The organism is Streptomyces sp. NPDC003077 (assembly GCF_040611095.1).
GTDB lineage: Bacteria > Actinomycetota > Actinomycetes > Streptomycetales > Streptomycetaceae > Streptomyces.
Map to the genome: position 1 here is coordinate 1 of NZ_JBEXNM010000009.1, position 57671 is coordinate 57671.

The 57671-nt window shown below is 71.9% G+C and carries 45 protein-coding genes, 1 pseudogene and 1 riboswitch; of the genes and pseudogenes, 22 read left to right on the forward strand and 24 right to left on the reverse strand.

Translation table 11 applies throughout. The features are described from left to right. Positions 1–143: 143 nt before the first annotated feature. Positions 144–527: a cold-shock protein gene (locus ABZX96_RS08650; RefSeq protein WP_355540067.1), complete on the reverse strand. Its 384-nt coding sequence runs from the start codon at positions 525–527 to the stop codon at positions 144–146. 199 nt (positions 528–726) lie between these two features. Here ABZX96_RS08650 and ABZX96_RS08655 point away from each other — a divergent pair, with 199 nt between their 5' ends. Continuing rightward, positions 727–972: a hypothetical protein gene (locus ABZX96_RS08655; RefSeq protein WP_355540070.1), complete on the forward strand. Its 246-nt coding sequence runs from the start codon at positions 727–729 to the stop codon at positions 970–972. Between the two features lie 141 nt (positions 973–1113). Here ABZX96_RS08655 and ABZX96_RS08660 read toward each other — a convergent pair whose 3' ends face one another. Continuing rightward, positions 1114–1734, reverse strand: a complete 621-nt coding sequence (locus ABZX96_RS08660; protein WP_355540073.1) for an HAD family hydrolase — start codon at positions 1732–1734, stop codon at positions 1114–1116. A 405-nt stretch (positions 1735–2139) separates the two neighbouring features. On the opposite strand from ABZX96_RS08660, the gene ABZX96_RS08665 reads away from it, so the two are divergent. The 4 genes from ABZX96_RS08665 to ABZX96_RS08680 all read left to right on the forward strand — a co-directional run bounded on the left by ABZX96_RS08665 (position 2140) and on the right by ABZX96_RS08680 (position 6697). Next, positions 2140–3144 carry an iron ABC transporter permease gene (locus ABZX96_RS08665; RefSeq protein ID WP_355540076.1) on the forward strand — a complete coding sequence of 335 codons (1005 nt, stop codon included), beginning with the start codon at positions 2140–2142 and terminating at the stop codon, positions 3142–3144. Between the two features lie 297 nt (positions 3145–3441). Then, complete coding sequence (locus ABZX96_RS08670) at positions 3442–4533, forward strand: iron chelate uptake ABC transporter family permease subunit (protein WP_355540079.1); 1092 nt, start codon at positions 3442–3444, stop codon at positions 4531–4533. Positions 4534–4727: 194 nt separating this feature from the next. Continuing rightward, the gene (locus ABZX96_RS08675) at positions 4728–5528 is read left to right on the forward strand and encodes an ABC transporter ATP-binding protein (RefSeq protein ID WP_355540511.1); all 801 of its coding nucleotides are present in this window, start codon (positions 4728–4730) and stop codon (positions 5526–5528) included. 113 nt (positions 5529–5641) lie between these two features. Continuing rightward, positions 5642–6697 carry an iron-siderophore ABC transporter substrate-binding protein gene (locus ABZX96_RS08680; protein WP_355540082.1) on the forward strand — a complete coding sequence of 352 codons (1056 nt, stop codon included), beginning with the start codon at positions 5642–5644 and terminating at the stop codon, positions 6695–6697. A gap of 146 nt (positions 6698–6843) precedes the next feature. Here the strand turns inward: ABZX96_RS08680 and ABZX96_RS08685 are convergent, their stop codons facing one another. Beyond that, positions 6844–8448: a hypothetical protein gene (locus ABZX96_RS08685; RefSeq protein ID WP_355540084.1), complete on the reverse strand. Its 1605-nt coding sequence runs from the start codon at positions 8446–8448 to the stop codon at positions 6844–6846. A gap of 225 nt (positions 8449–8673) precedes the next feature. Between ABZX96_RS08685 and ABZX96_RS08690 the strand changes: the two genes are divergently transcribed. Continuing rightward, complete coding sequence (locus tag ABZX96_RS08690) at positions 8674–11799, forward strand: helicase-associated domain-containing protein (RefSeq protein WP_355540087.1); 3126 nt, start codon at positions 8674–8676, stop codon at positions 11797–11799. A 71-nt stretch (positions 11800–11870) separates the two neighbouring features. Here the strand turns inward: ABZX96_RS08690 and ABZX96_RS08695 are convergent, their stop codons facing one another. Together ABZX96_RS08695 and ABZX96_RS08700 are read right to left on the reverse strand one after the other, a co-directional pair. Beyond that, positions 11871–12506 (reverse strand): RloB family protein, encoded by a 636-nt coding sequence (locus ABZX96_RS08695; protein WP_355540090.1) that lies wholly within the window; start codon positions 12504–12506, stop codon positions 11871–11873. 4 nt (positions 12507–12510) lie between these two features. Then, positions 12511–13827, reverse strand: coding sequence for an ATP-binding protein (locus tag ABZX96_RS08700; RefSeq protein WP_355540093.1), 1317 nt, complete (start codon positions 13825–13827; stop codon positions 12511–12513). Between the two features lie 288 nt (positions 13828–14115). Here ABZX96_RS08700 and ABZX96_RS08705 point away from each other — a divergent pair, with 288 nt between their 5' ends. Further along, the gene (locus ABZX96_RS08705) at positions 14116–15759 is read left to right on the forward strand and encodes a DNA repair helicase XPB (protein ID WP_355540096.1); all 1644 of its coding nucleotides are present in this window, start codon (positions 14116–14118) and stop codon (positions 15757–15759) included. Positions 15760–16076: 317 nt separating this feature from the next. On the opposite strand, the pseudogene ABZX96_RS08710 reads toward ABZX96_RS08705, so the two are convergent. Together ABZX96_RS08710 and ABZX96_RS08715 are read right to left on the reverse strand one after the other, a co-directional pair. Next, positions 16077–17177, reverse strand: a pseudogene (locus tag ABZX96_RS08710) (glycosyltransferase 87 family protein); the annotation flags it as partial. A 532-nt stretch (positions 17178–17709) separates the two neighbouring features. Next, positions 17710–17913, reverse strand: a complete 204-nt coding sequence (locus tag ABZX96_RS08715; RefSeq protein ID WP_355540099.1) for a hypothetical protein — start codon at positions 17911–17913, stop codon at positions 17710–17712. Between the two features lie 412 nt (positions 17914–18325). Here ABZX96_RS08715 and ABZX96_RS08720 point away from each other — a divergent pair, with 412 nt between their 5' ends. The 3 genes from ABZX96_RS08720 to ABZX96_RS08730 all read left to right on the forward strand — a co-directional run bounded on the left by ABZX96_RS08720 (position 18326) and on the right by ABZX96_RS08730 (position 23964). After that, entirely contained in the window at positions 18326–18748 is a 423-nt protein-coding gene (locus ABZX96_RS08720; RefSeq protein ID WP_355540102.1) for a hypothetical protein, read from the forward strand. Between the two features lie 1121 nt (positions 18749–19869). Further along, positions 19870–21456, forward strand: a complete 1587-nt coding sequence (locus ABZX96_RS08725) for an MFS transporter (protein ID WP_355540108.1) — start codon at positions 19870–19872, stop codon at positions 21454–21456. Positions 21457–21849: 393 nt separating this feature from the next. Beyond that, the gene (locus ABZX96_RS08730; RefSeq protein WP_355540111.1) at positions 21850–23964 is read left to right on the forward strand and encodes an AAA family ATPase; all 2115 of its coding nucleotides are present in this window, start codon (positions 21850–21852) and stop codon (positions 23962–23964) included. A gap of 126 nt (positions 23965–24090) precedes the next feature. Here ABZX96_RS08730 and ABZX96_RS08735 read toward each other — a convergent pair whose 3' ends face one another. After that, the gene (locus ABZX96_RS08735; protein WP_355540114.1) at positions 24091–25371 is read right to left on the reverse strand and encodes an alpha/beta fold hydrolase; all 1281 of its coding nucleotides are present in this window, start codon (positions 25369–25371) and stop codon (positions 24091–24093) included. Here ABZX96_RS08735 and ABZX96_RS08740 point away from each other — a divergent pair. Beyond that, positions 25370–25813, forward strand: coding sequence for a hypothetical protein (locus ABZX96_RS08740; protein WP_355540117.1), 444 nt, complete (start codon positions 25370–25372; stop codon positions 25811–25813). The two genes, ABZX96_RS08735 and ABZX96_RS08740, sit on opposite strands and share 2 nt — an antisense overlap. Positions 25814–26017: 204 nt before the next feature. Here ABZX96_RS08740 and ABZX96_RS08745 read toward each other — a convergent pair whose 3' ends face one another. Together ABZX96_RS08745 and ABZX96_RS08750 are read right to left on the reverse strand one after the other, a co-directional pair. Next, positions 26018–26227 (reverse strand): DUF397 domain-containing protein, encoded by a 210-nt coding sequence (locus ABZX96_RS08745; RefSeq protein ID WP_355540120.1) that lies wholly within the window; start codon positions 26225–26227, stop codon positions 26018–26020. Beyond that, entirely contained in the window at positions 26224–27099 is an 876-nt protein-coding gene (locus ABZX96_RS08750; protein WP_355540123.1) for a helix-turn-helix transcriptional regulator, read from the reverse strand. Before ABZX96_RS08750 ends, ABZX96_RS08745 begins: the two co-directional genes overlap by 4 nt. A gap of 157 nt (positions 27100–27256) precedes the next feature. Here ABZX96_RS08750 and ABZX96_RS08755 point away from each other — a divergent pair, with 157 nt between their 5' ends. Further along, a complete protein-coding gene (locus ABZX96_RS08755; RefSeq protein WP_355540126.1) occupies positions 27257–27694 on the forward strand; it encodes an ATP-binding protein in 438 nt (145 codons plus the stop codon). Positions 27695–27835: 141 nt separating this feature from the next. On the opposite strand, the gene ABZX96_RS08760 is transcribed toward ABZX96_RS08755, so the two are convergent. Next, positions 27836–28552: a copper homeostasis protein CutC gene (locus ABZX96_RS08760; protein WP_355540129.1), complete on the reverse strand. Its 717-nt coding sequence runs from the start codon at positions 28550–28552 to the stop codon at positions 27836–27838. Between the two features lie 959 nt (positions 28553–29511). Between ABZX96_RS08760 and ABZX96_RS08765 the strand changes: the two genes are divergently transcribed. Continuing rightward, on the forward strand, positions 29512–30189 hold the full coding sequence (locus ABZX96_RS08765) for a hypothetical protein (protein ID WP_355540132.1): 678 nt from the start codon (positions 29512–29514) through the stop codon (positions 30187–30189). A 132-nt stretch (positions 30190–30321) separates the two neighbouring features. On the opposite strand, the gene ABZX96_RS08770 is transcribed toward ABZX96_RS08765, so the two are convergent. Further along, positions 30322–30831: a hypothetical protein gene (locus ABZX96_RS08770; protein WP_355540135.1), complete on the reverse strand. Its 510-nt coding sequence runs from the start codon at positions 30829–30831 to the stop codon at positions 30322–30324. Positions 30832–31128: 297 nt separating this feature from the next. On the opposite strand from ABZX96_RS08770, the gene ABZX96_RS08775 reads away from it, so the two are divergent. Next, a complete protein-coding gene (locus ABZX96_RS08775; RefSeq protein WP_355540138.1) occupies positions 31129–32391 on the forward strand; it encodes a Cmx/CmrA family chloramphenicol efflux MFS transporter in 1263 nt (420 codons plus the stop codon). A gap of 486 nt (positions 32392–32877) precedes the next feature. Here ABZX96_RS08775 and ABZX96_RS08780 read toward each other — a convergent pair whose 3' ends face one another. Together ABZX96_RS08780 and ABZX96_RS08785 are read right to left on the reverse strand one after the other, a co-directional pair. After that, positions 32878–33141, reverse strand: a complete 264-nt coding sequence (locus ABZX96_RS08780) for a DUF4031 domain-containing protein (protein ID WP_355540141.1) — start codon at positions 33139–33141, stop codon at positions 32878–32880. A 1-nt stretch (position 33142) separates the two neighbouring features. Next, positions 33143–33505, reverse strand: a complete 363-nt coding sequence (locus ABZX96_RS08785; RefSeq protein WP_355540144.1) for a hypothetical protein — start codon at positions 33503–33505, stop codon at positions 33143–33145. A 550-nt stretch (positions 33506–34055) separates the two neighbouring features. Here ABZX96_RS08785 and ABZX96_RS08790 point away from each other — a divergent pair. From ABZX96_RS08790 to ABZX96_RS08800, 3 genes are all read left to right on the forward strand, one after another. Then, positions 34056–34991 carry a MurR/RpiR family transcriptional regulator gene (locus ABZX96_RS08790; protein WP_355540514.1) on the forward strand — a complete coding sequence of 312 codons (936 nt, stop codon included), beginning with the start codon at positions 34056–34058 and terminating at the stop codon, positions 34989–34991. 116 nt (positions 34992–35107) lie between these two features. Beyond that, positions 35108–36058, forward strand: coding sequence for an N-acetylmuramic acid 6-phosphate etherase (gene murQ, locus ABZX96_RS08795; RefSeq protein ID WP_355540147.1), 951 nt, complete (start codon positions 35108–35110; stop codon positions 36056–36058). A 454-nt stretch (positions 36059–36512) separates the two neighbouring features. Beyond that, on the forward strand, positions 36513–38306 hold the full coding sequence (locus ABZX96_RS08800) for a PTS transporter subunit EIIC (RefSeq protein WP_355540156.1): 1794 nt from the start codon (positions 36513–36515) through the stop codon (positions 38304–38306). Here ABZX96_RS08800 and ABZX96_RS08805 read toward each other — a convergent pair. The 5 genes from ABZX96_RS08805 to thrC form a co-directional block, all read right to left on the reverse strand. Next, on the reverse strand, positions 38264–38815 hold the full coding sequence (locus ABZX96_RS08805; protein WP_355540159.1) for a hypothetical protein: 552 nt from the start codon (positions 38813–38815) through the stop codon (positions 38264–38266). The genes ABZX96_RS08800 and ABZX96_RS08805 overlap by 43 nt on opposite strands. A gap of 469 nt (positions 38816–39284) precedes the next feature. Then, on the reverse strand, positions 39285–40907 hold the full coding sequence (gene groL, locus ABZX96_RS08810; protein ID WP_355540162.1) for a chaperonin GroEL: 1623 nt from the start codon (positions 40905–40907) through the stop codon (positions 39285–39287). A gap of 444 nt (positions 40908–41351) precedes the next feature. Then, positions 41352–41555: a cold-shock protein gene (locus ABZX96_RS08815; protein WP_003986833.1), complete on the reverse strand. Its 204-nt coding sequence runs from the start codon at positions 41553–41555 to the stop codon at positions 41352–41354. Positions 41556–42024: 469 nt separating this feature from the next. Next, on the reverse strand, positions 42025–42303 hold the full coding sequence (locus tag ABZX96_RS08820) for a MoaD/ThiS family protein (protein ID WP_355540167.1): 279 nt from the start codon (positions 42301–42303) through the stop codon (positions 42025–42027). 412 nt (positions 42304–42715) lie between these two features. Next, complete coding sequence (gene thrC, locus ABZX96_RS08825) at positions 42716–43999, reverse strand: threonine synthase (protein WP_355540170.1); 1284 nt, start codon at positions 43997–43999, stop codon at positions 42716–42718. Positions 44000–44016: 17 nt separating this feature from the next. Beyond that, positions 44017–44168, reverse strand: a riboswitch (SAM riboswitch). A 177-nt stretch (positions 44169–44345) separates the two neighbouring features. On the opposite strand from thrC, the gene ABZX96_RS08830 reads away from it, so the two are divergent. Next, positions 44346–45293 carry a glucosyl-3-phosphoglycerate synthase gene (locus ABZX96_RS08830; protein ID WP_355540517.1) on the forward strand — a complete coding sequence of 316 codons (948 nt, stop codon included), beginning with the start codon at positions 44346–44348 and terminating at the stop codon, positions 45291–45293. Positions 45294–45440: 147 nt separating this feature from the next. Continuing rightward, positions 45441–46895 (forward strand): trehalose-6-phosphate synthase, encoded by a 1455-nt coding sequence (locus tag ABZX96_RS08835; protein WP_355540173.1) that lies wholly within the window; start codon positions 45441–45443, stop codon positions 46893–46895. A 151-nt stretch (positions 46896–47046) separates the two neighbouring features. Here the strand turns inward: ABZX96_RS08835 and otsB are convergent, their stop codons facing one another. The 3 genes from otsB to ABZX96_RS08850 all read right to left on the reverse strand — a co-directional run bounded on the left by otsB (position 47047) and on the right by ABZX96_RS08850 (position 50066). Continuing rightward, positions 47047–47904 carry a trehalose-phosphatase gene (gene otsB, locus ABZX96_RS08840; RefSeq protein WP_355540176.1) on the reverse strand — a complete coding sequence of 286 codons (858 nt, stop codon included), beginning with the start codon at positions 47902–47904 and terminating at the stop codon, positions 47047–47049. A gap of 340 nt (positions 47905–48244) precedes the next feature. Beyond that, entirely contained in the window at positions 48245–48595 is a 351-nt protein-coding gene (locus ABZX96_RS08845) for a DUF3263 domain-containing protein (RefSeq protein ID WP_355540179.1), read from the reverse strand. A gap of 199 nt (positions 48596–48794) precedes the next feature. Beyond that, positions 48795–50066 (reverse strand): extracellular solute-binding protein, encoded by a 1272-nt coding sequence (locus ABZX96_RS08850; protein WP_355540520.1) that lies wholly within the window; start codon positions 50064–50066, stop codon positions 48795–48797. A 346-nt stretch (positions 50067–50412) separates the two neighbouring features. Here ABZX96_RS08850 and ABZX96_RS08855 point away from each other — a divergent pair, with 346 nt between their 5' ends. The 3 genes from ABZX96_RS08855 (at position 50413) to ABZX96_RS08865 (ending at position 53927) form a co-directional block, all read left to right on the forward strand. Beyond that, positions 50413–51345, forward strand: coding sequence for an ROK family protein (locus ABZX96_RS08855; protein WP_355540181.1), 933 nt, complete (start codon positions 50413–50415; stop codon positions 51343–51345). Beyond that, complete coding sequence (gene nagA, locus ABZX96_RS08860) at positions 51345–52553, forward strand: N-acetylglucosamine-6-phosphate deacetylase (RefSeq protein WP_355540184.1); 1209 nt, start codon at positions 51345–51347, stop codon at positions 52551–52553. The genes ABZX96_RS08855 and nagA overlap by 1 nt, the downstream gene beginning before the upstream one ends. A 441-nt stretch (positions 52554–52994) precedes the next feature. Then, positions 52995–53927: a 1-phosphofructokinase family hexose kinase gene (locus ABZX96_RS08865; RefSeq protein WP_355540187.1), complete on the forward strand. Its 933-nt coding sequence runs from the start codon at positions 52995–52997 to the stop codon at positions 53925–53927. Positions 53928–54159: 232 nt separating this feature from the next. Here ABZX96_RS08865 and ABZX96_RS08870 read toward each other — a convergent pair whose 3' ends face one another. Both ABZX96_RS08870 and cdgB read right to left on the reverse strand, forming a co-directional pair. Next, positions 54160–55140: a carbohydrate-binding protein gene (locus tag ABZX96_RS08870; RefSeq protein WP_355540190.1), complete on the reverse strand. Its 981-nt coding sequence runs from the start codon at positions 55138–55140 to the stop codon at positions 54160–54162. Positions 55141–55685: 545 nt separating this feature from the next. Next, positions 55686–57344, reverse strand: a complete 1659-nt coding sequence (gene cdgB / locus ABZX96_RS08875; RefSeq protein WP_355540193.1) for a diguanylate cyclase CdgB — start codon at positions 57342–57344, stop codon at positions 55686–55688. Positions 57345–57671 lie beyond the last annotated feature (327 nt).

A 57671-nucleotide genomic window follows, 5' to 3' on the forward strand; every position in this document is an offset into this window, starting at 1 on the left:
CACTCTGGGGCCCGCGGGGATTACGCGGAATACGCGCATCTCGCGGCCCCCCCCCACTAAACCGCGCGGGGCGCGCGGTAAACCCCGGCCCCCCCCGTCGCTTCCCGGCCCCCGCGCGGCCACCCGCGCAAGGGCCCCGCGACTCAGACGTCCAACTGGTCGGCGACCGCCCGCAGCATGCCCGCGATCTTCCCGCCGTGGGCCTTGTCGGGGTACCGGCCGCGTTCGAGCTGCTGGGCGACGTTCTCCAGGAGCGTGGTGAGGTCCTGGACGATCGACGCCAGCTCGTCCGGCTTGCGGCGCTGGGCCGCGGCCACCGACGGTGTCGGGTCGAGGATGGTCACCGAGAGCGCCTGGTCACCACGCTGGCCTGCCACGACGCCGAATTCGACACGCTGGCCCGGCTTGAGTGCGTCCACGCCGTCGGGCAGCACCGACGAATGTACGAAGACGTCGCCGCCGTCATCGCGGGAGAGAAAGCCGAAGCCCTTCTCACTGTTGAACCACTTGACCTTGCCGGTAGGCACCGTCTGTCCTCGTCCTCGTACTCGTCGGAAAATTACTGGATTCTCGGCCACTGCGGATTCCTGCCGCAAAAAACAGGTCCGGATAGCAGTGCAGCGGGCCACAGGACCCGCCACCACCAAGGCTAATGGTCCGGTGCCTGGTGACAAGACGTCGCCGGGTGGTTCCTCCACGCTTCTGGCCCCGACTTACCCTGGTCGTGTGTCTGACGAAACGCCCCAGGCCGGGGATCTGCTGGTACGAATCGGCGCGATTGTTTTCCTGATTGGCGCGGTGGCCACTCTCGCCACTATGACCCCACTGTTCATCGGCGCGGACCCGCTTCCGTCGGTCTTCTACTGGGTCTGCATGTTGATGGGCGTGGGTTTCGTCATCGCGGGGGGTGGAGTGCTGCGCTCCGTACGGGAGCAGCGGCGCCGGGCCCGCGCGGCGACCTCGGGCTCGTAACACCGGACCCGCGCGGCAACCTCGGGCTCGTAACACCAGGCCCGCGCGGCAACCTCAAGCTCGCAGCACCGGGCCCGCACGGCGGCCTCGGCTCGTAACGCCGGGAGCCCCCTCCACCGAGCGGCCCCCGCGCCGTGCCGCTCAGGCCTTCCCCACGTGCCTCTCCAGCCAGGCCGGGAAGGCCGTCAGGTCGTCCAGCAGGACGTCGGCGCCCGCCGCGCCCAGTTCCGCGGTGTCGCAGGGGCCGGTGGCGACGGCCACGGAGAGCGCGCCGGCGGTGTGCGCGCCGCGCACGTCGCCGACGTGGTCGCCCACGTAGACGCTCGCGCCGTGCTCGCGCAGCGCCTCCGCCTTGGCCTCCGCCCACAGCGAACCGATCACCGCGTCGGCTTCGAGGCCCAGGTGGGTCAGGTGCAGCTTGGCGTTCGGTTCGAACTTCGCGGTGACGACGACCGACCGGCCGCCCAGCCGCCGCACGGCGGCCAGCGCCTCCCGCGCGCCGGGCATCGCCAGGGTCGGCGCGATCGCGTGGGTCGGGTACAGCTCGCGGTACATGTCGGCGACCTCCCGCACCCGCTCCTCGGGGAACCAGACCCGCAGCTCCTCCTCCAGCGGCGGGCCGAGCCGCGTGATCGCCAGGTCGGCGTCGATGTACGCGCCGGTCGCCGCGGACAGCGCCTGGTACGCGGCCTTGATGCCGGGGCGGGAGTCGATCAGGGTCATATCGAGGTCGAAACCGACCGTAAAGGGGTGGGAAGCCATGCCGCCCATTGTGCGTGCCTTCCGTTCGGCGCCCGGGGCAGGGCCGAGCCGTAGACTTAGCGTTGCCTTACCTGCACGGCCCGTAGACCTACGCGGCCCATAGATCCGCACGGCCCACAGATCCCTGCCCTGCCCGTAGCCCCGCTCCACCGGCCCGTACTCCCCCTCCACCGGCCCGTGGCCCCGCTCGTCCGGGCCCGTAGTCCCGTTCCACCGTCCCGCCCGCACGCGTCCCCCATGAGCGCCCGCGTCCCCCGTGAGCGCGCACGGATCCCGTGAGCCCTCACGGATCCCGGGACGCGCCGCACCACCGCGCGACCGCGAAATGGAACCGATGCCAGTCGCCCTGGACCCATGCCTCCCGATCCCCGAGGCGGGCGCCGCCGTATCCGGCCCCCGCACGTCATGACGGCACGCACCACCGCCCGACGCGTCCGCTGGACGACGGTGGCGGTGGCCGCCCTGCTGCTGGCGGTGTTCCTCTCCCTGGCCGTCGGCAGCCGGCCGCTCGCGCCCTCCGAGGTGCTCGACGCGCTGACGCACGGCGGGGGCGGGGACGCCGCGCAGGTGGTGCGCTACCTGCGGCTGCCGCGCACGCTCATCGGCCTGATGGTCGGCGCCGCGCTCGCCCTGGCGGGCACCGCGCTCCAGGGCATCACCCGCAACCCCATCGCCGACCCCGGCGTGCTCGGCATCGGCCAGGGCGCGTCGGTCGGCGTGGTGCTGGCGCTGTCGTTCGCGGGGGTGCACACCCTGACCGGGTACGTCTGGTTCGCGTTCGCCGGGGCGGGGCTCGCCTCCGTCGCCGTGTACGCGGTGGCCGTGAGCGGGCGCGGCGGCGCCACGCCGGTGAAGCTCGCGCTGGCGGGCGCGGCCGTCAACGCGCTGCTGGTCTCCGTGTCGATGGCGGTGCTGACGACGAGGGCCGCCGCGCTGGACGAGTTCCGGTTCTGGCAGGTCGGCTCGGTTTCCGGCCGGGACGCCGACGTGGTCGCGCGGACCTGGCCGTTCCTGCTGGTCGGCGCGGTGCTGGTGCTGTCGGTGGCGCGCGGGCTGGACGCGCTGGCGCTCGGCGAGGACGTCGCCAGGGGGCTGGGGCAGAAGGTCGCGACCGTACGGATCGTGGGCGGGCTCGGCGCGACGGTGCTGACCGGCGCGGGGGTCGCGGCGGCCGGGCCGATCGCCTTCGTCGGACTCGCCGTGCCACACCTGGCCCGCGCGCTCGTGGGCACCGACCACCGCTGGGTGCTGCCGATGGCCGCGCTCCTCGGCCCGGTCGTGGTGCTCGTCTCGGACACCGTCGGACGGATCGTCTTCCCGCCCTCGGAGGTGCCGGCCGGCGTGATGACGGCCCTGATCGGCGTCCCGTTCCTGGTGACACTGGTCCGCCGGAAGGCGGTGGCGGCATGACGCGCCTTTCGACGAGGACAAGGCCCGACCCGCAATCCGCGTCGGCAGGCGGTGGCGGCATGGCACGCCTATCGACGAGGACGAGACCCGACCCGCGATCCGCGTCGGCAGGCGGTGGCGGCGTGACGCGCCTTCGGCGAGGACGAGGCCCGACCCGCAATCCGCGTCGGCAGGCGGTGGCGGCATGACGCGCCTCTCGACGAGGACGACACCCGACCCGCAATCCGCGTCGGCAGGCGGTGGCGGCATGACGCGCCTCTCGACGAGGACGAAGCCCGCAACGAGGGGAGCCCACCCATGACCGCCGTCCCCACCGCCCCCAGCCACGCCCCCCTGCGCCCCACCGGCTACGCCCTCGCCCGGTCCGGCCGCGGCTCGTTCCTCCTGCACCGCCGGGCGGGCATGGTCGCCGTGATCCTGGCGATGCTGCTGACCGCCGCCTGCCTGGCGTACCTCTGCGTGGGCGACCGCCTGGTCCCGCCCGTCGAGGCGGCGAAGGTCGTCCTCGGGCAGCCCTCCCCGCACGCGCTCGTCGTGGGCACGCTGCGGCTGCCCCGGATGACGGTGGGGCTGCTGGTGGGGCTGGCGTTCGGAGTGGCCGGGGCGCTCATCCAGACGGTCGCCCGCAACCCGCTGGCCAGCCCCGACGTCATCGGGATCACGCAGGGCGCGAGCGCGCTGACGGTCGGCGCGATGACCTTCGGGGTGACCTCGTACGCCGTGCTGCCCTACCTGTCCGTCGCCGGCGGGGTGCTCGCCGCCGGGCTGGTGTACGTCTTCGCGTGGCGCGGTGGGCTGCACGCCACCCGGTTCGTGCTGATCGGCATCGGGTGCGCGGTCGCGCTGCGTTCGGTGACCCATCTGTTCCTGACGAAGGGCGACTACCTGGTCGCCCAGCAGGCGCAGGTGTGGATGACCGGTTCGCTCAACGGGCGCGGCTGGGCGGAGGCCGCCCCGCTGGGCTGGGCGCTGCTGGTCCTGCTGCCGGGCGTCCTGTGGGCGGCGCGCGCCCAGCGGACGGTGTCCCTGGACGACGACACGGCCACCGCCCTCGGCGTCCGGCTCGGCCGGGTCCGGTTCGGGCTGGTCGCGCTGGGCGTCGTCCTGGCCTCGACGGCGACCGGCGCGGCGGGCCCGGTGGACTTCGTCGCCCTGCTGGCCCCGCAGATCGCCCGCCGGCTGACCCGCACGGCCCAAATACCGCTGCTGTGCTCGGCGCTGCTGGGCGCGTTCATCGTCGTCCTGGGCGACCTGCTGGCCCGCAGGCTCTTCGCGCCGACGGAGCTGCCGGTGGGCGTGCTGACGGCGGCGGTCGGGGCCCCGTACCTGATCCGGCTGATCGTGAGGAGCCACGGCGCGCGCGGCCGTGGCGCGGGAGGGAAAGCGTGACGTGCGGGAGGGAAAGCGTGACGGAGAGCAGCGAGCGCGTCCGGACGACGGACGGGGCCGGGGATGCTCCCCCCGGCCCTCTGGCCCCCGGACAGGAGCCGCCCGAGGCCCAGAGGACGACGGGCACCACCAAAACGAGCACCGCCGACACGGGCACCGCCGACGCAGCGCGCGGCGACACAGCGCGCGGCGACATCCACAGTCGGCTCGCCGCCCGGGAGCTGACCCTCGCCTACGACAGCCGCACGGTCGTCGAGGGCCTGGACCTGGACGTGCCGCACGGCGCCGTCACCGTCGTCGTCGGGCCCAACGCCTGCGGCAAGTCCACGCTGCTGCGGGCCCTCGGACGGCTGCTGAAGCCGCGCGGCGGGGCGGTGCTCCTGGACGGTGCGGACCTGGCGCGCACCCCCACCAAGAAGATCGCCCAGACGGTCGGCCTGCTCCCGCAGGCGCCCGTCGCGCCGGAGGCGATCACCGTCGCCGACCTCGTCTCGCGCGGCCGTCAGCCGCACCAGCGCTGGTGGCAGCAGTGGTCCCGGGAGGACGAGCGGGCGGTCGCGGAGGCGATGGAGCGTACGGACGTGGCGCGGCTCGCCGGACGGCCCGTGGACGAGCTCTCCGGCGGCCAGCGGCAGCGCGTCTGGATCGCGATGGCGCTCGCCCAGGAGACCGATCTCCTCCTCCTCGACGAGCCCACCACCTACCTGGACATCGCGCACCAGGTGGAGGTGCTGGACCTCGTACGGCAGCTCAACCACGACCGCGGCCGGACGGTGGTCGCCGTCCTGCACGACCTCAACCAGGCCGCCCGCTACGCCGACCACCTGGTGGCGATGAAGGGCGGCCGGATCGTCGCGCAGGGCCCGCCGTCCGAGGTGGTCACCGCCGCGCTCGTCCGCCGGGTCTTCGGCCTGGAAGCGGTCGTCGTGCCGGATCCGGTGACGGGCTCACCGCTGGTCGTACCGGGACGGCCGTGGTCGTCCCCAGACAGCTGAACCCTCGCAGCCGAACCCTCACAACCGAACCCCGGCAGCCAAACCTTGGCAGCCGAACCCCGCCGAGCCTTGGCAGCCGAACTCCTTCCCCGTCCCGGCCGAAAGGGGCCGCTATGTCTGCGTTCACCGCTCCTCCCGTCCCACGCCGCGCCGCCGTCCGGGCCGCGGGCGTCGCCCTGGCCGGTGCACTGGCCGGTGCGCTGGCGCTGGCCGGCTGCGGTTCCGGGGGCGGCTCCGCCGCCTCCGCCGACGGCTCGTTCCGGGCCGCCCACTGCCCGGCGCAGCCTCGTACCGCCTGGGCGGCGCCCGCCCCCGGCGGCGGCGAGCACACCGTCGCCACGGCGATGGGCCCCGTGAAAGTCCCGAACGCGCCGCACCGGGTCGTCGTCCTGGACACCGCCGAACTGGACTCCGCGATCACCCTCGGCGTCAAACCGGTCGGCGCCACCCGCTCGGACGTGGCCACCGGCTTCCTGGACTACCTGCCCAAGGACCGGCTCACCGGCATACAGGACGTCGGCAGGATCGGCGCGCCCAACCTGGAGGCCGTCTCCGCCCTGAAGCCCGACCTGATCCTGACCAGCAAGGTCCGCGACGGCCAGCGGTACGAGCAGCTCAAGGCCATCGCGCCGACGGTCATGACGGAGAGCACCGGCTACCCGTGGAAGCAGAACTTCGCCACGCACGCCGCCGCGCTGGGCCGGATTCCGCAAGCCGAACGAGTGGTTTCGGCGTACGAAGCGCACGCCAGGAAGGTCACCGACGCGCTCGGCGGTCCGGCGGCGGCCAAGAAGCTCACGGTCAACGTCGTCCGCTTCATCGAGGGCGCCGACACCCGTGTCTACGGCTGCCGGAGCTACATCGGCACCGTCCTCGACGACATCGGCACCGCCCCCACGGCGGTGGTCGACGGCTCCGAGGACGGGTTGATGGTGGAGGTCGGCCCCGAGCAGATCGACAAGGCCGACGCCGACGCGCTCTTCTACGCCACCTACGGCAGCCCGGAGAAGTCGAAGGAGTCCCAGATCACCGGCGGTGGCCTGTGGAAGAACCTCCGCGCGGTCAAGAACGGGCGCGCGCACCGCGTCGACGATCAGCTCTGGATCCAGGGCATCGGTTATACGGCGGCGGGGCGGATCCTGGACGAGTTGCGGGCGAAGTTGAGGTAGGCGGGGAGGGGGTGGGGGCGTGCGCCGTCCTCTCAACGAGGCCCACGGCCCGTCATTAGGCACGCGACCCGTATAAGGGCAGCACGGCCCGTCATGAGGCACACGACCCGTCAACGAGGTACGCCTCAACCAAGGCAGGCGGCCTCTTACCGAGCCACCCGGCGCATCCGCCACACCAGGAACAGGGCGGAGGCGACGGCCGCGATCCGGATCGCCACCGGGAACCCCTCGCTCAACGCCTGCCCCAAACGGGCCTGCGCCAAGGGCTCGCCCCACCGTCCGTCCGACCGCCCCCACATCCACACCAGCAGCCCGCCGACCAGCAGAGCCGGCACCCCCAGCGCGGCGAACTTCGCCTCGGTGCGGCTCAACCGCCGCGAGGTGTACGCGAGCGCCCAGCCGCCCACTAGCGGCAGCCACGAACCGAGCACGGCGCCGGCCACCAGGAGGACGGTCGCCAGCAGGAGCACGGGGCTGGCGGACGCCGCGGACATCCAGGAACCGGCACCCTCGCCACCCGACGCGGCCCCGGCGCCTTGGCCGCCCGACGTAGCCCCGGCTCCACCCGACGTGGCCCGGTCGCCGCCCGACGCGGCCCCGGCGCCGCGCTGCCGCGGCCAGGCGGTCACCCGCCGCCAGAGGGGGCGGGCGGGAGCGCTCTCGACGGAGCCGCCGGTCGCCGTCCCTCCGAGGGGCGGCGTTCCTTCCGGGGCCGCGGCCTTGTCCAGCGCCGGGCTGCCCGAAGTCGTCTTGCCCAGGGGCGTTTTGCCGAACGGCGCCTTGCCGAACAACGCCTTGCCGAACGGACTGCCATCGGCCGGGCTGCCGTCGGCCGGACTGCCGTCGATCGGGCTTCCGTCGATCGACGTCGCCCCCTCGGACCGGTCGGCTCGCGTCCCGTCCTTCTCCAGGGACGGCGGCCCGTCCCCCTTCGGCCGCTCCCGCATTTCGGGGATCTCGATCCCGCCGACGAAGCCGGGCACCGTCTCACCCGGTCCGTAGGGGCCGAACGGACCGTCCGCCATGAACGGGCTCAGCGGGGTGTCGTCCACGGCGAACGGCCCCGGCTCCACCCGCCACCAGTCGGCATCCGAGGCGGGGTCCCCGAGCTCGTCCGGGCCCGCGAGGTGAGGGGGCGAGGCGACGTCCTCCGGCGCCTCCTCCGGAACGTTCTCGCGCGCGTTCTTCGGGGCCTTCGTCGCGGCGTCATCCGGTACGGCGGGCCGCTCCTCCCCCCGCGGCGCGGGCAGCACCTTCCGCGTCAGCCCGCCGAGCCGGTCGAGCCCGCCCCGTTTGACCCATCCGGTCAGCTTGGCCCGGGCGTCCGGGAGGGAGTTCGCGCCCGTGGCGTGGGGGCCCGATCCGTTCACGCCGGGTGGTGCGGCGGGCCCGGCGCTCCCCGCTCGCCCGCCCGCGACCCCTCCGACCGCCGTTCCCTTGCCCGCGCCCGCCCCGTCACGGAAGTCGTGGGCCTCTCGGACCTCTCGGGCCTCCCGGGCCTCACGCGACGACGACGCCCCGTCACCCGCCGCCCCTTCCGCGACCGCTGCGGCCACCACCGCCTCGGGGCTGCCCAACCGGGCCAGTGCCCGCCGGACCACGGCGGGGCTGCCCGCCCGCTGCGGCTCCAGCTCCGCACGCAGCCCGGACACCAGGCGCATCCGGGCCGCCGACGTCAGCCCGCGCTGCTGGGCCAGGTCGCCGACCCGGCTCAGGTAGTCCAAGACCAGCTGATCGCTTTCGATCCCCACGGAGAGTCCCTTGTCGACGCGTGGCGAGTGGTGCGCCGGGCCCGGTTCGTCCCGCCCTCGGCCTTCAGGCGCTGACGTTACCGGGCCCGCTGACGGAGGGGGCCGACCGACGGGACACGGTCTTGGGAAGCACACTGTGGGGAAGCCGGTTTCCGCACCCCCATGGAGGTCGGCCCCGCCCTCGCCACACCGCTCCCGTCAGGGGGCTCGGCTACCGTGGGTCGGATGAGCGACACCCCCCGCACCCTCGCAGAAGAGCTCCGCACCCGCCCCGACGCCGAGCTCGCCGATCTGCTGCGGGCGCGTCCCGATCTGCTCAACCCGGTTCCGGGTGACCTCACGCAACTCGCCACCCGCGCCGGTACCCGCGCCTCGGTCGTCCGCGCCGTCGAGCGTCTGGACCGGTTCGCGCTGCAGACCGCGGAGGCGCTGGCGGTCGCTCCCGATCCGTGCCCGTACCCGGTCCTGGCCCGCCTCATGGCGGGCGACGCGTACGAGTCGTCCGACGCCCATCAGACTCCTGACGCCCGCCAGACTCCTGACGCGCGCGAGACTCCCGACGCGAGCGAGACTCCCGACGCGGCCGGGGAAGCCCCCACGGACGACGGCACCCCCGAGTCCCCCTCCCCCACCCGGATCACCGCGGAACTCCCCCGCGCCCTCGCCGCCCTGCGCGCGCAGGCCCTGGTCTGGGGTGGTGACGACCGGCTGCGCCTGGTGCGTACGGCCCGCGAGTTGCTGAGCCCCGGCGCCACCCGCCCGTCCCCCACCGGGCTCGGGCCGACCGTGGCGGAGGCCACGGCGGGGATGTCGCCCGGCCGGTTGCAGGAGATCATCGCCGCCGCGGGGCTGCCGCCCACGCACGACCCGGTGACCGCCGTCGCCGCGCTCACCGAACTCTTCGAGGACCGCACCCGTATGGCGGAGCTGCTCGCCACCGCGCCCCCGGAGGCGCTCGCCGTCCTGGACCGGCTCCGCTGGGGCCCGCCCTACGGCGCGATCACCGACCGGCCGGCCCCGCACCTCCAATGGCTGCTCGAACGCGGGCTGTTGCTGCCCGCCGGGCCGCGCAACGTCGTCCTGCCGCGCGAGGCCGCCCTCCACCTGCGCGCGGGCCGCGCGCACCGCGCGCCCGAGCCGCTGCCGCCGTCCCTCGCGCCCGTGACCGAGCGGTCGGCGCGCGTGGTGGACAACGCGGCGGCGGGCCAGGCGTTCACCGCCCTGGCCACCGTCGAGGAACTGCTCAAGGAATGGGATCTGGGCGGCCCGCCCGTCCTGCGGGCCGGTGGCCTGAGCGTCCGCGACCTCAAGCGGACCGCCACCGCCCTGGACACCACGGAACCGCTCGCCGCCTTCTGGCTGGAACTGGCATACGCGGCCGGGCTGCTGGCCTCCGACGGCGAGGCCGACGAGCGGTACGCGCCCACGCCCGCCGCCGAGGACTGGCTCGCGCTGCCCGCCGAGCGGCGCTGGGCCCATCTGGCCACCGCGTGGCTCACCGCGACCCGCACGGCGGGCCTGGTCGGCAGCGCCGACCCCAAGGGCCGCACACTCTCCGCCCTCGGCCCCAACCTCGACCGCTCGGTGGCCCCCGAGATCCGGCGCCGCACCCTCGCCCTCCTGGGGACGCTGCCGCCCGGCTCCGCCGTACCGGCCGAAGCGGTCCTGTCCCGCCTCCGCTGGGACCGCCCCCTACGGGGCGCCGCTCCGATCACCCCCGCCGCCACCGGCCCCCGCCCGTCCCGCACGGCCGCGCCCGCCCAGGCCGGCGGCGGCGCTGCGGGCGCTCCGGGCTCGTCCACCCAGGCCGGCGGCGGCCCCGCAGGCGCCCCGGGCTCGTCGGCGCAGGTCAACGGGGGTCCGGCGGGCACTCTGGGCTCATCGGCGCAGGCCGCGAGCACCCCGACCGCGTCGGCCCAGGTCAACGGCGGCCCCACGGGAACCGCCACCGTCCCGCAGGACGGCCCGGGGAACGCCACCACCCCCGACGCCAACGCGGCCCGCAACGCCTCCACCTCCACCTCGGCTCCTCAGGCCTCCGCCGCCCCCGACGACCTCCGCACCCGCCTCGCCCAGTGGACCCTCGCCGAGGCCGAACTCCTCGGCTTGACCGGCCGCGGCGCCCTCTCCACCTTCGCCCGCGCCCTCCTCGATCTGCCCGAGCCCGAAAGCACCGAAGGCACCGGGAGCCCCGTAGGCACCGAAGGCCCCAGCGGGCCCGAAGGCTCCAGCGGAACCAACGGGACCGGCGCCGCCACCCCGGCGAAGCCCCGTAAAACAACCCGCCGCAAGAAGTCCCCCACCCCGGAAGCCCCGACCACCACAGCGGCCACCGCAGCCACCGCAGCCACCGCAGCCACCCCCACCAGCTTCCCCACCAACCTCCCCACCCCCGAATCCACCGCCCGCGCCACCGGCCTCCTCGCCCCCCTCCTCCCCGAGCCGCTGGACCACGTCCTTCTCCAGGCCGACCTGACCGCCGTCGCCCCGGGGCCGCTGCGCCGCCCGCTGGCCGACGCGCTCGGCGTGCTCGCCGACGTCGAGTCCAAGGGCGGGGCGACCGTCTACCGCTTCACCCCCGCCTCCGTCCGCCGCGCCCTGGACACCGGCCGCACCGCCGCCGAACTGCGCGCCTTCCTGACCGAGCACTCCCGGACGCCCGTACCGCAGCCGCTCGCCTACCTCATCGACGACGTGGCGCGCCGCCACGGCCACCTGCGCGTCGGCGCGGCCTCCGCCTACCTCCGCAGCGACGACGACGCGCTGCTCTCGGAGATCCTTGCCGACCGCCGCGCCGTCGCCCTGCGGCTGCGCCGCCTGGCCCCGACCGTGCTGGCCGCGCAGGCCGCCCCGGACCAGGTGCTGGAGCTCCTGCGGGCCATGGGCTACGCGCCCGCCGCCGAGTCCCCCGAAGGCGACCTCGTCATCGCCCGCGCCGATAGCTACCGCACCCCGCCCCGCACCGCCCCGGCCCCCGTCCCCGAGGGCCCGCCCCTCCCCGACGACCGGCTCCTGGAAGCCGCCGTCCGCGCCATCCGCGCCGGCGACCTCGCCGCCACTGCCGAACGCAAGCCCGCCCCCGCCGCCACCCCCACCGCGCCCCCCGGCCGCCTGCCCCGCACCACCTCCGCCGAGACCCTCGCCACCATGCAGGCCGCCGTCCTGACCGGCGACGCCGTCTGGATCGGCTACGTCAACGCCGACGGCGCCGCCAGCCAACGCGTGATCGCCCCGGTCCGCGTAGAGGGCGGCTTCGTCACCGCCTACGACCACACCACCGACGAGGTCCGCACCTTCGCCCTGCACCGCATCACCGGCGTGGCGGAACTGGCGGACGAGACGGCACCGTGAGGGGGCTGCCGCAGCCGGGGGGCTCTGTGAGCGGGGAACCAGGGCGCAGTTCCCCGGCCAGGCCATGACTTCTATCTCCGGAATCCCAAGGCCGTCAGCAGCTCGCCCATGGACGTGCACGGGTTGGTCCCGCACCTGTCGCCGCCGTCGACGGTGTGGTGCCGGTGCATCAGCTCCGCGCGTTGCCATGCGGCGCTCCGTGACGGCTGCACGCGCTCGTAGTCGAACGATTTGCCGTCGTCCGGGGAGTAGCCACGCAGCAGAGTCCCCAGCACGTCCTGAGCTTGTTTAGTGGTGAGGTAGCCGACTTGATCCTTGAAGTGCAAGATCAACCATAATTCGAAGCACGGTTCCGAAACAATGCAGGTGATTCCCTTACGCTTCGCCTCACGCAACGCTTCGGCCAGGCTCGGATGGTTCCGGGGAGCTTCGGCGTCGATGACGCACCACACTCGGTCGAAGCAATCATCAGGATCGGCCGCCAAGCGTTTCGCGTGCCTGGCGGCGGCCCGCACCAACCCCAGGGGCTCCCCGTGCCCGGGGCCCACCACGATCGTCACCGGATCGTTTCGCAATTCCCCGCGCACACCCCTCAGGTAAATGCGCTCGGTGTTCTTTCCCTCGCAATAAATGAGGTGCCGCGCGTGCGGTTCCCTGCTGTTCTTCTTGCCTCGCTTGAGTGGCCGTTCAACACGTCGAGCTGCCAACTCTTCACTCCCGGCCGACCGAGGCCAAATCTTCGATCAATTCGTCGTCGAAATAGGGAACCCCACCGTACCGACCAGCGAGGTACCGCTTCTCCAGGTTCTCCACCCGGTCCCTGGGGCGGTACTCGATGAGCGGGATGAGTTGTGTGGCGCCCGCCATGCCCGATTCCTTGTCGCCCGCATCCTTCTCTGCAACCCACACTTGGTCCCGTCGCAACCGGGCCTCCGAGTGAGGGGCCAGCAAGGTGGCGTCGTGGGTGTTGAAGATCAACTGGGCGCCGTGCCGGTTGATCTTCGGGTCCTGGAACAGCCCGATGAGCCTGGCTGCCAAGTGAGGGTGCAGGCGTGCGTCAAGTTCGTCGATCACCAGCACCCCGCCGTCGTCCAGCGCGGAGACGATCGGCCCGAGCAGCCCCGCCCACGTCCGGGTGCCACTCGACTCGAACGACGGATGCAAAGGCACCGGCCCGTCACTGCCGCGGTGAATGAGCCGTAGCCGCCTGAGTGACTTCAGGTCCTTTTCCAAGGCGTCGGCGTCCTTGAATTCCGGAACGATGACGCGCATCGCTTGTACGGCTCGGCGGATCGTCTCCTCATCGAAGGATTGATCGGAGAGCTTCAGGCTTTCCACACCCAGGTCCGCGAACCGAAGGAGCCGTTCTATACGGCCGCCGTCACGGTTTTGCCACTGATGGATCGTTTCGTACAGCCGGGCGCCGTAATTATCGTCCGTGGCGATTTTCACGTGCTGACGGAACCACCGGTACAGGTCACTGAGTAAGGGATGACTGTTACTGGCTCCCGCCGAAAGGTACAAACTGTTGGGCCGGACGATATCCTCGATCAGCTTGCGACGACCGGCGAAGCTGTCACCGTACCGGAAACGCCGCTCCCACCGTTCGAAGAGAACCCTACGACGCTGATGAGGGTAGCTGTACAGCCATTCTTCCAGAACACACTCGTCGTTGACCGAGAATCCGTACTCGTATCGCACCCCGCCGACGACCATGTCGGTGATGAACGTCGACGGTTCATCCTTGCCTCGCCGGCTCAGCAAGAAAGGGACACGCTGCACACCGCCGTCGGGTAGCCACCGCCGATGCGAATCGAGCACCACGTCCCGCATGTACGCCAGCGCGAGAAGAGCGTTGGACTTGCCCGCGGCGTTCGCCCCGAAGATCGCGGCAACCGGCAGGACCGACAGGTTGGCACTGGGTACCACGGTCGTGGCCAGGCCCTCCGACTCCCCCGAGGCGATGAGGCTCAACTCCTGTTCGTCCAGCAGAGAGGCGTAGTTCTCCACCCGGAAGCGCAACAGCACGACGACCTCCCTCCGCTGCGACAGCGTCTGTCCTTCCCAAGCTACCCAGGTTCGGGGGCCCGTCGTGGGCAAGTTCTGCCTAATTCAGGGCCGAGATCCCCCCTCAGGACCAATCCCCGCCGTCCCTCCCGCACTGCCGCCTCAACGCTTCCCTCCTACCGCCGCGCGCCCCGCACCCACCCCCGCCGATGCGGCACACTGGACGTTTGGCCGCGACGGCGGCCGGACGGCCGTACGGCGGTCGAGCCGCGGCCGGGCCGCGGTCGAGGCGAGGCGAAAGGCGAGGACGTGAACGGACCCCTCATCGTCCAGAGCGACAAGACGCTGCTCCTGGAGGTGGACCATGACCAGGCGGAGGCGTGCCGCCGCGCCATAGCCCCCTTCGCGGAGCTGGAGCGGGCGCCGGAGCACATCCACACCTACCGCGTGACGCCGCTGGGCCTGTGGAACGCCCGCGCGGCCGGGCACGACGCCGAGCAGGTCGTGGACGCGCTGGTGGAGTTCTCGCGGTACCCCGTCCCGCACGCCCTGCTGGTCGACATCGCGGAGACGATGTCCCGCTACGGGCGCCTGACCCTGTCCAAGCACCCCGCGCACGGCCTCGTCCTGACCACCACCGACCGCCCGGTGCTGGAGGAGATCCTGCGGTCGAAGAAGGTCCAGCCCCTGGTGGGCGCCCGGCTGGACCCGGACACCGTGATCGTGCACCCCTCCGAGCGCGGCCAGATCAAGCAGACGCTGCTCAAGCTGGGCTGGCCGGCCGAGGACCTGGCCGGTTACGTGGACGGCGAGGCCCACCCGATCGACCTGGACGAGAACGGCTGGACGCTGCGCCCGTACCAGCGCCAGGCCGTGGAGAACTTCTGGCACGGCGGCTCCGGCGTCGTCGTCCTGCCCTGCGGCGCCGGAAAGACGCTGGTCGGCGCGGGCGCGATGGCGCAGGCCAAGGCGACCACGCTGATCCTCGTCACCAACACCGTCTCGGCCCGCCAGTGGAAGCACGAGCTCGTCAAGCGGACCTCGCTGACCGAGGACGAGATCGGCGAGTACAGCGGCACCCGCAAGGAGATCCGCCCGGTCACCATCGCCACCTATCAGGTGCTGACCACCAAGCGGAAGGGTGTCTACCCGCACCTGGAGCTGTTCGACTCCCGCGACTGGGGCCTGATCGTCTACGACGAGGTGCACCTGCTGCCCGCGCCGGTCTTCAAGTTCACCGCGGACCTCCAGGCGCGCCGCCGCCTCGGGCTGACCGCGACGCTCGTGCGGGAGGACGGGCGGGAGTCGGACGTCTTCTCGCTCATCGGCCCGAAGCGGTTCGACGCGCCGTGGAAGGAGATCGAGGCGCAGGGCTACATCGCGCCCGCGGACTGCGTCGAGGTGCGCGTCAACCTGACCGACTCCGAGCGGCTGGCGTACGCGACGGCCGAGACGGAGGAGAAGTACCGGTTCTGCGCGACCACCGCCAGCAAGCAGCGGGTGACCGAGGCGCTGGTGCGCAAGCACAAGGGCGAGCAGACCCTCGTCATCGGCCAGTACATCGACCAGCTCGACGAGCTCGGCGAACACCTGGGCGCGCCCGTCATCAAGGGCGAGACCACCAACGCCCAGCGCGAGAAGCTCTTCGACGCCTTCCGCGAGGGCGAGCTCTCCGTCCTGGTCGTCTCCAAGGTCGCGAACTTCTCCATCGACCTGCCGGAGGCCACGGTCGCCATCCAGGTCTCGGGCACCTTCGGCTCGCGCCAGGAGGAGGCCCAGCGCCTGGGCCGGGTGCTGCGCCCGAAGGCGGACGGCCACGAGGCCCGCTTCTACTCGGTCGTCGCCCGCGACACCGTCGACCAGGACTTCGCCGCCCACCGGCAGCGCTTCCTCGCCGAGCAGGGTTACGCGTACCGGATCGTGGACGCGGACGAGGTGCTGGCGGAGGGGTAGGCGAGGCGGGCCGGGGGCCGAGACGTTCGCGGCCTACGGGTTCCGTGGTCGGCGGCTCGTGAGGGCGCGGGCCCGCGAGGCGCCCGAGGTCCGCGAGGGGCCCGAGGTGCACGAGGTCCGCGAGGGGCCTGCGGCCCACGAAAGGCCCGGGCCCACAAAGCGGCAGCTCACCCCGTACGCGTTCCGCTCCCCGCCTCCACCTCGGCGTCCTCGTCCCTGCGGGGCGGGGGCACCGTACGGTGGCCCGCCCCCGCCAGGCCGGTACGGCCCTCGGCGTCCGCCCGCGCCGACCGCATCCCCACGTCATCGCGTACGGAACCGGTCCGCCCGGCCCACCAGGCGACCGCCGCCAGCATCACCAGCCCCAGCAGCGGATACGGCGCCGCCAGCGGTTGCTGCCACCAGGGCAGGTGGAGGTCCCGGGCGCCCTGGTGCGGCACCACCCACATGGAACGCGCCGTGAACGCCAGCGCCACCACGCCCAGGAGCACCTGCCGCCACCGCAGACCCCGGGTGTGCGTGGCGAGCAGGACGAGCAGCGGCACGCACCACACCCAGTGGTGGGACCAGCTGATCGGCGACACGAGTAGCGCCGTCACGGCCGTGCACAGCACGCCCCACGCATCCAGGCCGCGCCGCCGGTACACCCGCCGGGCGACGAGCAGCCCCGCCACGGCGGTGAGCGCCGCGGCCACCATCCACACGGTGCCGGGCGCCTTCACGTGCAGGACGCGGGCCACCAGCCCCTGCAACGACTGGTTGTCCACGATCCAGACCTTGCCGACCCGCTCGGTCTCGAACATCCGCCGCGTCCAGAAATCCACGCTCGCGTCCGGCAGGACGAGCGCACCGAGCGCCACGGAGAAGGCGAAGCCGCCGAGCGCCGTGAAGGCGGCCCGCACCCGGCCGGTGATCAGCAGGTACACCGCGAAGATCGCCGGGGTGAGCTTGACGCCGGCGGCCAGCCCGGTGGCCAGCCCCTTGAAACGCGCGCCGTCCGGACGCCCGAGGTCCCACAGAACCACGCAGGTCAGAGCCAGATTGATCTGCCCGAAGACGAACGTCTGAAAAACCGGTTCGAGCCAGATGGCGAGCGCGGTGGCGGCCGCTACGACGGCCACGGCGCGCATGGTTCCGTCCCGCCGACGTGTCCGGGCCGCGTCACCCTGCCTGATCGCGCTCCCCACGTACGCGGCTTTACGGGACAGATGAACCAGCAAGGCCAGCAGCCCGACATTGACGACGACCGAGGCGAACTTGAGCGCGCCGACCGACAACCACGTCGTGGGGATGAAGAGGAGCGCCGCGAACGGCGGATAGGTGGCGGGCAGATGCCACTTGGTGACGCGGAAGCCGTACAGATCGGCGCCGGTGACGGCGGCCTCACCCTCTGCCCGATAGACCACTATGTCGGACATCGGCAAGGCCACGAACCGATACAGCAACCCCAGCGCGGTAAGGGAGACGAGGAGAAGAAGGACGGCGAAGACCAGCCCGCGACGGCCCCCCGTCCACGGCCGCGTCCACACACTGGCTCGCGTTTCCGACCGCGAGCGCGGCCGTGTCCCCTCGGGGGCACTCAACTCCCGAACCTCCTCAACCTCCGCCCGCATCCATCACGGTATGCGCACCTCTGCCTACTCCCTGCCAACCGTCTGCGGCGACGCTAGTCGATCGCCGTGAACTGTCCACAAGGCTTTCCGGCCTTTGAGATGACGCGCTGGGGACGGAGGTTCCTGAGGTGGTGGTTCCTGGGGTGGGGCGGTGGAGCTGTGCTGACGGGTCGGGGCTGCGGTTGCCGGCCCGCGGTCGAGGGGCGGAACGGAGGCGGACGACGGGGGCTCAATGGCTTCGGGGCTCTGGCTTCGGGGCGCTGGCTTCGGGGCGCGGTGACGACGCCACGATCGATGGCGCGACAGGACGGAAGTGGGCCACCGGCGGCCCCCGTCCTCACTTCTCCGCGTCGGTGTACTCCCCGAGGACGACGACGCTGAACGCCGCCGCGGCGAATACCTTGACCGCCCGCAGGGCGTTGCCCACGAAGTGACGGTGCTCGTGCGTACCGCCGGACGAAGCGGCGGCCTGGTCGGGTCCGAGCGCGGTGGCGCCCTGGAACGTGGTGGCGGGGCCCGGGGTGAAGGTCGCAGTGCTCATGTCTCCATAGTGGTTTTCCCGCGCCTTCCAGACATCGGCCCGCAGATCTAACCCGAACGGCAGAGACGTCCGACCACAGGTCGACCCTGCCCCCTACGGGAGAGGGACCAACCCTTAGGGGTCAGGGCGCCACGCCCCTGACGGCCGAAGATCGCTGGACAGCCGGAATCCGCTTCTCACTCTGCCGTCAGCACCTCGTGTCCCCGAATCGAGCGACCGGCCCGGCGCACCAGAACCGTCCTCTGGGGCACCACCACGTGGACGAGGACACCACAACGAATACCTCGCCGTGGTTCCCAGGACAGCGCTTCGCCCCGGAGACAGAGCTTTGTTACAGCTATTTCCAGTTCCATTCCTCGGACGCTGGGGTATCTTTCACCGGATCCGTTGGCATTAGAGACGGACGGCGACCATGACGACCATTGCAGTGAAACGCGGAGAAACCATAACCCTGCCAACCGGAGAAGAAATCATGCAAGCCCTGCGCACCTTGAGGGCACTTGAGTGGATCAGGATTTCGGTCGGCGTGAACCCAGAATACGGATACCTTCAGGTCCCATACGTCGCTTGGCGCTATCACGAGCGCACAATAAAAAAGGAGCGCACAAACCGCGAAACTTGCACAACGACGGCCAAGAATGTCGAATGGTCGCTGGACACATCAAGGCACAACTGGCTCCTGTCGCCTTCCCGGCTAGTGGACGAACAGCAAGCAATCGGCCTACCTTTCAGTGAAGCAGCATGGGCGATTGCGTCCACCGATCAAGCATTTTGCCTGGCGGCCAACGAGGACATGGCATTGATCACCCTCGCCCTTGGCGGAAAACGCCAGTAACTTGGCGGGGAAACGGCGCCCGTTCTCTCACTTCTCCGCGTGGTCGCGACACCGCGCCACAGCTCCAGACCGGGTTCACCGACAAGCGCATCTTCTGCAGCCGGAGGTAGGGAATGGCCGTAAGGAACTCCGAGGTCATTGACGTTCTACTTCAAGTGACCGTGGATCCACGTGTTTCATGGCCCGTCGTGGCACTCGCTGGACGTGGTATCGCAGCCGAAGCCGCCGCGAATCTCTGGACACTGACCGAAGGGAAAACGTCCGTCCCCGGCGAAAAACCTTGCCGACCTGCTGATGGAACTGGCCGAAATACCGGAACGACTGACGGAAACGTGGCACGAGTTCGACAGCGGGAAACTCACTACCGAGGAGTTCGAGAACCGTTTGGAAGGAACCGTTCGCGACCTCGAAGATTGGCCAACAAAGGCGCCGGGGCATCCAGGATAGCCAGATCGACGAACCAGAGGCGCAGCTCCATGGCCATGACCGGCGACCACTTGAGAGGTCCAACCGGTCGACAGGACAACACTTCGCGACCACCCAATCAGTGCAGGGGGACCAGGGGGCCAAATGATTCACATCGACAGGGTTGGCCATATAACATCAGGGCAGGAGCACGGCAAATATGTCCGCATCCAAGAACTCCCGGATACTCCACCCAGCTACCTAATACTCCTAGCAAACGATTCACATTTCGCATCCGGATACGGTGACTACTGGGTGGAAAACTCACCCTCTTTGGCCGAGTTTTTCAGTGATTGCAACTGGGCCATCGAATGGCTCTGATAAAAAAACATCTTCCTTCAGAGCACTGACCAGCGGCGCATTCGCACGCAGCCGATCGGATCGCGCGGCGGCCCTTTCGGCACATGCCCCGGTTCTGCGCTGACAAGCTGCTGGGCGACCACAGCTACCGGAGGCGCCCACCCGGGTCGACGCACACCGTGGCGTACACGGCACTTGCCCCCGTATCCCGTGATCTCGTGATCCCGTGAGGAGTCCCTCCCTCCGGAGGCACCGCCCCCACCCTTTGCCTACGCTGGGAGGAATGCTCCGGCCACGCGTGCGCCTTTCGATCATTTCGTGGCCGTGACCGGACCGACCGGCGGGAGCGGGTCTTTATGAGCCAGGACCAGAGCCGTGAAAACAATCGAGTGCAAGAGGGACGGGGGGCGTCGGCTGTGGCGCCGGATCCTAGGCGGTGGTGGGGGCTTGTTGTTATTGCGCTTGCGCAATTGATGGTGGTGCTGGATGCCACGATCGTGAATATCGCTTTGCCGTCCGCGCAGCAAGATTTGGGAATGTCTGACGCCAACCGGCAATGGGTGATCACGGCGTACACCCTGGCGTTCGGTGGTTTGCTCTTGCTCGGCGGACGGATTGCCGACCTGGTGGGGCGGAAGACCACGTTCGTAACGGGCCTGGTCGGGTTCGCCCTTGCGTCGGGGCTCGGTGGTGCGGCCAATGGGCCGGCGTTGCTGTTCGGGGCTCGCGCGCTGCAAGGTGCCTTCGGGGCGCTGCTGGCACCGTCCGCGCTGTCGTTGCTGACGACGACGTTCACGGACGGCAAGGAGCGCAGCAAGGCGTTCGGCGTCTACGGCGCCATCGCGGGGGGCGGCGCCGCCATCGGGCTGATCACCGGCGGCCTGCTCACCGAGTACTTGGACTGGCGCTGGTGCCTGTACGTCAACATCCCCGTCGCGCTCATCGCCCTCGCCGGTGCGCTGGTCTTCCTGCACGACCGGCCCGACCGCAGCCGCAACGCCCGGCTCGACGTGCCGGGGGTTCTGCTCGGCTGCGGCGGGCTGGTGGCCATCGTCTACGGGTGCAGCGAGGCCCAACCGCGTGGCTGGGGCGACGGGCTGGTGATCGGGATGCTGGTGGGCGGTGCGGTGCTGCTGGCCGCCTTCGCGTGGTGGCAGGGGCGGGCCCGTTACCCGCTGCTGCCGCTGCACATCGTCCGGAACCGCAACCGCGCGGGCTCCTTCCTGACCATGGGCCTGGCGGTAATCGCCATGTTCGGGATGTTCCTGTTCATGACGTACTACTTCCAGACCGTTATGGGGTACTCCCCGGTCAAAGCCGGGCTGGCGTTCCTCCCCATGACGGGGGCGATCGTCATCGGCGCCACGCAGATATCGGCACGGTTGCTGCACCGTCTACCGCCCCGGGCCCTCATGGTTCCCGGGGCGTTTGTGGCTGCGATCGGGCTGTTCTTGCTGACGTTCCTGACGGCTCACTCCGCGTATGCCTCGCATGTCCTGCCCTCCGAGCTGTTGGTCGGCTTCGGCATGGGCCTGATCTTCATGCCGGTGGTGGCGAGCGCCACCGACGGCGTCGCGCCCCAGGACGCCGGGGTCACCTCCGCGACCCTCAACACCTCGCAGCAGGTCGGCGGCTCGATCGGCACCGCGCTGCTCAACACGATCGCGACGTCGGCGAGTTCCCGTTACATCCCGGCCCATCTGGCGGACGCCGCGCGTTCCGGCGGGGCGGGCCCGGGGCGGGTGCCGCCCGCCGTGCGCGGCGGGATCGTCAAGGACGGTGTGGTGCACGGCTTCACCGTCGCCATCGCGTGGGGCGCCGGGATCATGCTGCTCGCGGCGGTGATCGCGGGCCTCATGGTCACGGCGAAGGCTCCCAAGCAGGGACCGGACGCCTCGCAGGCCGCCCCACCCCCGGTGGACGCGGGCACGTCGGCACCTTGAGGGCTGCGGGCGTCCTGCCGGTGCGGGGCGGCGGACACGCCTCACTTCGGCGGGCGGTGGTGGGGGTCGGGTCGGGGCGCGATCCCGGCCCCATCGCCCGTCTTTTCGGGGCGGCCCCAGTAGCGCTCCCCCGCGTGTGGTGGGGCTTCGGGCACCCTGAGATGAGGAAGTGGTCGGGGCCCGGGCGCCCTCTCCGGCGAGCGGTCATGGTCCCGTCCTCCGCCCCGCCCCGTACGAAATGCGTTCGCGTCTGCGATACCTGGTAGCTACAATCGCCGGTCTGCCCGCCTCCCGCCGAGGAGTGCCGCCGACCGCACGGAAACCGGCCGGTCCTTCGTTCACGCACCGCCTGACCGTCGTACATCGCATCGCCGCACCGCCGGAGGCCACGCCGTGCCCTCGCACGCCCCTGAGCACGCAACCGATCCGACCACCCCGCCCGCCGACTCCGCCCCACCCGGACCCGTCGACCCGTCCGATCCGCTGGAGCGCGAGCGGGCCCACCTCGCCGCCTCCCGCGCCGCGCTGCGCGCCATGCGGGCCGACGCCGAGGCGCTGAACATCAAGGACGTCACCGCGAACTGGGTCAACGCGGAGGTCCTCCAGGGCGAGATCGACGCCCGCATCAAGGCGCTCGCCGATCTCGCCCACACCCCGCTGTTCTTCGGCCGCCTGGACTATCTGCATGCCCCGGGCATGGAGCTGGCCGAGGGAGCGGAGGGGGAGAACTTCTACATCGGCCGCCGGCACGTCCACGACGCCGACGGCGACCCGATGGTCATCGACTGGCGCGCACCCGTCTCCCAGCCGTTCTACCGGGCCTCCAAGAAGGACCCGATGGACCTGCGCCTGCGCCGTCGGTTCGGCTACACGGGTGGGCAGCTCACCGCGTACGAGGACGAGCACCTGACCGACCCGGCGGAAGCCGAGCAGGCCAGCAAGCTGCTCCAATCCGAGATCGAACGGCCGCGTGTCGGCCCGATGCGGGACATCGTCGCCACGATCCAGCCCGAGCAGGACGAGATCGTCCGGGCCGGGATCGGCGGCACGGTGTGTGTGCAGGGGGCGCCGGGCACCGGTAAGACGGCCGTCGGTCTGCACCGAGTCGCCTATCTGCTGTACGCCCACCGGGAGCGGCTGGCCCGCGCCGGGACGCTGGTCATCGGCCCCAACCGGTCCTTCCTCCAGTACATCGAGCAGGTGCTGCCCGCCCTGGGCGAGCTGGAGGTCAAGCAGGCCACGATCGACGATCTGGTGGCGCACGTCGAGGTGCGGGGTACCGATGACGCCGCCGCCGCGATGATCAAGGGTGACGCACGGATGGCCGAGGTGCTGCGGCGGGCCGTGCGCTCGCATGTCTCCTCCCCCACCGAAGCGTGTGTCGTGGTGCGTGGTTCGCGCCGCTGGCGGGTTCCCGCGTACGAGCTGCAGGAGATCGTGGACGAGCTGCTCGCCCGCGACATCCGTTACGGCGCGGCGCGTGAGGCCCTGCCGCAGCGGATCGCGCACGCCGTACTCGTCCGGATGGAGCAGGCGGGCGAGGCCCCGGACGACCGGGTGCAGGACCAGGTGGCCCGCAACGCGGCGGTGAAGGCCGTGGTCAAGGCGGTCTGGCCGGCGGTGGACCCGGCGAAGCTGGTCCTCCGGCTGCTGGGCGACGCGGAGTTCCTGGCCGAGCAGGCCGAGGGCATCCTGACGCCGGAGGAACAGAAGGCGATCTTGTGGGCCAAGCCCGCTCGCGGCATCAAGAGCGCCAAGTGGTCGGCGGCGGACGCGGTGCTGATCGACGAGGTGGTGGACCTGGTATCCCGGACGCATTCCCTGGGGCACGTGGTGCTGGACGAGGCGCAGGACCTCTCGCCGATGCAGTACCGCGCGGTGGGCCGCCGCTGTACGACGGGTTCGGCGACGATACTCGGCGACATCGCGCAGGGCACGACACCGTGGTCCACGGGCAGTTGGGAAGAGGCGCTGGCCCACCTGGGCAAGCCCGGTTCGGCCGTGGAGGAACTGACGCAGGGCTTCCGAGTACCCCGTGAGGTCATCGCGTACGCCTCTCGGCTTCTCCCCGCCATCGCGCCCGAACTCACCCCCGCCACCTCCATCCGCGAGTCCGCGGGCGACTTCGAGGTTCGCCGGGTCGCGCAGGACGATCTCGACGGCTCCGTGTTGGCCGCCTGCCACGACGCCCTCGCCAAGGAGGGCTCGATCGGCCTGATCACCGCCGATGCGCGGGTGCCCGCTCTGCGCGCCGAGTTGGAGGCGGCCGGGCTGGCCTGTCTGGACCCCGGGCAGGAGACCTCCCCCGAGGCCCGGCTCACGCTCGTGCCCGCGTCCCTGGCGAAGGGCCTGGAGTACGACTACGTGGTGCTGGACGAGCCCGCGGCCATCGTGGACGGCGAGCCCGACGAGCGCACCGGCCTGCGCCGCCTCTACGTCTGCCTGACCCGAGCGGTCTCCGGCCTGACCATCGTGCACGCGGCGGACCTCCCGGAGCTGCTGGTGTGACCGTTTCCGCCACCCTTTCTTGATCACTGGCTGTCTCCTCCCTCCTTTCCCTTCCTGTGGCGCCTTCTTGTCGTTGTGCGCCTTGGTGCTCGGCGTGTTCCGGTGCTCGGCGTGTTCCGGTGCTCGTCAGTCGGCCGGTGCCTCGGCCGGGCAGGTGGTGCCACGGGCGGGGACGGCCAGCGATATGAGGTAGCGGTCGACGGTGTCCCGTACACATCGGCTCTTCATGTACGTCCCGTGGCCCCAGCCTTCGTAGGTGAGCAGGACGCCCTGGCCGCCGAGTTGCCGGGCGACATGGGCGGCCCAGGTGTGGCTGGTCGCCGGGTCGTGCCGGGAGTTGGTCAGGAGGATGGGCCGGCTGCCCCGCACCTTCAGCCGGTGCTGCGGGTTGGTGACGCGTTCCGGCGCGCCCAGGCACGTCATCACGGGCCCCAAGGAGCGCGGGTGTCGCATGGTGGGCGCCTGCCGTTCCATGCGGCGCAGCTCCCGGGCGTAGGCCCGGTAGTCGGGTATCGGGAGGTCCCAGTCCTGGCAGAAGAGTTCGGTGGGATTCGGGGTGACCAGGGGAGTCGTTCGTGCGGGGCTGTCCGGCACGGGGCGGGCTTGGGTGGGCCGAGCTGGTGCGGGTCGAGTTTGTGCGGGCTGCTTCGTTCGGGGCTGGGTGTCGATCGGCCGTTTCTCTGTGACCGAGGGCGGGGTCGCCGTTCGCCTCCCGGCGCCCGCGCCCGTGGCCATGGCCACCAGGTCTTTCGCGAAGGTGGTCCACCTGGGGCCGTAGAACGCTTTTATCGCCTTTTCGCTCAGCTCGAATGTGTTCAGTGTCTTCTGCGGATTACTGGGGTCTGTCAGTTCTCCCCGCTCGGCGCGCTCCCGCAGTCCCGCCCAGACCCGGCGCACGTCGCGGCCGTGCAGCGCGCAGTTCTCGTCGCGCTCGCACCACGCCGCGAACTCGGCGAAGGAGTCCTCGGCCGTGGACGCCTGGCTGGTGAGGAAATCGCTGGTCCGCAGGCTGTGGTCCATGACGCTCTCCAGCACCATGGCGCGGACGCGTCTCGGGTACCGCTCGGCGTACTGCTCGCCGAGGAGCGTGCCGTACGAACTGCCGTGGAAGGTCAGCGTGGATTCGCCGAGTGCCTTTCTGATCGCTTCCAGGTCCTTGACGGTGCTGAGGGTGTCCACGTGGTCGAAAACCGATCCGGGGCCGCCGGTGTGTTTCCGGCAGTCCGCGCGCAGGCGGTCGTTGTACGCCACCGTGGCGTCGAACTCGGCCTGAGACTTGATCGCCGGTGAGGGCTTCCGGGCCATGAGGTCGTCCGAGCAGAGGATGGGATTGCTTCGTCCGACGCCCCGGGGGTCGAAGCTGACGATGTCGAACCGGTCGCGCAGGGTGTCGCTGAATCGGTTCATGTCGATGATTCGTTGGACCCCGCTGTCTCCCGGTCCACCGGGCCCGAATATCAGCGAGCCGACCCGTGCTTCCGGGGTCCTGGCCGTTCGCCTGGCCAACGCCAGCCCGATCTTCGGCTCGTTCGGCGCGGTCCAGTCCACCGGGACCCGTAACGTGGCGCACTGCGCCGTCACGTTTTCCGCGCACGGCTGCCAGTCCAGGGCGGGGCCCGGGGGACTGTGCACCGGTGCGCGCGCTTCTCCCGCTCCGCCGCCGGCAACGTTCGCCGCCCGCGCGGGAGCGGTCCCCATTACGGTGCCGGTCAGGACGATCGCCATGGCGAGTGTCGCGGCGACCCCGGATCTTGCGAGCCCGTTCGGCCACCATCGCGTCGACCTGGTGGCGCCGGTACGTTCGATGACTGGGCTGTCCACTATCTCCACCTCGCTGTACGTGTGTTGAGGTGTCAATCGTGTCTTCCGGGCCCTGCCGCTCACATCAGGAATGACCCTGGTGAAAACCCTGCTCTTTTGCCGCTGGGGTACGGGGAAATCCCGTAGGGGTCGCTCAGCCCCCGCAGCAACGCGCGCCCCGCCCCGGTGAGCACCGGGACGGGGCGCGTTCTTCTGTCGGGCTCCTGTCGATCTCCTGTGGGCTTTCGCCAGGTCAGCTCCCGATGGCGCAAGCCAGGAAATCGGCCCAGGTGGAAGCGGGGAAAACGAGCTGAGGGCCCGATGCGTTCTTTGAGTCACGAACGCGGACCATGCCGGACGCCGCCGCGACCTCGACGCATTCGTTGCTGTTGCTGGTGTCGCTGTAGCTGCTCTTGGTCCAGTTCAGCCTGACGGCATCCCCAGCGGAGGGCTTGCTGCTCATACGTCTCCCAGCGCTTTCTCGATGAAGACCAACGACTCCCTTGGAGTGAGAGCCTGGGCTTGGACGATGCTGTACCTGAGCTCCAGGGTCTGGAGTTGTTTCGGATCAGAGACCAGATGACTGACGAAGGGGCCCTCGGAAAGGCCCACCGTCGTCCCGTCTTCGAACTTCAGCACTTGCAACTCCCCGCACATACCGGCGTGGTCGTCGCGATCTGTTGGCATCACCTGGATTTCGACGTTCCGCAACCGACCAATCTCCAGCATATGTTCGAGCTGTCGGCGCAGCACCATCCTGCCTCCGATCGGGCGGCGCAGCGTCACCTCCTCCTGCACAAAGGTCAGCGCAGGAGCCGGTGAACGGTCGAACATGGATCGACGGGCCATGCGCGCGTCCACCAACCGGTCGACGTCATCTCCCGAATGAGCGGGACGCCTCATCTCGAAAAGCGATCGGGCGTACTCCTCCGTCTGCAAAAGCCCATGGAAGTTGTGGTTTCCGTATGCTCCGATCTCAACGGCCTCCCCCTCCAGCCGCGCCAGGTCCCGCACTCTTTTCGGATACCGGGCCGTTTCGACGTCCTTCTTCATCGCGGCGATCTTTCCGCCCGCGCCCAGCACCTCGTCCGCGAGGTCCAGGTACTCCGGCCGTGGGATGCGCCGGGCACTCTCGACCTTGTAGATCAAGTTCTCGCTGTAGCCCATTCGTTCGGCGAACTCGGCCATGCGCAGACCCGCCGCCTCCCGCCACAGCTTGAGCTGACGGCCGACCGCCACGACCACCGCTTTGAATTCGTCTTCCAGGCCGAACGCCCAGTCCGGTTCGTCCGCCCCGCTCGCCGCGTGCTCCGTGCCTCCGCTGTTCACGCCCATCCGTGACCACCTCCGACGCGTGTCCGTCTGTATGACGACACCCATGTACGGAAGTCACCCTGACCGGGGCGGACAGGCGCGGACCACCTCGGACCATCACCGCGCGTACAGGCACCGTCACTTTTCAGCGTACGCACACCCGAACACGCTGAGTGACGTGAACGAGAAATTCGCTGCCCAGCGCATCCTGCCCCCGGTGGCTTCACCGGCCCGCACCTTCCGCGTACAGCTGTCCGCCACCCGCAGGGGGGCACAGCTCGCGCGGCTGCTCGCCACGGAACAGCTCCGTTCCTGGGGGCTGCCGATGGAGGCCGGGGTGCAAGTCGTCGCCGAACTGGCCTCCAACGCCGCGCTGCACGGACGGGTGCCGGGGCGCGACTTCCGGTTGAGTCTGACCGCGAGCGCGGACACGCTCCGTATCGAGGTGACCGACGCGCGGGGGGACGCGCTCCCCGTCGTCCGGCCTCTCGAAGACGGGGAGTCGGGGCGCGGCCTGCTGATCGTCGACGCGCTCGCCGAGCGGTGGGGTGTGATTCCGGGGCCGGTGCCCCGTAAGACGGTGTGGGCGGAGTTGTCCCTGTGGGCGCGCGACTGACTTGCGTGGGACGCGTCCGTTCCAGCGTTCCGGCGTGCTGTGGGGATCGTTGAGCAGCTGAACCGGCGGGGAAAACCTCGGTCTCCCCGCCCGCCGCGCGGTGACGCGGGCGGGGAACCTCAAGGGGTGCGCGTCGGCTGGCTACGCCGCCGCCGCGCCGCCGTCGCCGTCCAGTGCCGATCGCCAGTCGCGCACGGCGGCGGCGTCCACCGGGCCCGACCAGCCACCGGGACGGGCCGCGCCGCCGATGTGGAAGGCGTCCACACCGGCCGCGCGCAGCGCGGGCACGTGGCCGAGTCCGAGGCCGCCGCCCACGAGGATGCACGGCTCGTAGCCCGGTTCTTCCGCCGTCGTGCGGGCCTGCTCGGCGAGGAGTGTCGGCAGTCCTTCGCCCACGCCCTGGGCGGAGCCGGCGGTCAGGTAGGTGTCCAGGCCGGGCAGCCCGGCCAGCTCCGTGCGCAGGGCGGCGCGATCGGCGGCGTGGTCGATGGCCCGGTGGAAGGTCCAGCGGCACCCGCTGATGACCTCGGTCAGCGCGCGTACGGCGGCCATGTCCGGGCGCCCGTCCGCGTCCAGGAAGCCCAGGACGAATTCCTCGGCTCCCTCGGAACGCAGCGCCGCCGCCCGCCCGCACAGAGCGTCGAGATCACCGGCTCCGAAACCGTCGGCGGTCCGCAGCATGACCCGCAACGGGATGTCGACCGCGTCCCGGATCGCGGCGAAGGTGGCACGCGAGGGGGTCAGGCCGTCGGCCGCCATGTCGGTGACCAGTTCAAGGCGGTCGGCGCCGCCGGCCTCGGCGGCGATCGCGTCTTCCGCGTCGAGCGCGATCACCTCCAGGAGTGCGCGCTTACTCATGTGACCCCATTTCTTCGACGAGTACGAAAGGACCGGAAACAGAAAACGGAAGACGAAAGTGGGCGGACGGGGATGGAAACGCTTGGTGAAGCGGGCGCCCCGAGGGCAGGGTTGGCGAAAAGTTGACGGTGGGCTGACAAGGGTGAGGCGTGGGCGGGCGGGGCGGGAAACGGGGACGACGACGGCACCGGGCACGGACGAGGCACTGGCGGGCGGCGGCACACAGCCACGTCACGCGACGTGCGACGACATGCCGAGACACCCAATAGGTCTAGTCCAATGTCCAGCGTAAGGGGTGATCGGCCGCCTCGGGGGCACAACGGCGCCGCAACGATCCAACTCGGCCGTATTTGGCCAGCCGCCGACCCGTCGCCGTCACCGCTGCCATGCGCGCCATGTGCGTTTCTCCCGCATGGCCTGCCTGCCGTGCTGCCGTGCGTCCCTTGCCGCCGCCGATGACAGCCGCGGCGGTTTCGTCACGGTCGCCGGTGACCTGGCTGATCACTCGGGCCGCATGGCCCCTGTCACGGGGGCCGACGGGCGCCGTTTCCCGTCGCGCCTCTCGGCGGGGTTCCTCTACGCCGAGTCGCCCACCCGCCGCAGGAGGCGCCACGCGCAAGCGTCAGTGGTCGAGGCGCCCCGTGGCCCACCGGCATCGTATGTGCAATGACCATCTATCCGTCCGGCGCCCCCGTCGCCCTTCCGGTACGGTCCGTCGCTCCCGCATTACGTTCCCCCTGTTCGTGCTCCCCGGTCATCGTCGAATCGTCGGGTCGTATGGCCTTTCGTGTTGCCGCCCGGCTTGCGTCGGGGCGCTCCGCCCGGGTTCCACCGGGCGCGTATCCGTTTCTGTCCGTCTCTTCCTGTCCCGCACGGGTGGTCGTCCCGCACCCGTCTCACTTCCTCGCACATATGACCCTCGCGGCGGAGCACCCGGCCCGCGCCGCACAATGAGCCGTATGACTCCCGAGCCCCGCGCCGACCGCCCGGCCCCAGGCGCGCACGCCGACCTGCACCACCGCTGGGCCGCGACGGTGGCCGACGCGCGCGGGCCGGAGGGACCCGACCCCGCCCCGTACGCGGACAACCTCATCGGCCGGTGGTCGGAACCGCAGCGCCGGTACCACACCCTCGATCACCTCGTCGCCGTACTGGACCGCGTGGACGAGCTCGCGGCGTACGCCGACGACCCCGCTGCCGTGCGGCTGGCCGCCTGGTTCCACGACGCCGTCTACCGGCCCGACCGCTCGGAGAACGAGGAGCGCAGCGCCTCACTCGCCGAGCGCGCCCTGCCGGAGCTGGGCATCGGCGCCGCCCGCACCGCCGAGGTGGCCCGCCTCGTACGGCTGACGACCACGCACGACCCCGGGCCCGGGGACCACAACGGCGAGGTGCTGTGCGACGCCGACCTCGCGGTCCTGGCCGGGGCGCCGGAGGCCTACGCCGCGTACGCCGCCGCGGTGCGCGAGGAGTACGCCTTCGTGCCGGAGGACGCGTTCCGCACCGGGCGCGCGGGCGTCCTGCGGCAGCTCCTCGCCCTGCCCCGGCTGTTCCGCACACCGGAGGGCCACGACCGGTGGGAGCAGGTGGCCCGCCGCAACGTGCGGACGGAGCTGGAGCTGCTGACGACCGGCTGAGCCCGGCTTTCGCTTCCGGCCGGGTGCCCGCCCGCGCCGGTCCCGCGCCCGCGCCGTAAGCCTGTACGCCTCGGGTACCCGACACACGGCCGGAGTGAGAGCCGACGGCGCCGCCTCCTTCAGTGCACCGGCTCAGTGCCCCGGCTTGGTCTCGTACCGCTGTCCTTCCGTGGGATCGCCCTCCTCCTGCAATTCCGTGGCCAGGCGGTGCACGGAGACGAGATCGTGCAGCAGCACCCGGGTGTCCTCCTCGCCCATGTGGGCGGTGCGGGCTATCTCCGCCACGCTGACCGGCTCGCCGCCGTGTTTCTGCTCGGCCGACGCGAGTGCCTGGAAGACCCGCTCGTGGTCGTCGCCGTACGCGGGTTTGCCGCGCCCCTGGAACGAGCGGTTCATGTCACGGGCCGCGGGATCGGGCACGTTCTCCTCCGCCAGATCGCCGGCCCGCCACTCCTGCTTGCCGCGGTGCTGTGCGCGCAGCTTCTCTTCGTGCGTCGGCGAACCGCGCTGCCCCGTGTGCGTACGCTGCTTCGACGCGCCGGTCGTCGCGCCGCGCTTGCTCGGCGGTTCGCCCGCCTCCCGGGCCGCGCGGGCGGCTGCTCGCCGCTCCTCCTCGTTGCCCTCGACCTTCTTGCGTACCATCACACGCCCCTTGCTGTGCTGTCGCGTACGGCTGTACGCCCCTCGGTGTTCTCGCGTGCCGCACCGGGCACCTGCCGAGGGGGTGCCCTCGCCGACTCCGCCAAAACCGGTACGTGTCCCCCACAACTCCCTGATCACACCCCTTACGGGATGTCCCACCCGCCTTCGCGCGGCAGTGCCCGCACGCCGCAGGCCCGTAAGTCCTGCTCAGGGTCGGGTGCGAAGGCGTGGGCGGGAATGTCAGGTGCTTCGAAGCTGTTCAACCGTGTCATGCCCGACCGACCCGATCACCCACGCATGCCCACCGCCGTCTACGTCCTCGGCCTGTCCGTCTTCGCTCTTGGCACGAGCGAATTCATGCTGTCCGGAATCCTGCAGCCCCTGGCCCGCGACATGGGCGTCTCCATCCCCCAGGCGGGCCTCCTCGTCTCGGCCTTCGCGATCGGCATGGTGGTCGGCGCGCCGACGCTGGCCGCGGCGACCCTGCGGCTGCCCCGGCGGACGACGCTGATCGCGCTCCTCACCGTCTTCGGGCTGGGGCAGGTGGCGGGTGCGCTGGCGCCCTCGTACGGCGTGCTGTTCGCCTCGCGTGTGGTGAGCGCGCTGGCCTGCGCCGGTTTCTGGGCCGTGGGGGCGGCGGTGGCGGTGTCCCTGGTGCCGGTCACGGCGCGGGCCCGCGCGATGGCCGTCATGGTCGGCGGGCTGAGCATCGCCAACATCGCGGGCGTGCCGGCCGGTGCCCTGCTGGGTGAGCACGCGGGGTGGCGGGCCGCCTTCTGGGGCGTGGCGCTGCTGTCGGCCATCGGTCTCGTCGGCGTCGTCGCGCTGGTGCCGCGTACGGCCGTCCCGACGGGCGAGGACCGGCCGCAGCTGAAGCGCGAGCTGACCATCTACCGGGACGCGCAGGTCTGGCTGGCGCTGATCGCCACCGCTCTCAACGGCGCGGCGGTCTTCGCGCTGTTCTCCTACCTGTCGCCGCTCCTGACGGACACCGCCGGGCTGTCCGAGAGCTGGGTGCCGTGGGTGCTGGCGCTCTTCGGGGTGGGCGCGCTGATCGGTACGTATGTCGGCGGGCGGGTCGCGGACTCCCACCTGTTCGGGACGATGTTCTTCGGCATCAGCACCTCCACCGTCGTCCTGGCGCTGCTGGCCCTGACCGCGCACAGCCCGGTCGCGGCCGTGGCGCTGGCCCTGGTGCTGGGTGTCTCGTCCTTCGCCACCGCTCCCGCCCTGAACGCGCGCATGTTCAATGTGGCCACCGCCGCCCCGACGCTGGCCGGCGCCACCACCACCGCCGCGTTCAACCTGGGCAACACGCTCGGCCCCTGGCTCGGCGGCCTGGCCATTAGCGCCCACTGGGGCTACCCGTCGGTGGCCTGGACGGGCGCGGTGCTGGCCGCGCTGGCGGTGGTCACGACGGGGCTGGCCTTCGGGCTGCACCGTTCCCGGAGCCGGACGCGGGTGGTGGCGTCGCACACGCCGACTACCGCCGTCTCCGGCACCCCGGCGGAGGCGCTGGCGGGCCAGGCCACTCGGGCGTCGGACGGCGAGCGCGGCTGACCGGCCCCCACCCCGAGCGGCTGCCTGATACCTGACCATCCGGCCCCGTCACCGTCCGTGGACTCCTCCCGGCGCGGTGGCGGGGCCGCTTGCTGCGTGCGCTGGTCACGGCGGGCCGAGGCCCGCCGCGCGCCGCCTTCGTGCCGGGCCGGCTTTCCGTGGGCGCCCCGTTCATCCGGGCCGGGGCTGCCACACGCTCGCGTTCACCCGGGCTGAAACAGACACGCGCGTGCGTCCACCACGAGCCGAAACAGCCACGCGCATGCGTCCATCGCGGCCGAAACAGACACGCGCCTCCACCGCAGGCCAAAACAGCCACGCGCACCACTGCGGGCCGAAACAGACACGCACACGTGCACCACAGGCCGAAACAGACACGCGCCTGTTCATTGCGGGCCGGAACTGCCACGCACCGCTCCGTCCAGGCCGGGGACGACCCCATGTGGGGACGACCCCATGTGGGGACGCGCTCAGCTCAGCGCCCGCTCACCCACGTCGTTTGGGGCGTCGCAAACCGGCGGCCGTCAGGCGGCGCAGCAGTTCCTTGCTGCCGACCTCGACCGCCCCGGCCCGTACCGCGTCGGCGTACCGCTCGGTCGGCAGGTCGTAGTGGTCGCCGTCGAAGGCCCGGCGCGGCGCGCCGATCCGTTCGGCGAAGGTGTGGAGTTCCTCGAAGGACACGTCGCTGACCAGGTGGGACCACATGCGGCCGTGGCCCGGCCAGGTGGGCGGGTCGATGTAGAGCGTCATCTCAGCTCTGGCCGGCCGTGCCCAGGGCGCCGACCGGGGCGACGGACACGGCCGTCTTGACGCAGACCCAGTGCGGGTCGGGGCCCAGTTCCGGCTCCACGTCCAGCGCGTGCGGGTCGCCGCCACCCACGCACACGGGGCACAGGGGCCACCGGCCGTACCGCTCCAGCAACGCGTCCTGGACGTCCTGGGCTATCAGCCCGGCCAGGAACGACGCGCCCTCGGGCCACTGCTCGACCCACCAGCGGCGGTGCACGACCGCGTCCTCGACCAGGGAGACGATGTCCGCGTCAGCGACCTCGCCGGCCATCAGGTCGGCGATCACCAGAGCGCGGGCCGCGTGCAGTGCCTGTTCGAGTTCCATGGTTCCCATTGTCCCGCGCCCCGCTGCCGTCCACCCCGCGCGTCCGCCGCGTCCTCACCATAAGGCGCACCGGTATCGGCAACCCCACGCCTTTCGCAGCCACCCCTGCGGGGTATTGACCCCGTCCCCGCGCCGAAAATACCTTCCAAGCGTGAGCATCAGCGTGAAGGAAACTTTCAGCCGACACGGCGCGGGGCCCGCCGCGAGCGGTGGCGCCGAGCCGGGCCTCGCCGCCGCCCCGTCCGCCGAGCCGGGACCGTCCGCTGTCCCGTCCGTCGGTCCGGGGCCGTCCGCTGTCCCGTCCGTCGGTCCGGAGTCGTCCGTCGGTCCGGAGCCAACCGCCAACCCAGGGCCATCCGCCGTCCCGTCCGTCGACGTGGAGCCGTCCCTCTGTGTGGGCGTGCCCCCCTGTTCGGAAGAGCCCTCCGGCACGGGAGCGACCACCGGCGCAGGGCAGTCCGCCGATGCGGGAGCGGCCACCGGCCCGGGGCCGCGGCCGTCCGCCGTCGCGGCTGCCGGCGGCGGGCCGGGCGGCGGCAGCGTCCCGTCCATCCGGGCCCAGGCGGACCCCGCCGCCCGCGGGGGCGCCCGGCCGGTCCAGCGCCCGCCGGACCCTGCGGCCCTGGCCGCCAAGGTCCGTACGCTCGGCCCGTCCATGACGCGGTCCATGCAGCGGGTCGCGGAGGCGGTCGCCGGGGATCCGGCCGGATGCGCCGCCCTGACGGTCACCGGCCTCGCGGAGCGGACGGGCACGAGCGAGGCCACGGTCGTCCGGACGTCCCGGCTGCTCGGCTACCCCGGCTACCGCGACCTGCGCCTCGCGCTGGCCGCCCTGGCCGCCCAGCAGGCGGCCGGCACCGCGCCCGCGGTCACCGCCGACATAGCGCTGGACGACGCGCTCCCCGAGGTGGTCGCCAAGCTGGCCGCGGAAGAGCGGCAGTGCCTGTCCGACACCGCGGCCGGTTTGGACGTGACCCAGTTGGAGGCGGCGGTCGGCGCGCTCGCCACCGCCCGCCGCATCGACGTGTACGGCATCGGCGCCTCCAGCCTGGTCGGCCAGGACCTCGTCCAGAAGCTGCTCCGCATCGGCCTCATCGCCCACGCGCACGCCGACCCGCACCTCGCCGTGACCAACGCCGTCCAGCTCCGCGCCGGTGACGTGGCCGTCGCCATCACGCACTCCGGCCGGACGACGGACGTCATAGAGCCGCTGCGGGTGGCATTCGAACGCGGGGCGACGACGATCGCGATCACCGGCCGCGCGGACCGCGAGATCGCCTCGTACGCCGATCACATACTCGCCACGTCCACCGCGCGCGAGAGCGAGCTCCGCCCCGCCGCGATGTCCTCCCGCACGAGCCAGCTCCTCGTCGTCGACTGCCTGTTCGTGGGCATCGCGCAGCGGACGTACGAGACGGCCGCCCCCGCTCTGTCCGCCTCCTACGAAGCCCTCGCCCACCGCCACGCACCCCGCGGTCACCGCTGACGGCCCGGCGCACCGGTCCCCGCTCCCCGCCGTCCCCGCTCTCGCCGTCGCCGCCCGCCGCGGGCGCCGCATCACCCCGTACCACGTCGTACGCGCAGGAAAGAGCCGTCACCGTCATGACTTCCTCCACCGCCGACCACGCCGAGCTCCGGTCCCAGCTGGACGCGCTGACCACCGAAGCGTTCCGGCCCGAGCTCGCCGACATCGACCGGCTGTCCACGCTGGAGATCGCCCGCACGATGAACGGCGAGGACGCGTCCGTACCGGCCGCCGTCGGCCGGGAGCTGCCGCGGATCGCCGACGCCATCGACGGCATCGTCGCCCGGATGACCCGGGGCGGACGGCTCGTCTACGCGGGCGCGGGCACCGCCGGGCGGCTCGGCGTGCTGGACGCGAGCGAGTGCCCACCCACGTTCAATACGGCTCCGTCGCAGGTCGTCGGCCTGATCGCGGGCGGCCCGAAGGCCCTGGTCACGGCGGTCGAGGGCGCCGAGGACAGCGCGGAACTGGCCGCCCGGGACCTGGACGCGCTCGGGCTGACCGACCGCGACACCGTCGTCGGCATCTCCGCCTCCGGCCGGACGCCGTACGCCGTCGGCGCCGTGGAGCACGCCCGGAAAGCCGGCGCGCTGACCGTCGGCCTGTCCTGCAACGCGGGGTCGGCGCTGGCGGCTGCGGCCGACCACGGCATCGAGGTCGTCGTCGGGCCGGAGCTGCTGACCGGTTCGACCCGCCTGAAGGCCGGTACGGCGCAGAAGCTCGTCCTCAACATGCTGTCGACAATCACCATGATCCGGCTCGGCAAGACCTACGGGAACCTCATGGTGGACGTCCGCGCTTCCAACGAGAAGCTGCGCGCCCGCTCCCGCCGCATCGTCGCACTCGCCACCGGCGCCCCCGATGCGGAGGTCGAGGCCGCGCTCGCCGCCACGGCCGGGGAGGTGAAGAACGCCATCCTCACCCTCCTCGGACAGGTGGACGGCCCCACGGCGGCCCGCCTGCTGGCCGACTCCCACGGCCACCTGCGAGCCGCCCTCCAGGCGGCTGCCGTACCGGGGGCGGGGTGAGGCCGACGGGTTGAGGCATTCGGGCCGGCGCTTTCGGACTGGGGGACGCGGGCCGAGAGCTTGAGAACCGAGGCTTGCGGGCCGGGCTCGCAGGCTGGGGCACGCCGACCGGCTCGCAGGCAGCGGCCCGCGGGTTGACGCCCGCGAGCCGAGGCCAGGCCAGCGGGCCGGCTCGGCCTCCCGGCCATGCACCGTGCCGAACCACACACCCTCCCGATCCCCGAATCGGCCCGATCCCCACCCCGGCCCGGCCTGCTATCCCACCTACCGGGCAGCAGCGGCAGAACCTCCGCACAGGCCCCACCAGCCACTCCCCCACCGCACGAAGCCACACCGGCCCACACCGAGTCGCACCAACCACTCCCTCCCCCCACGAGCCGCACCGGCCGCCCCCACACACGAGCCACACGAACCACACCGGCCGCCCCCACCGCACGTTCAGCGAGGCCCGTACATGTCCGCAGCCCCCCACCGGGACACCGCCGCCGCGATCCTGCCCCTCGTCGGCGGTGCCGAGAACGTCGTCGGCGTCACCCACTGCATGACCCGGCTGCGGCTGGGCATCCGGGACCGCTCCCTGGTCCAAGACGAGGCGCTGCAGGCGCTGCCCGCCGTCCTCGCGGTGATCGAGGACGACACGTATCAGATCGTGCTCGGACCGGGCACCGCGGCGCGCGTCACGCCGGAGTTCATCCGGCTGGTCGCCGAGGAACACGCGGCCACCAGCCCACCCTCACCCGCGCCCGAACCCCACGCGGACGATCCGCCAGAGCCTGGGCCTGAGGCCGAACCACCCCCCTCCACACCGTCCCCACCCCCCAGACCCCCCACCCGCAAACCTTCTGTGACCGGCCCGGGCCCCGACGACCCCGCTACAACCTGCCCCGCCCACTCGGCGACCGGGCCGGCTCCCACCGGCCCCCCACCTCCCCCCAAAGGCACCCCCACCCCCGAAGCAGCCGCCCTCAAAGCCCGCCGCGACGCCCGCAACGCCACCCCCGTCAAGATCTTCCTCCGCCGCATCGCCGACATCTTCGTCCCGCTGATCCCGGCCCTCGTCGGCTGCGGCATCATCGCGGGCGTCAACGGCCTGCTGATGAACTTCGGCTGGCTGCCCTCGGCCGTCCCCGCGCTGACCGCCGTCTCCTCCGGGTTCATGACGCTGATCGCGGTGTTCGTCGGCTACAACACGGCGAAGGAGTTCGGCGGGACCCCCGTGCTGGGCGGGGCGGTCGCCGCCGTCATCGTCTTCCCCGGCATCGCGCAGATCAGCGTCTTCGGGCGGGAACTGGTCCCGGGGCAGGGCGGCGTCCTCGGCGCGCTCGGAGCCGCCGCCCTCGCCGCCCGGATCGAGCGGTGGTGCCGCGGCTGGGTGCCCGAGGCGGTGGACGTCCTGGTCACGCCGACGCTGACGGTGCTGATCCCGGGCCTGCTCACGGTCTCCGTCCTGATGTTCGCGGCCGGGGAGGTGTCAGCCGCCCTGGGGACGGCCTTCGAGCGGCTGCTCGCCGGGGGCGGCGCCGCGGCGGGCTTCGTGCTGGGCGCGCTCTTCCTCCCGCTGGTGATGCTGGGCCTCCATCAGGCGCTCGTACCGCTGCACGCCACGCTCATCGAGGAGCAGGGGTACACCGTGCTGCTCCCGCTGCTCGCCATGGCGGGCGCGGGCCAGATCGGCGCCGCGCTCGCCGTCTACCTCCGCGTGCCGCGCAACGGCCCGCTGCGGCGCACCATCAGGTCCGCCCTCCCCGCCGCGTTCCTGGGGGTCGGCGAGCCCCTGGTGTACGGCGTGTCGCTGCCGCTGGGCCGCCCGTTCGTGACCGCGTGCGTGGGCGGGGCGTTCGGCGGCGGGTTCGTGGGCCTGTTCCACCAGCTCGGCGACACGGTGGGCGCCACCGCCATCGGTCCCTCCGGCTGGGCGCTCTTCCCCCTCGTCCGGGGCAACCACGGCCCGGCCACCACGCTCACCGTCTACGCCCTCGGCCTCCTCGTCGGCTACCTGACGGGTTTCCTGGCGACGTACTTCTTCGGGCTGAGCCGGCGGAAGTGGTGCGAGCTGAACACGAAAGCCGAGCACCACATGCCGCGCGGCGCTGGTGACGTGACGGGCTCGGCCGGCAGCAGGAGCGCCACCGCGTCGAGGACACCGAACCGGTCGGTCCCGCGCCGGCACGGCCCGCGTCCCGCGGTGCTCGGCGCGGTGCTCGGTCACGTCGATGTCGCCCGGCGCCGCTCGACGAGCCGCGTGTAGGCCGGGTACCAGTCCTGCCGGGCGGCCTGTTCGATCACCCGCAACGCGCTCAGACGCCTCTGACGCTGACGGAGGAGATCGACGACGAACCACAGGCACAGCACCGGCAGGGCCACCCGCAGCCACGTCAGCGGCAGCAGCAGGACCACGACGGCCAGGGCCACGGACGTGACCACGGTGGTGACCGCGATCGTCCGGGCCGCCAGCCGCTGACCGGACGGGTCCGTGCCGGTGGCCCGCTCCTCGTCTCCGGGCAGGTCGTACACGGTGAGCGCCCGCATCAGCGCACGGGTGCGCAGCAGGACGTGGAGACCCGGCGCCAGCGCGGCGGCGACCACCACGGCCCGCGCGGCGGATTCCGTCGGCAGCCAGGCGCCGGCCGCGGCAAGGACGCCGAGGGCGAAGTGGATCCACGGGGGCAGGATGCGGTGCAGTGCCCGAGTCTTCTCGGCGTCCAGGAGTTCCCTCAAGGAATCCCGGTCGGGAAGTCTGCCGTCGGTCTCACGCATGGTCGTCCTCCACGGAAACTCGTCATCCCCTCGGCGACGCCCCGTCCACCCAGGTGTTGCCGAACCGGCCCACGTGGTGCCGACGAAGCGTCGCTGACAAAACCCCACTGCCGGGGAAGAGGCACCGGGACATCCCGGGAGACGCGGACGGCTTCGAGAAGCGCAGGCATCCGTCCGGCCCGCCGTATGCCTCCTCCCACCAGCGGTGTCACTGATGACCAACGGCCGTACTCACGCCCGCGGTTCCCCGAAGCACCATCCGTCCAACCGGTGAGATACGCCCACGAGAAACGCCGGCGAGAGACACCGTTGGGAAACGCCCGCGCGGAACATCTACGGGAAACGCCTGGGAGAACTACCAGCCCCTACACGCCCACGCACCCGCCCCACCCAAAACACCACTGGGGCGGCCCCCCGAAGGGAGCCGCCCCAGTGGACGTAAGGACGCTCGATCAACCACTCAGGTCGATCAGAAGTCCATGTCACCGCCCGGCATGCCGCCCGGAGCAGCCGCGGCGGCCTTCTCCGGCTTGTCGGCGATGACGGCCTCGGTGGTGAGGAACAGCGCCGCGATGGAGGCGGCGTTCTGCAGGGCGGAGCGGGTGACCTTGGCCGGGTCGATGATGCCCTCGGCGACCAGGTCGACGTACTCGCCGGTCGCGGCGTTCAGGCCGTGGCCCGGGGTCAGGTTGCGCACCTTCTCCACCACGACGCCACCCTCAAGGCCGGCGTTGACGGAGATCTGCTTCAGCGGGGCCTCCAGCGCCAGCTTCACAGCGGCGGCACCGGTGGCCTCGTCGCCCTCCAGCTCCAGCTTCTCGAAGACCGAGGAGGCCTGCAGCAGGGCCACGCCACCACCGGCGACGATGCCCTCCTCGACGGCGGCCTTCGCGTTGCGCACCGCGTCCTCGATGCGGTGCTTGCGCTCCTTGAGCTCGACCTCGGTGGCGGCACCGGCCTTGATGACGGCCACGCCGCCGGCCAGCTTCGCCAGACGCTCCTGGAGCTTCTCGCGGTCGTAGTCCGAGTCGGAGTTCTCGATCTCGGCGCGGATCTGGTTGACGCGGCCCTGGACCTGGTCGCTGTCGCCGGCACCGTCGACGATGGTGGTCTCGTCCTTGGTGATGACGACCTTGCGGGCGCGGCCCAGGAGGTCCAGACCGGCGTTCTCCAGCTTGAGGCCGACCTCCTCGGAGATGACGGTGCCACCGGTGAGGATGGCGATGTCGCCGAGCATGGCCTTGCGGCGGTCACCGAAGCCCGGGGCCTTGACGGCGACGGACTTGAAGGTGCCGCGGATCTTGTTGACGACCAGGGTGGAGAGCGCCTCGCCCTCGACGTCCTCGGCGATGATCAGCAGCGGCTTGCCGGACTGCATGACCTTCTCCAGCAGCGGGAGCAGGTCCTTCACCGCGGAGATCTTGGAGTTGACGATCAGGATGTAGGGGTCGTCCAGCGACGCCTCCATCCGCTCCATGTCGGTGGCGAAGTACGCCGAGATGTAGCCCTTGTCGAAGCGCATACCCTCGGTGAGCTCCAGCTCCAGACCGAAGGTCTGGGACTCCTCGACGGTGATGACGCCTTCCTTGCCGACCTTGTCCATGGCCTCGGCGATGAGCTCGCCGATCTGGGTGTCGGCGGCGGAGATGGAGGCGGTGGAGGCGATCTGCTCCTTGGTCTCCACGTCCTTGGCCTGCTCCAGCAGGGAGGCGGAGACGGCCTCGACGGCCTTCTCGATGCCGCGCTTGAGGGCCATCGGGTTGGCGCCGGCGGCGACGTTGCGCAGGCCCTCGCGGACCAGCGCCTGCGCCAGGACGGTCGCGGTCGTCGTGCCGTCACCGGCGACGTCGTCCGTCTTCTTCGCGACCTCCTTGACCAGCTCGGCGCCGATCTTCTCGTACGGGTCTTCGAGCTCGATCTCCTTGGCGATGGACACACCATCGTTGGTGATCGTGGGGGCGCCCCACTTCTTCTCGAGGACGACGTTGCGGCCCTTGGGGCCGAGGGTGACCTTGACGGCGTCGGCGAGCTGGTTCATCCCGCGCTCGAGACCGCGCCGTGCCTCCTCGTCGAACGCGATGATCTTGGCCATGTGAAGTGGTCCTCCCAGGACTGGGGGTCCCCCCGGACGGAGTCTGGGGGAGGGTGGATACTCCGGACCGCGCTGGCGCCCGCGACGGACGGACCGGCCGCCGTGTGGTTCCTTGCTCCACCCGGCCGACGGACCTCACCGACTCGGTCCTTAGCTGTCACTCTCACTCGTAGAGTGCTAACGCAATGATTAGCACTCGACCCACCCGAGTGCAAGCGGCTTCGGGGGTGCCTCGCCGAGGTGGAGCACCGGCGAAGAGGTGCGTGCAGACACCAACAAAAGCCCCCCACGCGCCCCGCGCGCCCGGCCCCGGACGCACGACACGATCCCCGCGCGCCCGGCCCCGGACCCGCCCGCGATCTCCGCACACCCGGCCCCGGACATGCGGAAGGCCCGCGCCCCATACGGAGCGCGGGCCTGTGCACGCTGCAGTCGGTCGGCGCCTCAGCCGGCCACGCGGACCATGTCCGCCTGCGGCCCCTTCTGGCCCTGCGAGATCTCGAACTCGACCCGCTGGCCCTCCTCAAGGGTGCGGTAACCGTCCATCTGGATCGCGCTGTAGTGGACGAATACATCCGCACCACCGTCGACCGCGATGAAGCCGTACCCCTTCTCCGCGTTGAACCACTTGACGGTGCCCTGAGCCATGCCTAACTCCCCTATTACTGGCCCTTGCGCAGGACCGCGCTCCGCGGACCCGGGTCAGACCTCACCCCCGACACGTGGGGGTGTGCGCCGGAACGCGTCGACCGCGGCCGAATGTATCCGCACCACTGCCCAGAGCAACAGGTCAATCGGACGAGAAATCTGCCTGCGACCAAACACCGATATACGGAGAACTGCCCACATTCCGGGGCAAGTCGGGCCGGGCATAGCGCATCAACACGACAAATCATGCACACAGTTCGGGCACAACTTGTCGCGTTCTTATAGGCGTTGCCGATACGCGCGAAGAGGGATCGCCCCAACTGTATCGCCTTTAACAGCACGGAATCGCCCCGTCCGCTTCCAGGGCGGACGGGGCGATTCCGAATCGACCGCGGGAGGGTCGTCACCGGCTCCGGGAGACGGGCCGGGAGACGAGCCGCGGGGGGGGGGCAGCGGGCGGGGCAGCGGCTCAGCAGCCGCCGGCCACCGCCGGGATGATCGAGACGCCCGCGCCCTGCGGCGTCGGCGTCTCCAGGCCCTGCTCGAAGCGCACGTCGTCGTCGTTGACGTAGACGTTCACGAAGCGGCGCAGCTTGCCGGAGTCGTCCAGCACGCGGGCCGCGATGCCCTGGTGGTTCTTCTCCAGGTCGGCGATCACCTCGGAGAGGGTCGAGCCCTCGGCGGTCACTTCGGCCTTGCCGTCGGTGTAGGTGCGGAGGATGGTCGGGATGCGGACGGTGACGCTCATGGAGTCCTGCCTTTCTGCGGACCGGGAAATCGGGGAGGGAGGGGGCGGGAGGCGAGCCGGACGTGTACGAGGGCCGGGACGCCGGACAGGGCGGCCCCCGGATGCGTACGAGGACCGGGACCGCCGCGCCGGACGCCTGGGATTCGCACGAGGACCGGACGGACGCCCCGGATTCGTACGACGATCAGGACGCCCGCCCCGGACGCGTACGACGGCCGGGACACCCACGCGGAACGCCCCGGACCCGTACGACGGCCGGAACGCCCACGCGAAACGGCCGGACGGCCCCGCGTGACGTTCAGGGCGGCGGATCCGCGACCGGTCGGCCGGACAGCGACCGAGCACCCCGAGGGCGCCCGATCGGCCGCCGGTCGCGGATCCGCCTGTCGGTGGGCCCGTGCGGCCGGCGGGCTCAGCCCGCCAGGCCGGCCGCGCGGAACGCGTCCAGGCTCGGGCGGATGGTGGCCGTGGGGCCGGTGGTCGGGGAGACGGCGTCCAGGGTCTTGAGGCCGTCGCCGGTGTTGAGGACGACGGTGGTCAGCGACGGGTCGAGCACGCCGTCCTCGATGAGCTTCCTGGTGACGCCGACGGTGACGCCGCCGGCGGTCTCCGCGAAGATGCCCTCCGTGCGGGCGAGCAGCTTGATCGCGTCGACGATCTGCTCGTCGGTGACGTCCTCGACCGCCCCGCCGGTGCGCCGGGCGATGTCCAGGACGTACGGGCCGTCGGCGGGGTTGCCGATGGCCAGCGACTTGGCGATGGTGTTCGGCCGCTGCGGGCGGACGACGTCGTGGCCCGCCTTGAAGGCCGTGGAGACCGGCGAGCAGCCCTCGGCCTGGGCGCCGAAGATCTTGTACGGCCTGTCCTCGACGAGGCCGAGCGCGATCAGCTCCTTCAGCCCCTTGTCGATCTTCGTGAGCTGGGAGCCGGAGGCGATCGGGATGACGATCTGGTCCGGGAGCCGCCAGCCGAGCTGCTCGCAGATCTCGTAGGCCAGCGTCTTGGAGCCCTCGCCGTAGTAGGGGCGCAGGTTGACGTTGACGAAGCCCCAGCCCTCGCCCAGCGGGTCGCCGATGAGCTCCGAGCAGAAACGGTTCACGTCGTCGTAGGTGCCCTCGATGCCCACCAGCTCGCCGCCGTAGACGGCGGCCATGACGACCTTCCCGGCCTCCAGGTCGTGCGGGATGAACACGCAGGAGCGGAAGCCGGCGCGCGCCGCCGCGGCGCCGACCGCGCCCGCGAGGTTGCCCGTGGAGGAGCAGGACAGAGTGGTGAAGCCGAAGGCGCGGGCGGCCTCGACGGCGATGGCCACGACGCGGTCCTTGAAGGAGTGCGTCGGGTTGCCGGAGTCGTCCTTGACGTACAGGCCGCCGGTGACGCCCAGCTCGCGGGCGAGGTTGTCGGCCTTGACCAGCTTGGTCAGCCCGGGGTTGAGGTTGGGCTTGTCCGCCACGTCGGCGGGGACGGGGAGCAGCGGCGCGTACCGCCAGATGTTGCCCGGTCCGGCCTCGATGCGCTTGCGCAGCGCCTCCGGGTCGCCGGTCGGCAGCTCGTACGCCACCTCCAGGGGCCCGAAACAGTGCTCGCAGGCGAAAATCGGACCGAGCGGGAAGCGCTCGCCGCACTCGCGGCAGGACAGGGCCACGGCGGGGCCGAGGGCGACGGTGGTGTTGCTTTCAACAGACTGCACAGCCATGGAGGCGAGGCCCTTTCTCCTCATCTTCCTCACGACGCATCTCGCCGCGAGACGGAATTGGCACCTTCCCTAGTCGGGAGCCTCGCGGACCGCGTGAACGCGGTGACGAGACCGACTGGAGTTGCCGGGGCTTCAACGGGCCGTATCCCTCTGCCCCTCTGGATGAGCGGTATGGCACTGGGCAAAGCCCAGGCATTTGTCGCGCGGTGACCCCGACATGCGGTGGTCATCCGCGTTGTTCAAGACTGTAACCGAAGGCGCGGACGGTTGAGTGGGCCGTCCGCACCGCGAGATGCACGTCACTTACCGGCGCCTGTGCGCCGCGCGATCCAAGGGAGACGGACTGGTGCTGGAAGAGGTGGAACGCTGGCTCGTCAGCCGTTCCTGGTCCGCCGCCGACCGCACGCTCGACCAGTTGCTGGCCGCCAAACGCCAGACGGGCCAGACGGTCTCCGTGGTGCTGCCCGCGCTCGACGAGGAGGCGACGGTCGGCGCGATCGTCGCGGCCATCCGGGAGGAGCTGATGACGGCGGCCGTCCCCCTGGTGGACGAACTGGTGGTGCTGGATTCCGGTTCCACGGACGGCACCGCCAAGGTGGCCGCGGAGGCCGGGGCCCGGGTCGTCCACCGGGACGCGATACTGCCGCGCATCCCCGCGCTGCCCGGCAAGGGCGAGGTCCTGTGGCGGTCGCTGCTGGTGACGACGGGCGACATCGTGTGCTTCGTGGACGCGGACCTGCGCGAGTTCTCCTCCGAGTTCGTGTCGGGGATCGTCGGGCCGCTGCTGACCGATCCGGACGTGGCGTTCGTCAAGGGCATGTACGACCGTCCGCTGGGCGGCGCGCCGGGGCAGGGCGGCCGGGTGACGGAGCTGGTGGCCCGTCCGCTGCTCAACCTGCACTGGCCGCAACTGGCCGGGTTCGTGCAGCCGTTGGGCGGGGAGTACGCCGCCCGGCGGTCGCTGCTGGAGCGGCTGCCGTTCCCGGTCGGGTACGGCGTGGAGCTGGGGCTGCTGGTGGACGCGCTGCACACGGTCGGGCTGGACGCGCTGGCGCAGGTCGACGTGGGGGTGCGCAAGCACCGGCACCAGGACGGCCAGGCGCTCGGCCGGATGGCGGCGGCGATCTACCGCACCGCTCACCTGCGGCTCACCCGGGGGCATTTGGTGCGGACGCGGCTGACGCAGTTCGAGCGGGGCGAGACGGGGTTCGTCCCGCGCACCAGCGACGTGGACACGACGGAACGGCCGCCGATGGCGGAGATACCGGAGTACGCGGAGCGGCGGGCGGCGTGAGGGCGGCGGGGGCGGGGACGGTCCCGGAAGCCGCAGTGGGTGCCGGGCGCCCGTTCCGGATGGGCCGCTTCCCCGTGCTCCCGACGCGCGGGCTTTTCCTCCGCTCCGTACGTTTGAGCGGTTCTGTGACGGGTTAATACTCGCGGCATGGTCTCCGAGCATGCTGGCGCCCAGGTCCTCGTCGCGTCCAACCGCGGCCCCGTCTCGTACTCCCTGGCCGGGAACGGAGCGCTGACCGCCAAACGCGGCGGCGGCGGCCTGGTCTCGGGGCTGTCGGCGATCGGGGCCGACGACGGTGCCGTGTGGGTCTGCGCGGCGCTCGGCGAGGGCGACCGGGAGGCCGCCCGGCGCACCGGCGGCCGGCTGGACCCGGCCGACACCGGTGACCAGCGGGTCCGGATGCTCGACATACCGGCCGAGGTGTTCGCGGGCGCCTACAACGGCATCGCCAATTCGGCCCTGTGGTTCGTCCACCACATGCTCTACCAGACGCCGCTGGAACCGGCCTTCGACGACGAGTTCCGCGCGCAGTGGCGGGCGTACGAGACGTACAACGCGGCGTTCGCGGACGCGCTGGCCGAGGAGGCGGCGCCCGGGGCCGCGGTGCTGGTGCAGGACTACCACCTCACGCTGGTGCCCGGCATGCTCCGGGAACGCCGCCCCGACCTGCGGATCTCGCACTTCTCGCACACGCCGTGGGCGCCCGCCGAGTACTTCCGGATGCTGCCGGACGACGTGGCCGCCGAGGTGCTGCTCGGCATCCTGGGCGGCGACCGCGCCGGGTTCCTGACCCGGCGGTGGGCCGAGGCGTTCGCGGAGTGCTGCGCCGCCGTCCTGGGCGCCGAGGTGACGCGCGCGGACGACGGGCTCCAGGTGCGGCACGAGGGCCGGACGACCCGGCTGGGGGTGCACGGGCTCGGCGCGGACGCGGAGTTCCTGCGCGCGCGGGCGCACCGCTCCGACGTGGACGAGCGGCTGGCGGCGCTGCGGGAGCAGATCGGCGAGGGGCGGAAGACGATCGTCCGGGTGGATCGCACCGAGCTGTCCAAGAACATCGTCCGCGGCCTGCTCGCCTACCGGCGGCTGCTGGCCGACCGCCCCGAATGGCGCGAACGGGTGGTGCACGTCGCGTTCGCCTACCCCTCCCGGCAGGACCTCGCCGTCTACCGGGCCTACACCTCCCAGGTGAGCGAGCTGGCCGAGGCCATCAACGCCGAGTACGGCACCGAGCGCTGGCAACCCGTCGTCCTGCACGTCAAGGACGACTTCGCACGCTCGCTGGCCGCCTACCGGCTCGCGGACGTGGCGCTGGTCAACCCGATCCGGGACGGCATGAACCTGGTGGCCAAGGAGGTCCCGGTGGTCTCGGACGAGGGGTGCGCCCTGGTCCTGTCCCGGGAGGCCGGAGCATACGAGGAGCTGCGCGAGGACGCGATCACCGTCAACCCGTACGACGTCAAGGGCACCGCGCGCGCCCTGCACGAGGCGCTGTGCATGGAGTCCGATCAGCGCGCGGAGCGCACCAAGCGGCTGGCCGCGGCGGCGACGGCGCTGCCGCCCGCGCAGTGGTTCCTGGAGCAGTTGCGGGCGCTGCGGGGGTGAGGGCGCACGGTTCGGCGGGTGCCTGCTGGGAAGCGGGCACCCGCCGAACCGTGTGTCCGGGGGCTGTCGTCCGGGGCCCGGGGCGGCGGGGAGCTCAGGTTGTCCCGGGGCGCGGGTGGGCTCTGCCCGGCCCGGCGCCCGGGTCGGCTCCTCAGGCCGTCCGTTCCGCGAGCCGGTCGCCGAGGGCGGACAGGAGGGCGACGACGCCCGGTGGGCCGTCCACCACCAGGTCGGCGCGGTCGGCCAGCTCGGTGACCTCCGCGCTGCCGCTGCACACCAGCACCCCGGCGAGGCCGTCCGACCGGAGCTTGTCCACGGCGCCGAACGCGGCCAGGTCGCCGAGATCGTCCCCCGCGTACAGGACCGTGGACGCGCCCACGTCGCGCACGTACTCCGCCAGCGCGACGCCCTTGTCCATGCCCGGCGGGCGCAGCTCCAGGACCAGGCGGCCCGGCTCGACGATCAGGCCGTGGCGCTCGGCCAGCTCGTACAGCGGGTCGCGCAGCCGGTCGAAGGCGCCCTGCGGGTCCGGCGCGCGCCGGGTGTGGACGGCGATGGCCCGGCCCTTGTCCTCCACCCACGTGCCGTGCCAGGCACCGGAGCGGTCCAGGACGCCGGGGAGCTCGGCCTGGACGGCGGCGACGCCGGGAGGTGGCGCGGGGGCCCGTACGGTGCCGGTGGCCGCGTCCCAGCGTTCGGCTCCGTACGCGCCGAGGACCACGAGGTGGTCCAGGCCGGGCACGTCCGCGAAGCCGCCGAGCCGCACGGCGACGCCCGCGGGGCGGCCGGTGACGACCGCCACGGAACACAGCCGCGGCGCCAGGCGTGCGAGCGCGGGGACGGCGCCGGGATAGGCGCGGGCCTTCTCGGGGTCGGGGACGATGGCGGCGAGCGTGCCGTCGAAGTCAAGGGCGATCACGGCCCGGTCCGGGCGGTCCAGCAGCGCGGCGAGACCGTCACGGCCGGCGGCGGTGACCGGCGTCGGCAAAGCGTTCGGGGGGCTGCCCATGCCGCTGACACTACCGGTCGCGCACGGGCGCACGACGGGCGTATGGGGGCATGAGGCGTTCCGGAGGGGCGTGGGGCGGGTCCCGGGTGCGGCGGGGACGGGGAATTGCCTGGTGAGGGGTGGTGGGCGGTCCGGTTCCGGTATCGGCTCGCCGGGTGGCCGTGTCGTTCCGGTGTCGGCGGCCCGCGGTCGTCCGGCCGTTCGCTCGCCGGGGGACCGTGTCGTTCCGGCGTCGGCGGCCCGCGGTCGTCCGGCCGTTCGCTCGCCGGGTGGCCGTGTCGTTCCGGTGTCGGCGGCCCGCGGTCGTCGGGCCGTTCGGTGGTGCCCGCGGGCGGCCTCGTCACCGTCGGGCGCGGCGGGACTCGCGGAGGCGGCGGAGGCGGTTGACCGTGACGGGGTCGTGGGCGAGGGCGCGGGGATCGTCCAGGAGGGCGTTCAGGAGCTGGTAGTAGCGGGTGGGGGAGATGCCCAGGCGTTCGCGTATGGCGCGTTCCTTGGCGCCGGGGCCGGGCCAGGAGCGGCGTTCGACGCCCAGCACCGCGACGTCCCTGGACGAGAGGGGGGCGGCATCCCGGGGCGAGGGCTGGGGGGCGTCCCGGGGCGGGAGCGAGGCGGCGTCCCGGGGCGGGAGCGGGGTGCCGCCCGCACCGCCGGCCCGTCCCTCGTCGCCGCCCGTCCCGCTCGTCATCACGGTTCCACGATAAGCGGGGGGTCTGACAACGGCGGATTCGTGCGGGGAGGGGCGGCGGGTTCGTTCCGGCCGGGGCGCGGAGCCCGTCCAGGTCGAGGTGCGGAGCCCGTCCAGGCCGAGGTGCGGAGCCCGTCCGGCAGAGGCATCGCGTCCCGCGCCGAAGGCCCGGCGGAGGCGTCGCGCCCCCGCCGGTCCGGCCTCACTTCGCCTTGTTGTCCGCCTCGTCCGCCGTGTTCTGGATGTCGGTCAGGACGCCGCCGGGGTTGCCGTTGGGGCCGACGGCGGTGCCCATCTTGGCCTTGAGGGTCTTGCTGACCAGCGGCCACGAGGTCTTGTTGGAGGGGTAGAACTCGGCGTTGGCGAGCTGCTTGAGGAAGCTGTGCAGCTTGGCGTACTTCTGGTCGGCCATCATCGCCTCGGAGGCGGAGACGGTGACCGGCAGCAGCCCGTAGTCGCCGGAGAACTTCATGACGTTCTTCTCGCTGTACACGAAGTCGAGGAACTTGCCGACCTGGTCGCGGTGGCCCTTCTGCTTGAAAGCCATCATCCAGTCGGCGACGCCCATGGTGGCCTTCGCCTTGCCGTTGACGCCGGGGAGGTCGACGGTGCCGTAGTCGACGCCCTTCGCCTCGGCCTGCTTCATCAGGGTGGGGTGGCCGTTGAGCATGCCGACCTCGCCGGCCGCGAAGGCGTCGAACGCCTGCTGGCGGTTGAGCTTGGCCGGGTCGCCGCCGGTCAGGTCCTTGCCGACCAGGTCCTTCTTGAGCCACTCGAAGGTCTTGATGTTCTCCGGCGAGTTGATCGTGTACTTGCCGATGCTGTCGATGTAGTTGCCGCCGCCACTGAGCATCCACATCAGGGTCTCGGCCTGGGTCTCCTCGGGGCCGAGCGGCAGCGCGTACGGCATCTTGACGCCCTTGGCCTTCAGGAGCGCGGCGTCCCGGGCGATGTCGTCCCAGCTCTGCGGGGGCTGGGAGATGCCGGCCGCGGCGAACAGCTTCTTGTTGTAGAAGAGGCGCCGGGTGCTGGCCCCGAAGGGCATCCCGTACTGGATCCGGTTGTACTCGCCGGCCTCCGCGAGGGAGGTGGTGAAGTCGGCCTGGACGGGTATGGAGAGCATCTCGTCGGCGCTGTAGAGCTTGCCCTGGGCGGCGTAGTCCGCGTAGGCGCCGATCTGGGCCATGTCCGGGGCGTTCCCGGCCTTGACCATGTCCTCGACCTTCTTGTCGACCTCCTCCCAGCTGTAGACCTGGACGTCGATCTTGATGCCGGAGTTCTGCTTCTCGAAGGCGCGGGCCAGTTCGTCCCAGTAGTGGCGCGAGGAGTTGGCCTCGTTGTCGCCGTAGTCCGCGGCGACGAGCGTGAGCGTGACGTCGCCGCCCGCTCCGGCCCCGCTGCCACAGGCGGAGAGGGTCAGCGTCATGGCCGTGGAGAGTCCCACCGCTGCCAGGCCCAGGTACCGCCGCTGCACTGCCATTACCGCCCTTATGTCCCGAGTGTCCCGTGCTCGCTCGCCGGGGTCGTCCCCGCGCGTCGGCGGTCGTCGCCGATCGGCATGAACCGCGAGTCTCCCCCGATTGCCCCCACAAGGTGTACACCACCCCCTGTACCACTTCCGCACCACCCTTCCCACAGCGGCCTGACATGCGGGAACGGACGCGTCGGCCGGATTCCGGGCGGATCCGGGGAGAGGCGGCGCCGGGTGATCGGCCGGGGGTCACCTTGGGAGTGCCTTCCGTGCCCCCGCACCACCCCGGATCAGCGATCCTCCGCGAGTGGACTAGACCTTTAATGCGGAATCGCGCGAAACTGTACCCGTGAGACACGTCATCGCCCTTGATGTGGGCGGCACCGGCATGAAGGCCGCCCTGGCAGGGGCCGACGGCACGCTTCTGTACGAGGCGCGGCGTCCCACCGGCCGGGAACGCGGCCCCGAAGCGGTCGTCGAGGCCATCCTCGCCTTCGCGTCCGAGTTGCGCGCGATCGGAGAGGAGCGGTTCGGGACCCCGGCGTCGGCGGCCGGCGTCGCCGTCCCCGGCATCGTCGACGAGGCGGGCGGCATCGCCGTCTACGCCGCCAACCTCGGCTGGCGCGACGTCCCGATGCGCGCCCTGCTCTCCGAGCGGCTGGGCGGCGTCCCCGTCGCCCTCGGCCACGACGTCCGCACCGGCGGCCTCGCCGAGGGCCGCATCGGCGCGGGCCGGGGCGCCGACCGCTTCCTGTTCGTCCCGCTGGGCACCGGGATCGCGGGCGCCATCGGCATCGGCGGCCGGATCGAGGCGGGCGCGCACGGCAGCGCCGGCGAGATCGGCCACATCGTCGTCCGCCCGGACGGGCCGCTGTGCGGCTGCGGACAGCGCGGCTGCCTGGAGACGCTGGCCTCCGCCGCCGCCGTCGGCCGCGCCTGGGCCGTGGCCTGCGGCGATCCGGAGGCCACCGCCGCGGACGCCGCCAAGGCCGTCGAGTCCGGCGACGAGCGCGCGCTGGCCGTGTGGCGGGCGGCGGTCGGCGCGCTGGCCGACGGGCTGGTCACCGGCATCACCCTGCTCGACCCGCACACCCTGATCATCGGTGGCGGGCTCGCCGAAGCCGGCGAGACGCTGTTCGCGCCGCTGCGGGAGGCGGTGCGCGAGCGCATCACGTTCCAGCGGCTCCCCTCGATCGTTCCGGCAGCACTCGGGGACGCCGCCGGTTGCCTGGGCGCAGGTCTGCTCGCCTGGGATCTTCTCTCCACGGAGGTAACTGCCTGATGGCGCAGCAACTTGACGGGGAAACGTCCCCGAGCGGCCGACGTACCGTCCTGACCGGCGCCCACGTGGTGCTGCCCACCGGCGTCGTCGAGGGCGGCCGGATCACGGTCGAGGGCGCGCGGATCACGGACGGCGACGCGGGCGCCCCCGGTGGCCGACCCGGTGACGTGGTGCTCGACCTGCCGGGGCACCTCGTCGTCCCCGGCTTCGTCGACCTGCACGTGCACGGCGGCGGGGGCGGCAGCTTCTCCTCCGCCGACCCGGAGGAGTGCCTGCGGGTCGCCGGCACCCACCGGCGCCACGGCACCACCTCCATGGTCGCCTCCACCGTCACCGGCGACCTGGACGACCTGGCCCGCCAGGCGGCCGTCCTCTCCGAACTGGTCGAGCAGGGCGACCTGGCCGGCATCCACTTCGAGGGCCCGTTCATCTCCCCGCACCGCTGCGGCGCCCACCAGCCCGAGCTGCTGCGCGACCCGGACCCCTCCGACGTGCGCAAGCTCGTGGACGCCGCCCGCGGCACCGCGAAGATGATGACGCTCGCCCCCGAGCTGCCCGGCGGCCTGGAGTCCGTCCGGATGCTCGCCGACGCCGGCGTGATCGCCGCCATCGGGCACACCGATTCCTCGTACGACGCCACCCGCGAGGCCATCGAGGCGGGCGCCACCGTCGCCACCCACCTGTTCAACGCGATGCCGGGGCTCAACCACCGCACCCCCGGGCCGATCGCCGCCCTCCTGGAGGACGAGCGGGTCACCGTCGAGCTGATCAACGACGGCACCCACCTGCACCCGTCCGTCCTGGAGCTCGCCTTCCGCGACGCGGGCGCGCACCGGGTCGCCTTCATCACCGACGCGATGGGCGCGGCCGGGATGAGCGACGGCATGTACCCGCTCGGCCCCATGGAGGTCGAGGTCAAGGACGGTGTGGCACGGATCGCGGGCGGCCCGACGGCTGGGTCCATCGCCGGTTCCACGCTCACGCTGGACCGCGCGTTCCAGCGCGCGGTGACGATCGACGGGCTGCCGATCGAGCAGGCCGTCCAGGCGCTGTCCGCCACCCCGGCCCGCCTGCTGGGCATCGGCGACCGGGTCGGCTCCCTGGAGCCGGGCAAGGACGCGGACCTCGTGGTGCTGGACGGCGCGTACGAACTGGTCGGCGTCATGCGCAAGGGCGAGTGGATCGTGAAGCCGGGGGTGGCGGGCTAACAGCGCGGGGGGGGCGGGTGATCGGTCCCCCCTGTGGCGCGGAGCCTGGGGGGCGATCCCTAGGGGCGGCCCGCCCGGTACTAGTCGATCCCTAGGGGGGGCGGCCCGCCCGGTACTAGTCGACCCCTAGGGGCGGCCCGCCCGGTACTACGAGTGCACCCATAGGCAGCGAAACGGCGGTTGGTCCCGGGACTGGGCCAACCGCCGTTGCCGATGGCATGATCACTCACCCGCGCTCCGGCATCGGCCGTTCGGCTGATTTGCGGGTCGGCAGCCCGGCTGCTTGGTTGGTTCGGACTCTTGGCCGCCCCGCCGCTCGGCCGGTTTGATGACCGGGTGGCCGGACGGACACCCGCCCGCGTCCGGTCCGGCGCGCTCCCGGCCGGCCGGGAGCCGCCGCTCGCGCGGACCAGTCCGCCATGGCCCGGGAAGGGGGAACCCATGATCCTCACGGTCACGCTGAACGCCGCCCTCGACATCACCTACCGCGTACCCCGACTCCGCCCCCACACCACGCACCGGGTCGCCGAGACCGCCGAGCGCCCAGGCGGCAAGGGCCTGAACGTGGCACGGGTGCTGACCGCCCTCGGACACCACGCGGTGGTCACCGGATTCGTCGGCGGCGGCACCGGGGCGGCGCTGCGCGGGCTGCTCGCCCGGGAGACGGCGGTCACCGACGCGCTGGTGCCGGTCGGCGGCCCGACCCGGCGCACCATCGCCGTGGTGGACGCGTCCACCGGCGACACCACCCAGCTCAACGAGCCGGGCCCGGCGATCACCCCCGCCGAGTGGGGGACCTTCCTGCACACCTACCGCGACCTGCTGGCCGACGCGCGGGCGGTGGCGCTGTGCGGCAGCCTCCCCCCGGGCGTCCCCGTGGACGTGTACGCGCGCCTGACCCGCGCCGCCCGGACGGCCGGGGTGCCCGTCCTGCTGGACACCAGCGGCGAACCGCTGCGCCGCGGCCTCGCCGCCCGCCCCGACCTCGTCAAACCCAACGCCGACGAGCTGGCCGCGCTCACCGGCCACACCGAGCCGCTGCGCGCCGCCCGCGACGCCCGACGGCGCGGCGCGCACGCCGTCGCCGCCTCCCTGGGCGCGGCGGGGATGCTCGCCGTCACCGCGGACGGCGCCTGGCGCGCCGGTCCGCCCGAGCGCATCGCCGGCAACCCGACCGGCGCCGGCGACTCGGCCGTGGCCGGTCTGCTGTCCGGCCTGGTGGAGGGGCTCTCCTGGGAGGACCGGCTGGTGCGCGCGGTGGCCCTGTCGGCGGCGACGGTCCGCGCCCCCGCCGCGGGCGAGTTCGACCGCGCGACGTACGAGGAGCTGCTGCCGCGGGTCACGGTCGCGGAGAGTTCGGTGCGGGCGGGGTGAGGGGGGTTCCGTAAGGGGTCTCGTCGATCCCCTACGAGGGACGACGGGCCACTCCGTACGAGACGGGCGCCGCGCACCCCTACGAGGTGAGCGGCGCCGGGCGGCCGGAATCGGGCGGTCCCCTATGGGAAGGGCGGCACCGGGCGGTCCCCTACGGGACGGGCGGCACCGAAGCGTCCCCCTACAGGATGGGCCGCCGGAGCGTCCCCGTTCGCCGTACGGGCCCGCCTCCTCAGTTCTTCACCCACCCCTTGAGCACGGACACCTGGTCGAGGTTGACCCCGCACGGGTCCCCGTCCTCGCAGGAGATCTTGATGGTGTTGGTGCCCTTCTTGAACTCGACGTAGGCGAAGGTGTGGGTCCAGCCCTTGTCCCAGGCGCCTTCCGGCGCTTCGGCGAAGTTGCCCATGTTGATCGTCCGGTCGCCCTGGCCGTTGATCGACAGGTGCGGTTTGGCGTCCTTGCCCGGAACGCCGTAGTTGACGAACAGCGTGTACTGCCCGTCCTGGGGTATCTCCACCGACCAGGTCACGGCCGCGCCGACCTTGTTGAGCTGCACGTACGCGCCGTTCGACGCCTTGGCGCCGGACACCGAGGTGTCCGTGCTCGCCTCGGGGCTGAGCCGCAGCGTCGCCGCGTCCTGCTTGGGCAGCTCGGCCGGGGGCGTGGCGGTGGGGGTGCCCTTGGGCTCGGGCGGGGGGCTCTTCTTGGGAGCGGCCGTGGTGCTGGTGCTGTTGGCCTTGACCTCGTCGCCCTTGGTGTTGCCGGAGTTCTTGATCATCGCGACGCCGATTCCGGCGCAGACGACGACCACCACCGCGATGGCGCCGATCAGCAGGCCGTTGCGGTTGCGGCGGGGCGGCTGACCCGGGGCGCCCGGGCGGCCGGCGGGCGGTCCGGAGCGGCGGTCGCCGCCCGGGAGGGTCTCGGGGGCGGCGTAATGCGCGTTCGGCTGCCCGTAGCCCTGCTGCTGGCCGTACGCCTGCTGCTGCCCGGGCGGCTGCTGCTGCGGGGCCGGGCGCGGGGCGCCGTACTGGCGCTCGCCGACGGCGCGCACGTGGTTGTACGAGGTGCGCGGGACGCCCGGCTGCCGCGGCGCCGTGCCGTCGCCCGCCGAGCCCTGCCCGCCGCCCTCGCCGCCTTCGCTGCGGTAGAGGTAGGCGAACGGGTCGTCGTTCTCCGGCGTGCCCGCGCCGTTGTTGCCGGCCGTCATTCCGTGTCACTCCCCAGCGGTCTGTACGTGGTGTCCCTGGCGGTCGGTACACGCTCCGCGCGGCGTCTCCGCACAGGACGTGCGGGGCCCTGGCACGCGGCGTCCGCGGCGGTACGCGCAGCGGTCCGCGTGCGGTGCGCCCGTTGGCTCCCGGCCCCCCGCGGCGTCACGCCGCACCGAAGCAGGCTACCCCGTTCGGGGGACAGCACGCGGTCTCCGGACGGCTACAAGATCGCTACAGAGTGACGGGCGCACTCGCCCACGGACGACGAGCGGGGGCGCCGACGGGGCACCAGGCGGACGCCCGCAGGGCGCTGGGCACGGGCGTCGGCAGGGCATGGGACGGACGCCCGCAGGACGCCGGACGCGGACGTCGGCAGGGCATGGGGCGGGCATCCGAAGGACGCCGGACGCGGACGTCGGCAGCGCACGAGGACGAGCCCCCCAGCCCCGTACGACAGCCGCCGCCCCTGGCCGGAGCGACGAGTCACCCCGGCGCGGATGCGACGAGCCGCCCCTCCCCGAAGGGCGGGCCGCCCGCCCCCTCAGCCGGCCCGCCGGTTCGCCTTGCTGCGGGACCGCTTCTCGACGTACATCCGCTGGTCGGCGGACTGGAGCACTTCCTCGGCCGACATCCCGCAGCTCGCCCAGCCGATGCCGAAGCTGGCGCCGACCCGTACCGACCTGCCGTCCACCCGGATCGGCGGAATGATCGCGTTGCGCAGCCGGACGGCCAGGTCCTGGGCGTCCGCCTTGCCCAGCCCGTCGGCGAGCACCACGAACTCGTCCCCGCCCAGCCGGGCGACCGTGTCGCCGTCCCGGACGCCGTTGGTCAGGCGGCGGGCGACCTCGATGAGCACTGCGTCCCCGGTGTGGTGCCCGAACCGGTCGTTGATCGCCTTGAAGCCGTCCAGGTCGCAGAAGAGCACCGCGAGCCCTTTGGTGCCGTCGTCCTCCCGGCCCTCTATGGGGGCGACGGTGTGGACGTGATGGTCGTACGGGCCCGTGGTGCCCTCGAAGCCGTCGAACCCGTCGTAGACCTCGGGCCCGTCCGGACGGTAACCGTGCGTCTCCTGGTACGCGTGCGCCGAGGCGTACACGTCCGCCGCCGGGCCGGAGGGACGGGAGCACAGCCGCGCGGAGAGGCGGGCGCGCAGTTCGGCGCTGTTGGGGAGGCCGGTCAGCGAGTCGTGGCTGGCCCGGTGCGCGAGCTGGAGCTCGTGGCGCTTGCGGTCCTCGATGTCCTCGACGTGCGTCAGGAGGAAGCGGGGGCCGTCGGCGGTGTCGGCGACCACGGAGTTGCGCAGCGAGACCCAGATGTAGGTGTTGTCGCGGCGGGAGAGCCGCAGCTCCGCGCGCCCGCCCTCGGCGGAGGTCCGCAGCAGCGTCCCGATGTCCTCGGGGTGGACGAGGTCGGAGAAGGAGTACCGGCGCAGGACGGAGGCGGAGCGGCCGAGCAGTCGGCACAGCGCGTCGTTCGTCCGGACCAGGCGGCCGTGCTGGTCGCCGCCCAGTTCCGCGATGGCCATCCCGCTGGGCGCGTATTCGAACGCCTGGCGAAAGCTTTCCTCACTGGCGCGCAGCGCCTGCTGTTCGCGCTCCAGCCGCACCAGGGCGCGTTGCATGTTCGCCCGCAGCCGGGCGTTCCCTATCGCTATCGCGGACTGGAACGCGTACATCTGCATCGCTTCCCGGCCCCACGCCCCCGGACGGCGGCCGTTGCGCGGCTTGTCGAACGAGATCACGCCCAGCAGCTCGCCGCCCCCGTTCGACGGCGCGTACATCGGCGCGTAGAGGCGGTCCATGGGATGCCACTCGTCGGGGAAGCGGGGCGCGGGCCCGGCGCTGTGCCAGGACGGCACGTCGTCGCCGTCCAGCACCCAGCCCTCGCTGTACGGGATGAAGTGCAGGTCCCCCCAGCGCTCCCCCATGGCCAGCCGGCGATCCCAGGACGCGCGGGACCCCACGCGCCCGGCCATCAGCGCCTCAGCGCCCGCGCTCCCGGCCACCGCGGCCACCACGAGATCGCCGTCCGGCCGGACGAGATTGACGGCGGCCAGCTCATAGCCGAGCCCGTTGACCACTCCGTCGGCCACGGCCTGCAAGGTGTCCGCCAGACTGCGCTGGGTGTTCAGATCGGCGACCACTTGGTGTAGCTGCCGCAGGGTCGCAAGACGGACGTATGGCTCCGACTCGGTCTCCATCGCTCGCTCTCCCTGAGACCTCGACAGCAACTCCTGGATACTTTGTCGTCCTCATTCCACGGCCACTGAATCACAGTGAGCTGCCCACTCGGTACACAGGGTCAACAATTACTGCCCGCTGTGACTCAAGTCACAGAACGTGTCGATCAGTTGGCGGTGCGTGAACGATCTCGTCCGCTCAACGGTGACCGTTTGCTCTCACCCCCTTCTCCACTTCATGAACGCAAATCCGCACACAAGTCGGGACACAAAGGAGGCACCTGGGCGGCTCCGTCGTCAGCCCTAGGACGCGGCTGGTCCCAGGGCCCGATGCGGGCGGGCCGCCGG

Excerpts from the sequence above, each read along its gene's own strand:
- ABZX96_RS08660 (WP_355540073.1), bottom strand. The coding sequence starts at position 1,734 with ATGGCTTCCCACCCCTTTACGGTCGGTTTCGACCTCGATATGACCCTG.
- ABZX96_RS08665 (WP_355540076.1), top strand. The coding sequence starts at position 2,140 with ATGACGGCACGCACCACCGCCCGACGCGTCCGCTGGACGACGGTGGCG.
- ABZX96_RS08670 (WP_355540079.1), top strand. The coding sequence starts at position 3,442 with ATGACCGCCGTCCCCACCGCCCCCAGCCACGCCCCCCTGCGCCCCACC.
- ABZX96_RS08680 (WP_355540082.1), top strand. The coding sequence starts at position 5,642 with ATGTCTGCGTTCACCGCTCCTCCCGTCCCACGCCGCGCCGCCGTCCGG.
- ABZX96_RS08690 (WP_355540087.1), top strand. The coding sequence starts at position 8,674 with ATGAGCGACACCCCCCGCACCCTCGCAGAAGAGCTCCGCACCCGCCCC.
- ABZX96_RS08715 (WP_355540099.1), bottom strand. The coding sequence starts at position 17,913 with ATGAGCACTGCGACCTTCACCCCGGGCCCCGCCACCACGTTCCAGGGC.
- ABZX96_RS08720 (WP_355540102.1), top strand. The coding sequence starts at position 18,326 with ATGACGACCATTGCAGTGAAACGCGGAGAAACCATAACCCTGCCAACC.
- ABZX96_RS08725 (WP_355540108.1), top strand. The coding sequence starts at position 19,870 with ATGAGCCAGGACCAGAGCCGTGAAAACAATCGAGTGCAAGAGGGACGG.
- ABZX96_RS08740 (WP_355540117.1), top strand. The coding sequence starts at position 25,370 with ATGTCGATGATTCGTTGGACCCCGCTGTCTCCCGGTCCACCGGGCCCG.
- ABZX96_RS08735 (WP_355540114.1), bottom strand. The coding sequence starts at position 25,371 with ATGAACCGATTCAGCGACACCCTGCGCGACCGGTTCGACATCGTCAGC.
- ABZX96_RS08745 (WP_355540120.1), bottom strand. The coding sequence starts at position 26,227 with ATGAGCAGCAAGCCCTCCGCTGGGGATGCCGTCAGGCTGAACTGGACC.
- ABZX96_RS08750 (WP_355540123.1), bottom strand. The coding sequence starts at position 27,099 with ATGGGCGTGAACAGCGGAGGCACGGAGCACGCGGCGAGCGGGGCGGAC.
- ABZX96_RS08760 (WP_355540129.1), bottom strand. The coding sequence starts at position 28,552 with ATGAGTAAGCGCGCACTCCTGGAGGTGATCGCGCTCGACGCGGAAGAC.
- ABZX96_RS08765 (WP_355540132.1), top strand. The coding sequence starts at position 29,512 with ATGACTCCCGAGCCCCGCGCCGACCGCCCGGCCCCAGGCGCGCACGCC.
- ABZX96_RS08770 (WP_355540135.1), bottom strand. The coding sequence starts at position 30,831 with ATGGTACGCAAGAAGGTCGAGGGCAACGAGGAGGAGCGGCGAGCAGCC.
- ABZX96_RS08775 (WP_355540138.1), top strand. The coding sequence starts at position 31,129 with ATGCCCACCGCCGTCTACGTCCTCGGCCTGTCCGTCTTCGCTCTTGGC.
- ABZX96_RS08780 (WP_355540141.1), bottom strand. The coding sequence starts at position 33,141 with ATGACGCTCTACATCGACCCGCCCACCTGGCCGGGCCACGGCCGCATG.
- ABZX96_RS08785 (WP_355540144.1), bottom strand. The coding sequence starts at position 33,505 with ATGGAACTCGAACAGGCACTGCACGCGGCCCGCGCTCTGGTGATCGCC.
- murQ (WP_355540147.1), top strand. The coding sequence starts at position 35,108 with ATGACTTCCTCCACCGCCGACCACGCCGAGCTCCGGTCCCAGCTGGAC.
- ABZX96_RS08800 (WP_355540156.1), top strand. The coding sequence starts at position 36,513 with ATGTCCGCAGCCCCCCACCGGGACACCGCCGCCGCGATCCTGCCCCTC.
- ABZX96_RS08805 (WP_355540159.1), bottom strand. The coding sequence starts at position 38,815 with ATGCGTGAGACCGACGGCAGACTTCCCGACCGGGATTCCTTGAGGGAA.
- groL (WP_355540162.1), bottom strand. The coding sequence starts at position 40,907 with ATGGCCAAGATCATCGCGTTCGACGAGGAGGCACGGCGCGGTCTCGAG.
- ABZX96_RS08815 (WP_003986833.1), bottom strand. The coding sequence starts at position 41,555 with ATGGCTCAGGGCACCGTCAAGTGGTTCAACGCGGAGAAGGGGTACGGC.
- ABZX96_RS08820 (WP_355540167.1), bottom strand. The coding sequence starts at position 42,303 with ATGAGCGTCACCGTCCGCATCCCGACCATCCTCCGCACCTACACCGAC.
- thrC (WP_355540170.1), bottom strand. The coding sequence starts at position 43,999 with ATGGCTGTGCAGTCTGTTGAAAGCAACACCACCGTCGCCCTCGGCCCC.
- ABZX96_RS08835 (WP_355540173.1), top strand. The coding sequence starts at position 45,441 with ATGGTCTCCGAGCATGCTGGCGCCCAGGTCCTCGTCGCGTCCAACCGC.
- otsB (WP_355540176.1), bottom strand. The coding sequence starts at position 47,904 with ATGGGCAGCCCCCCGAACGCTTTGCCGACGCCGGTCACCGCCGCCGGC.
- nagA (WP_355540184.1), top strand. The coding sequence starts at position 51,345 with ATGGCGCAGCAACTTGACGGGGAAACGTCCCCGAGCGGCCGACGTACC.
- ABZX96_RS08865 (WP_355540187.1), top strand. The coding sequence starts at position 52,995 with ATGATCCTCACGGTCACGCTGAACGCCGCCCTCGACATCACCTACCGC.
- ABZX96_RS08870 (WP_355540190.1), bottom strand. The coding sequence starts at position 55,140 with ATGACGGCCGGCAACAACGGCGCGGGCACGCCGGAGAACGACGACCCG.
- cdgB (WP_355540193.1), bottom strand. The coding sequence starts at position 57,344 with ATGGAGACCGAGTCGGAGCCATACGTCCGTCTTGCGACCCTGCGGCAG.